Annotated in this window: 45 protein-coding genes, 1 rRNA gene, 1 other RNA gene and 3 pseudogenes (1 of these 50 running past the window's edge); 34 read left to right on the forward strand and 16 right to left on the reverse strand. The window is 63.8% G+C overall.

Annotated features, from left to right (window positions below; all coding sequences use genetic code 11):
* The 7 genes from rrf to CAG33_RS10530 all read left to right on the forward strand — a co-directional run.
* Positions 1-89, forward strand: a 5S ribosomal RNA gene (rrf, locus tag CAG33_RS10500); the annotation flags it as partial.
* 153 nt (positions 90-242) lie between these two features.
* Positions 243-3,695: an exodeoxyribonuclease V subunit gamma gene (gene recC, locus CAG33_RS10505; RefSeq protein ID WP_085638287.1), complete on the forward strand. Its 3,453-nt coding sequence runs from the start codon at positions 243-245 to the stop codon at positions 3,693-3,695.
* Positions 3,692-7,378: an exodeoxyribonuclease V subunit beta gene (gene recB / locus CAG33_RS10510; RefSeq protein WP_085638291.1), complete on the forward strand. Its 3,687-nt coding sequence runs from the start codon at positions 3,692-3,694 to the stop codon at positions 7,376-7,378. The genes recC and recB overlap by 4 nt, the downstream gene beginning before the upstream one ends.
* A complete protein-coding gene (gene recD, locus CAG33_RS10515; protein ID WP_085578308.1) occupies positions 7,375-9,483 on the forward strand; it encodes an exodeoxyribonuclease V subunit alpha in 2,109 nt (702 codons plus the stop codon). The genes recB and recD overlap by 4 nt, the downstream gene beginning before the upstream one ends.
* 120 nt (positions 9,484-9,603) lie before the next feature.
* Positions 9,604-10,179 (forward strand): YfiR family protein, encoded by a 576-nt coding sequence (locus tag CAG33_RS10520; RefSeq protein ID WP_085578310.1) that lies wholly within the window; start codon positions 9,604-9,606, stop codon positions 10,177-10,179.
* A complete protein-coding gene (locus CAG33_RS10525) occupies positions 10,176-11,444 on the forward strand; it encodes a diguanylate cyclase domain-containing protein (protein ID WP_085578312.1) in 1,269 nt (422 codons plus the stop codon). The genes CAG33_RS10520 and CAG33_RS10525 overlap by 4 nt, the downstream gene beginning before the upstream one ends.
* 47 nt (positions 11,445-11,491) lie before the next feature.
* Positions 11,492-11,944: an OmpA family protein gene (locus tag CAG33_RS10530; RefSeq protein WP_170929987.1), complete on the forward strand. Its 453-nt coding sequence runs from the start codon at positions 11,492-11,494 to the stop codon at positions 11,942-11,944.
* On the opposite strand, the gene CAG33_RS10535 is transcribed toward CAG33_RS10530, so the two are convergent.
* The gene (locus CAG33_RS10535) at positions 11,941-12,888 is read right to left on the reverse strand and encodes a LysR family transcriptional regulator (RefSeq protein WP_085578316.1); all 948 of its coding nucleotides are present in this window, start codon (positions 12,886-12,888) and stop codon (positions 11,941-11,943) included. The genes CAG33_RS10530 and CAG33_RS10535 overlap by 4 nt on opposite strands.
* A 149-nt stretch (positions 12,889-13,037) precedes the next feature.
* Here CAG33_RS10535 and CAG33_RS10540 point away from each other — a divergent pair, with 149 nt between their 5' ends.
* Both CAG33_RS10540 and mmsB read left to right on the forward strand, forming a co-directional pair.
* A complete protein-coding gene (locus CAG33_RS10540) occupies positions 13,038-14,564 on the forward strand; it encodes a CoA-acylating methylmalonate-semialdehyde dehydrogenase (protein WP_085578318.1) in 1,527 nt (508 codons plus the stop codon).
* Between the two features lie 10 nt (positions 14,565-14,574).
* Positions 14,575-15,462: a 3-hydroxyisobutyrate dehydrogenase gene (mmsB, locus tag CAG33_RS10545; protein ID WP_085578320.1), complete on the forward strand. Its 888-nt coding sequence runs from the start codon at positions 14,575-14,577 to the stop codon at positions 15,460-15,462.
* A gap of 100 nt (positions 15,463-15,562) precedes the next feature.
* On the opposite strand, the gene CAG33_RS10550 is transcribed toward mmsB, so the two are convergent.
* On the reverse strand, positions 15,563-15,913 hold the full coding sequence (locus tag CAG33_RS10550; RefSeq protein ID WP_003221437.1) for a cupin domain-containing protein: 351 nt from the start codon (positions 15,911-15,913) through the stop codon (positions 15,563-15,565).
* Between the two features lie 531 nt (positions 15,914-16,444).
* On the opposite strand from CAG33_RS10550, the gene CAG33_RS10555 reads away from it, so the two are divergent.
* The 11 genes from CAG33_RS10555 (at position 16,445) to CAG33_RS10605 (ending at position 31,136) form a co-directional block, all read left to right on the forward strand.
* A complete protein-coding gene (locus CAG33_RS10555) occupies positions 16,445-17,014 on the forward strand; it encodes an acyl carrier protein (RefSeq protein WP_085638295.1) in 570 nt (189 codons plus the stop codon).
* Between the two features lie 8 nt (positions 17,015-17,022).
* A complete protein-coding gene (locus tag CAG33_RS10560) occupies positions 17,023-18,297 on the forward strand; it encodes a beta-ketoacyl-[acyl-carrier-protein] synthase family protein (RefSeq protein ID WP_085638298.1) in 1,275 nt (424 codons plus the stop codon).
* 1 nt (position 18,298) lies between these two features.
* Positions 18,299-19,351: a beta-ketoacyl synthase gene (locus tag CAG33_RS10565; protein ID WP_085638301.1), complete on the forward strand. Its 1,053-nt coding sequence runs from the start codon at positions 18,299-18,301 to the stop codon at positions 19,349-19,351.
* The gene (locus CAG33_RS10570; RefSeq protein ID WP_085638304.1) at positions 19,348-20,643 is read left to right on the forward strand and encodes a beta-ketoacyl-[acyl-carrier-protein] synthase family protein; all 1,296 of its coding nucleotides are present in this window, start codon (positions 19,348-19,350) and stop codon (positions 20,641-20,643) included. Before CAG33_RS10565 ends, CAG33_RS10570 begins: the two co-directional genes overlap by 4 nt.
* A gap of 2 nt (positions 20,644-20,645) precedes the next feature.
* On the forward strand, positions 20,646-21,848 hold the full coding sequence (locus CAG33_RS10575; RefSeq protein ID WP_371857678.1) for a beta-ketoacyl synthase N-terminal-like domain-containing protein: 1,203 nt from the start codon (positions 20,646-20,648) through the stop codon (positions 21,846-21,848).
* Between the two features lie 54 nt (positions 21,849-21,902).
* Positions 21,903-24,773 (forward strand): aminotransferase class III-fold pyridoxal phosphate-dependent enzyme, encoded by a 2,871-nt coding sequence (locus CAG33_RS10580; RefSeq protein WP_085578333.1) that lies wholly within the window; start codon positions 21,903-21,905, stop codon positions 24,771-24,773.
* Between the two features lie 9 nt (positions 24,774-24,782).
* Positions 24,783-25,520 carry a 3-oxoacyl-ACP reductase family protein gene (locus tag CAG33_RS10585; protein WP_085638310.1) on the forward strand — a complete coding sequence of 246 codons (738 nt, stop codon included), beginning with the start codon at positions 24,783-24,785 and terminating at the stop codon, positions 25,518-25,520.
* Positions 25,517-26,281, forward strand: coding sequence for an SDR family NAD(P)-dependent oxidoreductase (locus CAG33_RS10590; RefSeq protein WP_085638313.1), 765 nt, complete (start codon positions 25,517-25,519; stop codon positions 26,279-26,281). The genes CAG33_RS10585 and CAG33_RS10590 overlap by 4 nt, the downstream gene beginning before the upstream one ends.
* Before the next feature lie 2 nt (positions 26,282-26,283).
* Entirely contained in the window at positions 26,284-27,582 is a 1,299-nt protein-coding gene (locus CAG33_RS10595; RefSeq protein WP_085578339.1) for a DUF1302 family protein, read from the forward strand.
* Between the two features lie 68 nt (positions 27,583-27,650).
* Positions 27,651-28,484: an outer membrane lipoprotein-sorting protein gene (locus tag CAG33_RS10600; protein ID WP_085578341.1), complete on the forward strand. Its 834-nt coding sequence runs from the start codon at positions 27,651-27,653 to the stop codon at positions 28,482-28,484.
* Positions 28,485-28,520: 36 nt separating this feature from the next.
* Positions 28,521-31,136: an RND family transporter gene (locus CAG33_RS10605; RefSeq protein WP_085638530.1), complete on the forward strand. Its 2,616-nt coding sequence runs from the start codon at positions 28,521-28,523 to the stop codon at positions 31,134-31,136.
* A gap of 69 nt (positions 31,137-31,205) precedes the next feature.
* Here the strand turns inward: CAG33_RS10605 and CAG33_RS10610 are convergent, their stop codons facing one another.
* The 3 genes from CAG33_RS10610 to CAG33_RS10620 all read right to left on the reverse strand — a co-directional run bounded on the left by CAG33_RS10610 (position 31,206) and on the right by CAG33_RS10620 (position 33,350).
* A complete protein-coding gene (locus CAG33_RS10610; protein ID WP_085578343.1) occupies positions 31,206-31,616 on the reverse strand; it encodes a MerR family transcriptional regulator in 411 nt (136 codons plus the stop codon).
* Between the two features lie 209 nt (positions 31,617-31,825).
* Entirely contained in the window at positions 31,826-32,407 is a 582-nt protein-coding gene (locus CAG33_RS10615) for an NAD(P)H-dependent oxidoreductase (RefSeq protein ID WP_170929982.1), read from the reverse strand.
* A 52-nt stretch (positions 32,408-32,459) separates the two neighbouring features.
* Positions 32,460-33,350: a LysR family transcriptional regulator gene (locus tag CAG33_RS10620; RefSeq protein WP_085638316.1), complete on the reverse strand. Its 891-nt coding sequence runs from the start codon at positions 33,348-33,350 to the stop codon at positions 32,460-32,462.
* Between the two features lie 272 nt (positions 33,351-33,622).
* Here CAG33_RS10620 and CAG33_RS10625 point away from each other — a divergent pair, with 272 nt between their 5' ends.
* Positions 33,623-34,387: a sulfite exporter TauE/SafE family protein gene (locus tag CAG33_RS10625; protein ID WP_085633626.1), complete on the forward strand. Its 765-nt coding sequence runs from the start codon at positions 33,623-33,625 to the stop codon at positions 34,385-34,387.
* Here CAG33_RS10625 and CAG33_RS10630 read toward each other — a convergent pair.
* Entirely contained in the window at positions 34,377-34,691 is a 315-nt protein-coding gene (locus CAG33_RS10630; protein ID WP_085578349.1) for a putative quinol monooxygenase, read from the reverse strand. The genes CAG33_RS10625 and CAG33_RS10630 overlap by 11 nt on opposite strands.
* A 198-nt stretch (positions 34,692-34,889) precedes the next feature.
* Here CAG33_RS10630 and CAG33_RS10635 point away from each other — a divergent pair, with 198 nt between their 5' ends.
* The 8 genes from CAG33_RS10635 to CAG33_RS10670 all read left to right on the forward strand — a co-directional run bounded on the left by CAG33_RS10635 (position 34,890) and on the right by CAG33_RS10670 (position 43,202).
* The gene (locus CAG33_RS10635; protein WP_085578351.1) at positions 34,890-35,480 is read left to right on the forward strand and encodes an NAD(P)H-dependent oxidoreductase; all 591 of its coding nucleotides are present in this window, start codon (positions 34,890-34,892) and stop codon (positions 35,478-35,480) included.
* 60 nt (positions 35,481-35,540) lie between these two features.
* Positions 35,541-36,452, forward strand: a complete 912-nt coding sequence (locus tag CAG33_RS10640) for a LysR family transcriptional regulator (RefSeq protein WP_085633624.1) — start codon at positions 35,541-35,543, stop codon at positions 36,450-36,452.
* Positions 36,453-36,973: 521 nt separating this feature from the next.
* Positions 36,974-38,695, forward strand: a complete 1,722-nt coding sequence (locus tag CAG33_RS10645; RefSeq protein ID WP_085638319.1) for a carbamoyltransferase C-terminal domain-containing protein — start codon at positions 36,974-36,976, stop codon at positions 38,693-38,695.
* A gap of 63 nt (positions 38,696-38,758) precedes the next feature.
* A complete protein-coding gene (locus CAG33_RS10650; RefSeq protein WP_085638322.1) occupies positions 38,759-39,934 on the forward strand; it encodes an MFS transporter in 1,176 nt (391 codons plus the stop codon).
* Between the two features lies 1 nt (position 39,935).
* Positions 39,936-40,598, forward strand: a complete 663-nt coding sequence (locus CAG33_RS10655; RefSeq protein ID WP_256576731.1) for an HAD family phosphatase — start codon at positions 39,936-39,938, stop codon at positions 40,596-40,598.
* Complete coding sequence (locus CAG33_RS10660) at positions 40,595-41,233, forward strand: YdcF family protein (RefSeq protein ID WP_085638328.1); 639 nt, start codon at positions 40,595-40,597, stop codon at positions 41,231-41,233. Before CAG33_RS10655 ends, CAG33_RS10660 begins: the two co-directional genes overlap by 4 nt.
* Before the next feature lie 24 nt (positions 41,234-41,257).
* Positions 41,258-42,715, forward strand: a complete 1,458-nt coding sequence (locus CAG33_RS10665; RefSeq protein ID WP_085638331.1) for an amidohydrolase family protein — start codon at positions 41,258-41,260, stop codon at positions 42,713-42,715.
* 118 nt (positions 42,716-42,833) lie between these two features.
* Positions 42,834-43,202: a glyoxalase superfamily protein gene (locus CAG33_RS10670; RefSeq protein WP_085578365.1), complete on the forward strand. Its 369-nt coding sequence runs from the start codon at positions 42,834-42,836 to the stop codon at positions 43,200-43,202.
* Between the two features lie 260 nt (positions 43,203-43,462).
* Here CAG33_RS10670 and CAG33_RS29020 read toward each other — a convergent pair whose 3' ends face one another.
* The gene (locus CAG33_RS29020; RefSeq protein ID WP_371856092.1) at positions 43,463-44,326 is read right to left on the reverse strand and encodes a methyl-accepting chemotaxis protein; all 864 of its coding nucleotides are present in this window, start codon (positions 44,324-44,326) and stop codon (positions 43,463-43,465) included.
* 42 nt (positions 44,327-44,368) lie between these two features.
* A pseudogene (locus tag CAG33_RS29025) lies at positions 44,369-45,319 on the reverse strand (methyl-accepting chemotaxis protein); the annotation flags it as partial.
* Between the two features lie 338 nt (positions 45,320-45,657).
* On the opposite strand from CAG33_RS29025, the gene CAG33_RS10680 reads away from it, so the two are divergent.
* Positions 45,658-46,329: a histidine phosphatase family protein gene (locus CAG33_RS10680; RefSeq protein ID WP_085578369.1), complete on the forward strand. Its 672-nt coding sequence runs from the start codon at positions 45,658-45,660 to the stop codon at positions 46,327-46,329.
* Between the two features lie 26 nt (positions 46,330-46,355).
* A complete protein-coding gene (locus tag CAG33_RS10685) occupies positions 46,356-47,177 on the forward strand; it encodes a phosphatase PAP2 family protein (protein WP_085633609.1) in 822 nt (273 codons plus the stop codon).
* Positions 47,178-47,240: 63 nt separating this feature from the next.
* Here CAG33_RS10685 and CAG33_RS10690 read toward each other — a convergent pair whose 3' ends face one another.
* Together CAG33_RS10690 and rimJ are read right to left on the reverse strand one after the other, a co-directional pair.
* A complete protein-coding gene (locus CAG33_RS10690; RefSeq protein ID WP_085638334.1) occupies positions 47,241-48,674 on the reverse strand; it encodes a glycosyltransferase family 39 protein in 1,434 nt (477 codons plus the stop codon).
* Between the two features lie 68 nt (positions 48,675-48,742).
* Positions 48,743-49,330, reverse strand: coding sequence for a ribosomal protein S5-alanine N-acetyltransferase (gene rimJ, locus CAG33_RS10695; RefSeq protein WP_085638337.1), 588 nt, complete (start codon positions 49,328-49,330; stop codon positions 48,743-48,745).
* 149 nt (positions 49,331-49,479) lie between these two features.
* On the opposite strand from rimJ, the gene CAG33_RS10700 reads away from it, so the two are divergent.
* Positions 49,480-50,052, forward strand: coding sequence for a GNAT family N-acetyltransferase (locus CAG33_RS10700; protein ID WP_139833003.1), 573 nt, complete (start codon positions 49,480-49,482; stop codon positions 50,050-50,052).
* Between the two features lie 105 nt (positions 50,053-50,157).
* Here the strand turns inward: CAG33_RS10700 and CAG33_RS10705 are convergent, their stop codons facing one another.
* Together CAG33_RS10705 and CAG33_RS28760 are read right to left on the reverse strand one after the other, a co-directional pair.
* Positions 50,158-50,514 carry a DUF6124 family protein gene (locus tag CAG33_RS10705; protein WP_085638340.1) on the reverse strand — a complete coding sequence of 119 codons (357 nt, stop codon included), beginning with the start codon at positions 50,512-50,514 and terminating at the stop codon, positions 50,158-50,160.
* Between the two features lie 178 nt (positions 50,515-50,692).
* A pseudogene (locus tag CAG33_RS28760) lies at positions 50,693-50,782 on the reverse strand (hydrolase); the annotation flags it as partial.
* 238 nt (positions 50,783-51,020) lie between these two features.
* Here CAG33_RS28760 and CAG33_RS10710 point away from each other — a divergent pair.
* Together CAG33_RS10710 and CAG33_RS10715 are read left to right on the forward strand one after the other, a co-directional pair.
* Positions 51,021-52,022 carry a restriction endonuclease gene (locus CAG33_RS10710; RefSeq protein ID WP_085638533.1) on the forward strand — a complete coding sequence of 334 codons (1,002 nt, stop codon included), beginning with the start codon at positions 51,021-51,023 and terminating at the stop codon, positions 52,020-52,022.
* Positions 52,023-52,543: 521 nt separating this feature from the next.
* Positions 52,544-55,720, forward strand: coding sequence for an Eco57I restriction-modification methylase domain-containing protein (locus tag CAG33_RS10715; RefSeq protein WP_085638343.1), 3,177 nt, complete (start codon positions 52,544-52,546; stop codon positions 55,718-55,720).
* A 143-nt stretch (positions 55,721-55,863) separates the two neighbouring features.
* On the opposite strand, the pseudogene CAG33_RS29030 reads toward CAG33_RS10715, so the two are convergent.
* The 4 genes and pseudogenes from CAG33_RS29030 to CAG33_RS10735 form a co-directional block, all read right to left on the reverse strand.
* Positions 55,864-56,463, reverse strand: a pseudogene (locus CAG33_RS29030) (DUF932 domain-containing protein); the annotation flags it as partial.
* Positions 56,464-56,621: 158 nt separating this feature from the next.
* Positions 56,622-57,011, reverse strand: a transfer-messenger RNA (tmRNA) gene (gene ssrA / locus CAG33_RS10725).
* A 96-nt stretch (positions 57,012-57,107) separates the two neighbouring features.
* Complete coding sequence (locus tag CAG33_RS10730) at positions 57,108-57,392, reverse strand: hypothetical protein (protein WP_085631776.1); 285 nt, start codon at positions 57,390-57,392, stop codon at positions 57,108-57,110.
* 129 nt (positions 57,393-57,521) lie between these two features.
* A protein-coding gene (locus CAG33_RS10735) for an FAD-binding and (Fe-S)-binding domain-containing protein (protein WP_085638346.1) crosses the window boundary here: on the reverse strand, positions 57,522-57,671 show its final stretch. The gene runs 2,673 nt beyond the window's last position; only the last 150 of its 2,823 coding nucleotides appear in the window; its start codon lies beyond the right edge, outside the window — the gene reads right to left on this strand; its stop codon occupies positions 57,522-57,524.

Below are 57,671 nucleotides of genomic sequence, written 5' to 3' on the forward strand. Positions count from 1 at the left end.
CCTGATCCCATCCCGAACTCAGAAGTGAAACGATGCATCGCCGATGGTAGTGTGGGGTTTCCCCATGTGAGAGTAGGTCATCGTCAAGATTAAATTCCGGAACCCCAACTGCGAAAGCGGTTGGGGTTTTGTTTTGCCCGCAGGAAAGTTCGTACAGCACACCCAGCCTCCGTCCGGCTGTCACAATCAGTCGACAGTGCTAATGTTCTGCCCTGGTTTTGTTCTTCTCCAAGGAATCCTCCATGCCGGACGCCCAGTCCCTCAACCCTGCATTCATGGTTGTTCAGAGCAACAGCCTGGACGAGCTGCGCAGTCTGGTGGTGAGCGTCATGCGGCGTTATCCGCTGGCACCCCTGGAGAATGAGATCGCTTTGGTGCAAAGCAACGGCATCGCCCAGTGGCTGAAGCTGGCACTGGCCGAGGAGCCCGGCGAGGATGACTCGGGCGGTTGCGGCATCGCCGCCGCCATCGACGTACAATTGCCGGGCAGCTTCATGTGGCAGCTCTACCGTACGGTGCTGGGGCGGGACGAGATTCCGGCAAAGTCCTTGCTCGACAAAGCCCCGCTGACATGGCGGTTGATGCGTCTGCTGCCGCAGGTCATCGAGCGACCGCACTTCGAGCCGCTTCAGCGATTCCTCACCCGTGACACCGACTTGCGTAAGCGCTATCAGCTTTCCGAGCGCCTCGCCGATCTCTTCGACCAATACCAGGTGTACCGTGCCGACTGGCTCGAGGACTGGGCCGAGGGCCGTCATCAACTGCGCAGCGTCAGAGGCGAGATCAAACCGCTGCCGCCGGCCAGTTGCTGGCAAGCCGAGCTTTGGCGTGCGTTGCTCGACGACGTAGGTGCAGAGGGCATGGCCCAGAGTCGGGCGGGGGTTCATCAACGGTTCATCGAGCGCATCAACAACCTTGAGAGCGCGCCTGCCGCCATACCTCCCCGGGTCATCGTCTTCGGGATCTCTTCGCTGCCCGCCCAGGTTCTGGAGGCGCTGGCAGGGCTGGCCCGTTTCAGTCAGGTGCTGCTGTGTGTCCACAACCCGTGCCGGCACCACTGGGCCGACATCGTCGCCGACAAGGACCTGCTGCGGCACCAGTACAAGCGTCAGACACGCAAGACCGGCATGCCCGTGGTCCTTGATCCGGATTCCCTGCATCAGCATGCCCATCCGCTGCTGGCCGCCTGGGGCAAGCAAGGGCGCGACTACATCAACCTGCTCGACAGCTATGATGAGCCCGACAGCTACCGTGCGGCCTTTCGGGATGGGCGCATCGACCTGTTCAGCGAAACGCAGCCCCATACGCTGCTAAATCAATTGCAGGACGACATCCTCGAGTTGCGCCCCCTCAATGAGACGCGTGAGCGTTGGCCCGCCGTTGTTCCGGAGCAGGACGAGTCCATCCGTTTTCACGTCGCCCATAGTGCCCAGCGTGAGGTGGAGATTCTCCACGACCAGTTGCTGGCCCGCTTCAGTGCCGACCCCGGTTTGCGTCCCCGCGACGTGATCGTGATGGTGCCTGACGTCGACAGCTATGCGCCCCACATCCGGGCGGTGTTCGGCCAACTCGACCGCCGCGACCCGCGTTTCATTCCTTTCACATTGACGGACCAGGGCCAGCGCGGACGCGAGCCGCTGCTGATCGCGGTCGAGCATCTGCTCAAGCTGCCGGACAGCCGCTTCCCGGTCAGCGAGATCCTGGATCTGCTGGATGTGCCGGCCTTGCGCTTGCGTTTCGGGGTGCACGAGCGTGATCTGCCCACCTTGCACCGCTGGATCGAAGGTGCCGGAGTACGTTGGGGCCTGAACGCCCGGCAGCGTGCCGGACTGGGCCTTCCGGGCGAACTCGAGCAAAACAGTTGGAGCTTCGGTTTGCGCCGGATGCTGCTCGGTTACGCGGTCGGACATTCCGATGCCTACGAACAGATCGAGCCTTACGATGAGATCGGCGGCCTGGACGCTGCGCTGATCGGCCCCCTCGTCGCCCTGCTGGATGCATTGGAGCTTGCCCACCGGGAGCTCATGCAGCCAGCGCGACCTGAGGAGTGGGGGCGCCGGTTGCAGGCCTTGATGCAAGTGTTCTTCAAGGCCGGCGATGAACACGATGAGTACCTGATCACCCAGCTCGAGGATCTGCGGGAGACCTGGCTGGAAACCTGCGACGCTGTGAGGCTGGAGGACGAGCTGCCACTGACCGTCGTTCGGGAAGCCTGGCTGGCGGGGCTGGATCAGGGGCGTTTGTCCCAGCGCTTTCTCGCCGGTGCCGTGAACTTCTGCACACTGATGCCGATGCGCGCCATTCCTTTCAAGCTCGTTTGCCTGCTGGGCATGAACGACGGAGACTATCCGCGGGCGCAGCCTCCCCTGGATTTCGACCTGATGGGCAGCGACTACCGGCCGGGCGACCGTTCGCGACGCGAAGACGACCGCTACCTGTTGCTCGAGGCCCTGCTGTCCGCGCGTCATCAGCTCTACATCAGTTGGGTCGGACGCAGCATTCGCGACAACAGCGAACGTCCTCCTTCCGTTCTGATCGGTCAGTTGCGCGACCATATCGCCAGCGGCTGGCACCTGGGCGACACTGCCGAGAGCCTGGTGCACGTCCTCACCGAGGAACATCCTCTGCAGCCATTCAGTTCGCGCTACTTTCAGGAAGGGCGAGCGCTGTTCAGCTATGCCAGCGAATGGCGGACTCTGCATGAGCGCCAGGAACCCGGCGCCGTCACGCCGATGCTTGAGCCCCATGTGCCGGAGGAGCCCCTGAGCCCGGCGTTGCTGCAGGACTTTCTGCGCAATCCGGTTCGCCATTTCTTTACCCAAAGGCTCAAGGTCCATTTTGAATCTGCCCAGGCGCCACTGGCGGACGAAGAACCTTTCGTGCTGGACGCCTTGCAACGCTACACCCTGAGCGACAACCTGCTGGAAGCCGCACTGGGGCACCCGGACGACGCGGCAACGGCGCTGGAGACGCAGGCCCGTCGTCTGCAGAACAGCGGGTTGTTGCCGATGGCCGGGTTCGGCGAGTGCCTGCAGCGGGAGTTGATCGAGCCGCTGCCGAACCTGCTGCAACGCTATGGGCAGTTGCTGGCCTTGTGGCCGACGCCGCTGACGGGCGCCATTCCGGTCAGTCTCGAATGGCAGGCGCTGCGCCTTGAGGGATGGCTTGGCGGACTGCATCAGCGGGCGGACGGCGGGCTTCTGTCCGTCACCACCATCCCCAACGGCATCGGATCGGTCAGGAACCGCAAATGGCATCGTCTGACCAAACCGTGGGTCAATCATGTGTTGGCCTGTGCCAACGGCGTGTCCTTGACGACCGCACTGGTGGCCAGCGATGACTCGCTGCTGCTCGATCCCATCGCTTCGGACAGCGCCTGGCGGATCCTTGAGGACATGCTGCTTGCCTGGCAGACGGGGATGCGTCAGCCGCTGCCCGTCGCCGTGAAGACTGCTTTCGCGTGGCTGACCCAGAGCGATCCGCTCAAGGCCGAAGCCGCTGCCCGAAAGGCCTATGAAGGGGACGGCCTGACCAGCGAGGGCGAGCGGGGCGAAAGCCCGGCCCTCGTCCGTCAGTTCGCTGACTTCGATGCGTTGGCGGCCGACGAAACCTTTCCGGATTGGTGCGGTGCCTTGTATCGCCCATTGCTTGAGGCCGGTTGGCGTTCGTTGAGCGAAGAGGGGAACCGTCCATGACCGCAAAGACGCCTCTGGCCCTGACCTTTCCGTTGCATGGCAGCCAGCTGATCGAAGCCAGTGCCGGCACCGGCAAGACCTTCACCATCTCTGCGCTTTACCTGCGGCTGATCCTCGGCCATGGGGGCGAGCAGTCAGGCTTCGGCCGTGAGCTGCTGCCGCCGCAGATTCTCGTGGTGACCTTCACCGATGCCGCCACCAAAGAGTTGCGTGAGCGGATCCGCACCCGCCTGGCCGATGCCGCGCGCTTCTTCCGCGACGAGACGCCGGCGCCGGACGCCTTGATCGAAGCCCTGCGCGAACAGTTCGATCCGCAGCGCTGGCCTGGCTGCGCCAGTCGCCTGGACGTCGCCGCGCAGTGGATGGACGAGGCCGCCGTGTCGACCATCCACGGTTGGTGCCAGCGCATGCTGCGCGAGCATGCCTTCGACAGCGGGAGCTTGTTCACCCAGACGCTGGAGACCGACCACACAGAGCTGCTCGCCGAGGTGCTGCGCGATTACTGGCGTCTGTTCTGCTATCCGATGCAAGGCGATGCCCTGAACTGGGTGCGCAGCAACTGGGGCGGGCCTGCGGCCTTGCTGCCGCGGATACGGGGCCTGCTGTCCAGCGTCCGTGAAAGCGACGAGAGCAAGACGCCTGCCGAACTGATCGAAGAATGCCTGCAGCAACGGCGAGCGGCGATGCTTGAGCTGAAAACGCCTTGGCGGCGTTGGGCCCCCGAGCTGCTTGCGATCTGCCACCAGGGCGTTGCGGGCAAAGCGGTCGACGGCCGCAAGATGCAGGCCCGCTACTTCGAACCGTGGTTCGAGAAGCTCACGGCGTGGGCCGAAGACGAGGCGCTCGAACAACTCGACATCGGCACAGGGTTCACCCGTCTCACCCCCGATGGCATGGCCGAGGCCTGGAAAGGCGTACCTCCAAGCCATCCTGGGCTGGAGGCCATGTTGACGCTCAAGGCGAGCCTCGACGCGTTGCCCACGCCTGATGCCGCCGTGCTGGTGCATGCCGCCGGATGGGTCGGTGCCCGCTTCGAGGCCGAGAAGCGCCGCCGGGCCGAGATGGGCTTCGACGACATGTTGCTGCGCTTGGACGCGGCACTGCGTGCCGACGGCGGAGAGCGCCTTGCCACGCTGATCCGTGAGCAGTTCCCGGTCGCCCTGATCGACGAGTTCCAGGACACCGACCCGGTGCAGTACCGGATCTTCGACAGCATCTACCGCATCGGGGACAACGATCCCGAGACCGGGCTGTTCATGATCGGCGACCCCAAGCAGGCGATCTATGCCTTCCGCGGCGCCGACATCCACACCTATCTGCGGGCCCGGCAGGCCACCGCCGGCCGGTGGCATACGCTGGACACCAACTTCCGCTCCAGCCACGGCATGGTCGATGCGGTGAACCATGTGTTCGACCATGCCGAATCCCGGGAGGGAGGGCGAGGCGCGTTTCTGTTCCGGGAGAAGGACGGTGACAACCCGGTGCCGTTCCAGTCCGTGAAGGCCCAGGGGCGAAAGGAGCGGCTGCAAGTGTCGGGGCAGGATGTCGCTGCGCTCAACCTCTGGCAGTTGTCCGTCGATCAGCCCTTGTCCGGTGCGGTCTATCGCCAGCAGTTCGCGGCGGCCTGCGCCAGTGAGATCGTGTTCCGACTCAATGGCGGGCAGACCGGGCAAGTGGGCTTCGCGCAAGAGGGCAAGGCATTCAGGGGGCTGAGGCCGGCGGACATCGCGATCCTGGTGCGCGACGGCAAGGAGGCCAAGGCGGTGCGCGACGAACTGGCGAAACGCGGCGTGCGCAGCGTTTACCTGTCGGACAAGGACTCGGTCTTCGCCGCCCAGGAGGCCCGTGACCTGCTCGGTTGGCTTAAGGCCTGCGCCGAACCGGACGTCGAACGCTCGCTCAAGGCGGCCTTGGCCTGCGTCACGCTGAACCTGCCGCTGCTGGAGCTGGAGCGCCTCAACCGTGACGAACGGGCCTGGGAAAACCGGGTGATGCAGTTTCGCGGATACCGTGAACTCTGGCGCAAGCAAGGCGTGCTGCCCATGCTGCGGCGACTGCTGCACGACTTCCGTCTGCCGCAGACATTGATGGCGCGCAGCGACGGGGAGCGGGTGCTGACCAACCTGCTGCATCTGTCGGAGCTGCTGCAGCAGGCCGCCGCCGAACTGGACGGCGAACAGGCGCTGATCCGGCACCTGGCCGAGCATCTGGTGTTGTCCGGGCAGGCGGGCGAGGAACAGATCCTGCGCCTGGAAAGCGATGAGCAACTGGTCAAGGTGGTGACCATCCACAAATCCAAGGGGCTCGAGTATCCGCTGGTCTTTCTGCCGTTCATCTGCTCGGCGAAACCGGTGGACGGCAGCCGTCTCCCGCTGCATTACCACGATGCACAGGGCGAGGCGCAGGTGAGCCTCAAACCCACGGCGGAGCTGGTCGCCCTGGCGGACGACGAACGTCTGGCGGAGGATCTGCGCCTGCTCTACGTTGCGCTGACCCGTGCGCAGCATGCTTGCTGGCTGGGGGTGACGGATCTCAAACGCGGCAACAGCAACGGTTCGGTGCTGCACCTGTCCGCATTGGGTTACCTGTTGGGCGGCGGTACGCCGTTGGCCGAGTCCGCAGGATTGACCCGGTGGCTGGAGGATCTGCGGCAAGGCAACTCCTCGCTCAGTCTCGAGGCGATGCCCCTGGCGACCGACGAGCATTACCAGCCTCCGGGCGACGACGCGACGCTGCGTCCGGTGCTGATGCCGGCACGCAGAGCCAGCGAGAACTGGTGGATCGCGTCCTACAGCGCCTTGCGCATCAGTGATGTGTTGAGCGACGGCCCGGAGGAAGCGCCCGAGAGTCCGCAGGCGCAGAAGCTGTTCGACGATGAGCGCCTCGACCCCGATGCGCCACAGGAGACCGTCGAAGGAGGCGCCGATATCCACCGTTTCCCCCGTGGCCCCAATCCGGGAACGTTCCTGCACGGCCTTCTGGAGTGGGCGGGCGAGGAAGGTTTTGCCGTGTCCGGCGACGCGCTGAAGGATGCGGTCGCAAGGCGTTGCAGCCGACGTGGCTGGGAGTCCTGGATCGTGACCTTGAGCGAATGGTTGCGGCACCTGCTCAAGTCGCCCCTGCCCGTTGGCGAACAGCCGCCGGTGGTGCTCGAAGGGTTGCGCCAGTACCGGGTGGAGATGGAGTTCTGGTTCGCCAGCCACAAGGTCGACGTGGCGAAGCTGGATGGCCTGGTGCGCCAGTTCACCCACCGTGGCGTGGCACGGGCCGCCGCCGAAGAGGTGCAGCTCAACGGTATGTTCAAGGGGTTCATCGACCTGACGTTCGAACACGATGGCCGTTACTACGTGGCGGACTACAAGTCCAACTGGCTCGGTGCCGACGACACCGCCTACACCGATCAGGCGATGGAGCAATCGATGCTCGACAACCGTTACGACCTGCAATATGTCCTGTACCTGTTGGCGCTTCACCGCCAGCTCAAGGCCCGTCTGGCGGATTACGACTACGACCGGCATGTCGGCGGTGCGCTGTACCTGTTTCTGCGCGGCAGCCGGGCGAACAGCCGGGGCGCATACTTCACTCGGCCGCCGCGGGAGCTGATCGAACGCCTCGACCGGATGTTCCAGGGCAAACCGGAACCCAGAAGCGAACCGGCCTGGGAACAGGGAGTCTTGCTATGAGCCGCACGTTCGCCGATCTGCTGCCCACACCGCTCGCCGCCGACAGCCTGGCCGGCCTGGCACCGTTGACCTGTGCCGATGACTTGCTGATCCTGCTGACCCGTTGGGTCGAGCGCGGCTGGCTTCGTGCACTGGACAAGGCATTTGTGGCGTTCCTTCACGAGCTGGCGCCCGAGGGGGATCCGTTGGTGCTGCTTGCCGCGGCGCTCACCAGTCACCAGCTCGGCCACGGGCATGTGTGCCTGGACGTGTTCGAAACCCTCAAGGCGCCGGACTTCGCCCTGTCGCTGCCGCCCGAAGGCGATGTGCAGACGGGCGCGCGGCTGTTGCCGTCGCAGTTGCTCGCCACGGTCGAGGGGCCCCACTGGTGCAAGGTGCTGGCCGGCAGCCCGTTGGTGGCGTTGGCGGCCGATACGGGCGTAGCGGCGTTGCAGCGTCCGTTGGTGCTGTCCGGCAAGCGTCTGTACCTGCGGCGTTACTGGTCCTACGAGCGGCGCATCGATGTCGCGTTGCGCCTGCGTCTCGCGCAGCCCGAAACGACCCCGGACGACCTGCCGCAGCAGCTCGATGGATTGTTCGGCGCGGCGAAGGGATCCGCCGTGGTCGACTGGCAGAAACTGGCGTGTGCCTTGGCGGTCCGGGGCGCCTTCAGCATCGTCACCGGAGGGCCCGGCACCGGCAAGACCACGACGGTCGTGCGTCTGTTGGCCTTGCTCCAGGCGCCGGCGGTGACGGCCGGTCAGCCGTTGCGGATCCGTCTGGCCGCGCCCACCGGCAAAGCGGCCGCGCGCTTGACCGAGTCCATCAGCCAGCAGGTGCAATCGCTGAAAGTCCCGGAAGCGGTCCGGGACAAGATCCCCACGGAGGTGACCACGGTTCACCGTTTGCTCGGCAGCCGGCCCGGCACCCGGCACTTCCGTCACCATGCAGGCAACCGCTTGCCGCTGGATGTGCTGGTGGTCGACGAGGCGTCGATGATCGATCTGGAGATGATGGCCAACCTGCTCGATGCCTTGCCGCCCCAGGCTCGGCTGGTGTTGCTGGGGGATAAGGATCAGCTGGCCTCCGTCGAGGCCGGGGCTGTGCTGGGGGATCTGTGCCGCGATGCCGAGAACGGATGGTACAGCCCCGAGACCCGGTGCTGGCTGGAGTCGGTCAGCGGCGAGTCCCTGCAGGACAGCGGCCTTCAGGAGGACACCCAAGGGGTGTATCCGCTGGCCCAGCAGGTGGTGATGCTGCGTCACTCGCGGCGTTTCGGCGAAGGCAGCGGCATCGGCCAGCTCGCACGGTGCGTCAATCAGCAAATGCCGGAAGAGGCTCGACGGGTGCTCGCTGCCGGCAACAATAGCGATGTGTTCGCCTTGCAGCTCAAGAACGAGCAACACCATCAACTGGAACGCCTGGTGCTCGACGGGCGAGGTGAGGGCCCCCAGGGCTATCGCCATTATCTGAACGTATTGCGCGATCGGCGTCCGGCTGCGGGGACGCCCCTGGAGCAGCCGGCATGGGCCGACTGGGCGCGCGAAGTCCTGCAGGCGTTCGACACCTTCCAGCTGCTGTGCGCCGTGCGCAAGGGGCCTTGGGGCGTCGAGGGCTTGAACCTGCGCATCGCCGAGGCCTTGCTCAAGGCGCGCCTGATCCCAAGCGACCAGCAGTGGTACGAGGGGCGCCCGGTGCTGATGACCCGCAACGATTACGGGCTGGGCCTGATGAACGGCGACATCGGCATCGCGTTGTCGTTGCCCGGGCAGGACGGCGACGACGCGGGCAAGCCGCTGCTGCGGGTGGCGTTCCCGCGCAATGACGGGCGCGGCGGCGTGCGGTTCGTGTTGCCGAGCCGGCTCAACGACGTCGAGACCGTTTACGCGATGACCGTGCACAAGTCCCAAGGCTCGGAGTTCGCCCACACGGCCCTTATCCTGCCGGATGCCTTGAATCCGGTGCTGACCAAGGAGCTGATCTACACCGGCATCACCCGGGCCAAGCATTGGTTCACCCTGATAGAACCTCAAGAGGGCGTGTTCGAGGAGGCCGTGCAACGCAAGGTCAAGCGACTGAGCGGGCTGATGCTGGAACTGGAGGAGGGGATCGGGCACAGCGCGTGAAGACAGCGGCGTTTGGCTGCGCGAACTGACCGACCGGTCAGGGGGCTGGCGTCTCGCTGGTGTACCTGCGCTGTGCTATCGTTGCGGCATCATTTTGTGACGATCCAAGAGAATCCCTGCATGAAGCTGGCTGTCTGGGCCACAGAGCGCGTGGTTGGCTGCAAGCAAGCGTTGCTTGTGGGCCTGCTCTGTTTGCTGACGGGCATGGCGGTCGCCCAACCGCAGTCTCCGGCGGGCATGGCCGAGCAACGGGCCAAGTCGGTCACTCAGGTGGTCCTGGGCATCCTCAGCTATGCGCGCTGGCCGGTCGAGCCGGCGCAATTGCGTCTGTGCATCGTCGGTCCCACCGAATACACCGATGACCTGGTCAAAGGCACCACGCAGGCCACGGGACGTCCGGTGGTCGTGCGCCGGCTGCTGGCCGACAGCCCGGCCATCGCCGGCGAGTGCGATGCGGTGTACATCGGCAAACTCACGGCAGAAGAACGCAGTCGCCTGTTCGCCTCCTTGACCGGCCATCCGGTGCTGAGCATCAGCGAGGGCGGCGACCAGTGCACGGTCGGCAGTCTGTTCTGCCTGCGGGTCGGCGACGAGCAGGTGTCCTTCGAGGTCAACCTCGATTCCGTGGCCCGCAGCGGCGTGCGCATCCATCCGAGCGTGCTGCAACTGTCTCGACGCAAGTCGGCGGTGCCATGAAGCGCAAACGATCCATGGGGCGTCCGGCCCTCGGCGCGGTGATCGGCCGTGGTCATCTGATCGTCGCGCTGGTCGCGGTGGCGATGGCCAGCGTTTCCCTGACCCTGTTGGGCGTGCTGGCGCTGCGGGTCTACGCCGACCATAACCTGCACTTGATCGCCCGTTCGATCAGCTACACCGTGGAAGCCGCTGTGGTGTTCGACGACAAGGCGGCCGCCACGGAGGCGCTGGCGCTGATCGCCTCGACCGAAGAGGTGGCGGATGCTCAGGTGATCGACGAGGAAGGCCAGTTGCTCGCCCGCTGGCAGCGCCCGGAAAACGGCTTGATCTCCGAACTGGAAATGCAACTCGCCCGCACCATCCTGGAAAAGCCCATCAACTTGCCGATCCTGCATCAGAACCGCGAGATCGGCCGCATTCTGCTCACCGGCCACGGCGGCAACCTGATGCGCTTTTTGCTGAGCGGCCTGGCGGGCATCATCCTGTGCACGGCGATCAGCGCCTGGGTCGCGCTCTACCTGGCCCGCCGCCAGTTGCGCGGGATCATCGGCCCGCTGCACAGCCTCGCCGCCGTCGCCCACGCCGCCCGCAGCGAGCGGGCACTGGACCGGCGCGTGCCGCCGGCGCGGATCGCCGAGCTCGACAATCTGGGCAACGACTTCAATGCCCTGCTCGATGAGCTGGAGTCGTGGCAGACGCACCTGCAGAGCGAGAACGAGACCCTCGCCCACCAGGCCAGCCACGACAGCCTCACCGGATTGCCCAACCGCGCCTTTTTCGAAGGCCGCCTGATCCGCGCCCTGCGCAGCGCCAACAAGCTTCATGAGCGGGTGGCGGTGCTGTTTCTCGACAGCGACCGGTTCAAGAGCATCAACGACAACTTCGGCCACGCGGCCGGCGATGCGGTGCTGGTGGCGGTGGCCAACCGGGTGCGGGCGCAGTTGCGCGAAGAGGATCTGGTGGCGCGCCTGGGCGGCGACGAGTTCGCTGTCCTGCTCACGCCCCTGCACAAGACCGAAGACGCCGAGCGCATCGCCGACAAGATCCTCGCCAGCATGGACATGCCCATCGCCTTGCCGGGCGACACCAGCGTCGTGACGTCGCTCAGCATCGGCATCGCGGTCTACCCCGATCATGGCGCCACCCCCGGCGCGCTGCTCGATGCCGCCGACGGGGCGATGTACCAGGCCAAGCGCCTGTCCCGCGGCGCCCAGTTCACCGCCGGGTCGGAGGATCCGGTCGTCAATCTTCAAACCAGGAGCTGAATCCCGTGTTCTCACTTCCCCTGCGATTGTTTGCCAGTTTGCTGCTGATGGCCGTTCTGGCCCTGACCGGTTGCCAGTCCGTTCCGCCCAAAGGCCTGACCCCGGAGCAGATCGCCGTGCTCAAGCAGCAAGGCTTCGAACTGACCGACGACGGCTGGGAGTTCGGCCTGTCGGGCAAGGTGCTGTTCGGTAGCGATGACGACAGCCTGAACCGGCAAAGCACCGAGATCGTCGAGCGCATCGGCAAGGCACTGACCGGCGTCGGCATCGAGCGGGTGCGGGTGGACGGCCATACCGACGCCTCGGGCAAGGAGGGCTACAACCAGCAACTCTCACTGCGCCGCGCCAAAAGCGTCAGCACAGTCCTGAAAACCGTCGGCATGAAAGAAGAGAACATCCAGCTGCGCGGGCTGGGCAGCAGCGAACCGGTGGCGTCCAACGCCACCGCCACCGGCCGCAACGAAAACCGCCGGGTGTCGATCGTGGTCAGTGCCGACTAATCGGCAAAGCGCATCTCGCGGCTTTCCCCCATCAACAGCGCCTGGTTGCGCTCCGTCACTTCGCGGATGTAATCCCACAACAGGGTGATCCGCTTCAACTTGCGAAGATCCTCCCGGCAGTACATCCAGAACTGCCGGGTGATGTCGATTTCCTCCGGCAGCACCGGCAAAAGGCGCGGATCCTGTGCGGCGAGGAAGCACGGCAGGATCGCCAGCGAGCGCCCTTGCTGCGCCGCCACGAACTGGGCGATCACGCTGGTGCTGCGCAGGTGCGCGTTGGCGCCGGGTAGCACGTTGGCCAGGTAGAGCAGCTCGGAGCTGAACGCCAGGTCGTCCACATAACTGATGAACCGGTGTTGGCTCAGGTCCGCGGGGCGGCGGATCGGCGGGTGCTGGTCGAGGTATTCCTGGGTCGCGTACAGCTGCAGGCGGTAGTCGCAGAGCTTGCAGCACACGTAAGGCCCGTGCTCCGGCCGCTCCAGGGCGATGACGATGTCCGCCTCGCGCTTGGACAGGCTGATGAAGTGCGGCAGCGGCAGGATGTCCACCGAGATCGCCGGATAGTCATCGACGAAACGGCTCAACTGCGGGGTGATGAAAAAACTGCCGAAGCCTTCGGTGCAGCCCATGCGCACATGGCCGGACAGCGCGACGCCGGAGCCGGACACCTGCTCGCAGGCCATGTGCAGCGTGCTTTCGATCGATTCGGCGTAGCTGAGCAGGCGCTGGCCTTCGGCGGTCAGCACGAAGCCGTTGGTGCGCGACTTCTCGAACAGCAAGGTGCCCAGCGCCGCCTCCAGCGAACCGATGCGCCGCGACACGGTGGTGTAGTCCACCGCCAGGCGCTTGGCTGCCGTGCTGGCCTTGCGGGTGCGGGCGACTTCGAGGAAGAACTTGAGGTCGTCCCAGTTCAGCGACCCCAGCGAGGTGATGTTTTTTTGCATGATGGACGGGCTTATATGTGCGTTCTTATTAGAAGTTTGCACATCTATACTCCAAAAACGGTCCGACAACCAATGTGCGGCACACGCCTCCTTCCAAGGCGCACCTTTCGCCTTGGCTCCCACGATAAAAACAAGTTCCGGAGACCAGCATGAACGCATCGCTCACGCCCAACGACACCACGGTCCAGAAGGTCAAGCTGCTGATCGACGGTGAATGGGTCGAATCGCAGACCACCGAGTGGCACGACATCGTCAACCCGGCGACCCAGCAAGTCCTGGCCCGGGTGCCGTTTGCCACCGCCGCCGAAGTCGATGCCGCGGTCAGCGCCGCCCAGCGCGCCTTCCAGACCTGGAAACTGACCCCGATCGGCGCGCGCATGCGCATCATGCTCAAGCTGCAGGCCCTGATCCGCGAGCACTCCAAGCGCATCGCCGTGGTGCTCAGCGCCGAGCAGGGCAAGACCATCGCCGACGCCGAGGGCGACATTTTCCGTGGCCTGGAAGTGGTCGAGCACGCCTGCTCCATCGGCTCCCTGCAAATGGGCGAGTTCGCCGAGAACGTCGCCGGCGGCGTCGACACCTACACCCTGCGCCAGCCGATCGGCGTCTGCGCAGGCATCACCCCGTTCAACTTCCCGGCGATGATTCCGCTGTGGATGTTCCCGATGGCCATCGCCTGCGGCAACACCTTCGTGCTCAAGCCGTCCGAGCAGGATCCGCTGTCGACGATGCTGCTGGTGGAACTGGCCATCGAGGCCGGCATCCCGGCCGGCGTGCTCAACGTGGTGCATGGCGGCAAGGACGTGGTGGACGGCCTGTGCACCCACAAGGACATCAAGGCGGTCTCCTTCGTCGGTTCCACCGCCGTGGGCACCCACGTCTATGACTTGGCCGGCAAGCACGGCAAGCGCGTGCAATCGATGATGGGCGCCAAGAACCACGCCGTGGTGCTGCCGGACGCCAACCGCGAGCAGGCGCTCAATGCGCTGGTCGGCGCCGGTTTCGGCGCGGCCGGGCAACGCTGCATGGCCACCTCGGTGGTGGTGCTGGTGGGCGCGGCCAAGCAATGGCTGCCCGACCTGAAGGCGCTGGCGCAGAAGCTCAAGGTCAACGCCGGCAGCGAGCCGGGCACCGATGTGGGACCGGTGATCTCGAAGAAGGCCAAGGCGAGGATCCTCGACCTGATCGAAAGCGGCGTCAAGGAAGGCGCCAAGCTCGAACTGGACGGCCGCGGCATCAGCGTGCCGGGTTACGAGAACGGCAACTTCGTCGGCCCGACCCTGTTCTCCGGGGTGACCACCGACATGCAGATCTACACCCAGGAAATCTTCGGCCCGGTGCTGGTGGTGCTGGAAGTTGACACCCTTGACCAGGCCATCGCGCTGGTCAACGCCAACCCGTTCGGCAACGGCACCGGCCTGTTCACCCAGAGCGGCGCGGCGGCGCGCAAGTTCCAGGCGGAGATCGACGTCGGCCAGGTCGGCATCAACATCCCGATCCCGGTGCCGGTGCCGTTCTTCAGCTTCACCGGTTCGCGCGGCTCGAAGCTCGGCGACCTCGGCCCGTACGGCAAGCAAGTGGTGCAGTTCTACACCCAGACCAAGACCGTGACCGCGCGCTGGTTCGACGACGACAGCGTCAACGACGGCCCGAACACCACCATCAACCTGCGCTGAGGAACCGGCCATGAAAATCGCATTCATCGGGCTGGGCAACATGGGCGCGCCGATGGCGCGCAACCTGATCAAGGCCGGCCACTCGCTGAACCTGGTGGACCTGAACAAGACCGTGCTGGCGGAACTGGAGCAACTGGGCGGCACCATCCGCCCGACCGCGAAGGACGCGGCCAAGGACGCTGAGCTGGTGATTACCATGCTGCCGGCCGCCGTGCATGTGCGCGGCGTCTGGTTGGGCGAGGACGGCGTGCTGGCCGGCATCGGCAAAGGCGTGCCGGCGGTCGATTGCAGCACCATCGATCCGCAGACCGCCCGCGATGTGGCCGCTGCGGCCGCCAAGCAAGGCGTGGCCATGGCGGACGCGCCGGTCTCCGGCGGCACCGGCGGCGCGGCGGCCGGTACGCTGACCTTCATGGTCGGCGCCACGCCGGAGCTGTTCGCCACCCTGCAACCGGTGCTGGCGCAAATGGGCCGCAACATCGTGCATTGCGGTGAGGTCGGCACCGGCCAGATCGCCAAGATCTGCAACAACCTGCTGCTCGCCATTTCCATGGTCGGGGTCAGCGAGGCGATGGCATTGGGTGATGCGCTGGGCATCGACACCACTGTGCTGGCCGGGATCATCAACAGTTCCACCGGGCGCTGCTGGAGTTCGGAGATGTACAACCCGTGGCCGGGCATCGTCGAAACGGCGCCGGCCTCGCGCGGCTACACCGGCGGGTTCGGTGCGGAGCTGATGCTCAAGGACCTGGGCCTGGCCACCGAAGCGGCGCGGCAGGCGCACCAGCCGGTGATGCTCGGCGCGGTGGCGCAGCAGCTGTACCAGGCGATGAGCCAGCGCGGCGAGGGCGGCAAGGACTTCTCGGCGATCGTCAACAGCTACCGCAAGCCGCAGTAGTCGTCAGCCCCACGCCTCAAGTGCTGCAGATGCAGTGACAGTCAGAATGCAGTAGGTGTTGCCGGGAAACCGCGTCGGGCGGTCTCCCGGCTTTTTTGCGTCAGGCGAACACGAAATACTTGCGCACGGTCTCGACCACTTCCCACGTGCCCTTCATGCCCGGCTCGACCACGAAGATGTCGCCGGCGCGCAGATGGATCGGCGCCATGCCGTCCGGGGTGATGATGCAATAGCCTTCCTGGAAGTGGCAGTACTCCCATTTCACGTAATCCACCCGCCATTTGCCCGGCGTGCAGATCCAGGTGCCCATGATCTTGCTGCCGTCTTCGCTGGTGTAGGCGTTGAGGTTGACGGTGTGCGGATCGCCTTCGAGCTTCTCCCATTTGCAGGCGTCGAGAACCGGCAGCGGGTGGGTGTCGCGCAGAACGGTGATGGGGGCGGTGGCGGTCATGGGGACTCCGGCAATGGAATGGACGAAAGGAATCCGCACCCTATAGCGCGTGGTGTCTGTGCTGTTGTCTGCGCTCGACATCCAGTTGCCCATAAACGCAGTTGCGCCGCAGGCCCTGTTGTTCTTCCTGACGCCGGGCGTTGCGCGAAGGTCGAATTGATGTGGAGCAAAAGTTCTGAAGTTATAACTTATTTAATTGTCCGGTTTTGTTTCTTCATGCGTCTGGAGAGTGCCTGCTCAAGTTAGTGCTTTAGTTCGACCGGCAGCACCTGGCGAAGCAGCGCCGGCGCCATACCGTATACCGTCTCTGTTAAGTAAATGTGTCGTGTCTCCTGAGGTTTGCACCATTGGGGTGCGATGGGCAGGCTCTTTTGTATGTCCGTGCCAAGTGGTCGAAAAACTTCGGAAAGTCCGTTGACTCTCCCCTTAAGGTCAGAGTTTAGATTGCCGCCGCGTGAGAAGTTGTTGTGGGAAAAGTTACTTTTCACGGACGGAATCCATGAAGTAATCACGACATATACGGAGATAAAGATGAACAATCCATTGGACTTGGAAAACGTCATTGCCAGCACCCGCGAAATCCTTGCGCAACTGTTGGTGATGGGCGCCGATGAAATCGACGAGCACAGCAGCATCGTCGAAGACCTGGGCGCCGATTCTCTGGACATCGTCGACCTCAGCTTCCAGCTGGGTCGCCAGTACGGCTGCACCTTGCCCAAGACCAGCGTGCTGGATCACGCCGTTGCCGTGTGCGGTGACGCCAGCGAGTTCCTGGCCAACGGCCGCATCACCGAAAGCGGCAAGGCGTTGCTGGAGCAGAGCCTGAGCGCCTATGCCCCGGACCAGCTCCACGCCGGCATGCAACCGGCCCAGGTGTTTGCCGCCACCACCGTGCGCAACTGGGCGCAGCAGTGCCGCAACCTCTTCAACTACCTGCCCAAGGCCTGCCCCGACTGCAATGCCCATCAAGCCGTGCTGAACGAGCGTCAGCAAGTGGTGTGCAGCGCTTGCAGCGCGCGCCTGACGCCGGCCGACGGCGATGAGGTGTCCCGCCAACTGGTCGAGCGCTTTGTGGCTTCCCACGTCAAAGAAGCGGTTTAGGAGTTCCCATGCGGGCACGAGAAGTCTGTGTGAGCGGGTACGGCCTGGCGGCGCCGATGGCGCTGGACGCCGCCACGTTGTTCGAGCGGATCAGCCGCAAGCGATCCTGTGTCCGCGAGCATCCATGGTTCAAGGCGCTGGGGTTTCGCAACAGTGCGGCCGGGTTCATCGATGACGAGCAGTGGCAGCGGATCACGGCGGGGTTCGGCGGCAACGCAGCGCAGCATCCGCGGCAAAGCGTGCTGGCCGACTATGTCGCCCGGCAGGCCTTGCAGCATGCGGGCCTGACGCCGGCGGATTTCGCCCGCAGCCGCAGCGGGCTGTTCCTGGGCGCCAACAAGTACTGTGCCGACAGCCATGACCTGCAATGGGTCGCCCGTTGCATGGACGAGGCGGGTCAGGTCGACCTGGACCGGCTGCTGGAGCGTCCGGCGACGTCGGGCACAGCGTTTGCCCGGCGGGTCGATCAGCAGACTCAGGATCTGGCCGACCGTCTGGGCATCCGCGATCACGTCTCGACCCACTCCGACGCCTGCGCCGCCGGCACCATGGCCATCGGCAGCGCGTTCCGGGCCATCGAGCGCGGCGAGATCGATCTGGCACTGTGCGGCGCTGTGGAGTTGATGGCCAACGAGTTGCCTTACTACATGTTCAACAGCCTTGGCGCGATCTGTCAGGCGGACTTGCCGGCCAGCGAGCAGAGCCGGCCGTTCATGCCCGACCGCAGCGGCTTCGTGCTCAGCGAAGGCGCGGCCCTGGTGGTGCTCGAATCCGCCGAGCATGCCCGCCGGCGCAAGGCCAAGGTGCTCGGTCGGGTGCTGGGCTACGCCAACGTGTGCGAGGCCCAGAAGATGACCTCCAGCAGCCGGGACGGCAGCAAATACGAGGAATGCATGGAAGCGGCAATCGAAGACGCCGGCCTGCTGAGCAGCGCCGTGCAGCACGTCAACACCCACGGCACGTCCACCCAGGCCAACGACAGTTGCGAGGCCCTGGCCCTGCAGCGCGTGTTCGGCGATGTCCAGGACCATGTGACCTACACCGCCAACAAGTCCGCCGTCGGCCATTCCCTGGCCGGCAGCGGCGCAATCGAGGCGGTGCTGTCGCTGATCAGCCTGCGTGACGGCGTGCTGTTGCCGACGCTGAACTATGAGCCCGAGCGTGCCGACTACCCGGCGCTGCGGTTCCTGGATGAACCGTTGCAGCAGTCGATCAGCGTGGTGATGTCCAATTCCTTCGGGTTCGGCGGCATCAACAGTTCGCTGCTGCTGGGGAGGGCGTGAGATGAACAGCGTCTTTATCCATGCGGCAGCCGTGCTGAACGCCGCCGGCAGCGAATGCGCCGATCTGTTGGGCGCGCCGACGTCGGCGCAACGGTTGGCCTTCGACGCCGAGCGTCGGGCGTTTGCGCTGGCGCCGCCGCGCCTGGCCGGCAACCTGTTCGACCGCAAGATCCAACGCAGCGTCGAGCCCCAGGGCCTGCGCCTGCTGCACTGCGCCGCCCGCCTGGCCCCGGCGCTTGCGGCCCTGAACCTGCCGCCGGAGCGCATCGCCCTGACGGCGGCGATTCCGGAGGTCGACGCGCCGAGCCCGTGCTGGGACGCGGTGCGGGCCATCGCTGAGCAACCGCAGAAAAAAGTCGCGCAACTGTTGGCCAATACGCCGCCGTTGCACGCGCTGACCTTGCTCAACAGCAGCGTGATGGCCTACGTCGCCGAAGCGCTGCAATGCCAAGGGCCGATGGGCGGTTTCTGTTCCGGCGACAACGCCGGACTCGATGCGCTGATCGAAGCCAGCCGCCAGATCGGCGAGCAGAACGCCGATGCGGCGTTGGTGGTCAGCAGCAGCCCGAACCTGACGCCGGCGCTGTACCTGCGCGAGGCGGATCCGTCGGGCGAGCCGGTCCACGGTGAAGGCGCCGCTGCCTTGCTGCTGTCCGCCAGCCCTCCCTCCGGTGCCGGGCAGGTGTTGCGCGTCGCCGGATTCGCCCGGGGCTACACCCGCGATCCGCAGCGGGCGCAAGCGGTCGGGCGGCGGGTCATCGAACAGGCGTTGAGCGAGGAAAGGCTGCGTCCCGGCGATGTCGGCCTGGTCGTGGGCAATGCCGGCGACCCGCACTGGCAGGCGCTGTTCGACGCGCCGCCGAGGGCGGTGCGCAGCATCCTGCCGATGACCGGCGACCTCGGCGCCAGCACGCTGCTGACCGAAGCGGCCCTGACCCTGCACCAAAGCCTGGAAGCGGTGGAGCCCGGCTACACGCTGCTGGTCAGCCACAGTCGCGGCGGCCATTGGGGCGCCTTGCTGCTGGCCTGTGAACCCATGGAGAAGTACGCATGAGCGCGACACGGATTGTGATTACCGGCATGGGGGCCGTGACCGGGTTCGGTTTCGAATGGCAGACCCTGTGGGAAAAGATGCTCGGCGGCGAACATTGCGTGCGCCCCTGGCAACCGGAAGACCTCGGCGAGGAACCGTTTCCGGTGCGCTACGCGGCCGCCGTCGACATGGCGCTGATGCCGCAGCGGCTGCAAGGCCATCCGGCCTGGGACATGCCGCTGGAGCGACGCAGTCGGTTCGGCTGGGTGGCCGCCACCCAGGCGGTGGCCGACAGTCGCCTGACGCCCGACCAACTGCGCGATGCGGCCGTGCTGTGCGCGTCCGGCGCGCCTCAGCACATGCTTGCCGACATGTTGCTGGCCCAGGCCCCGGACGGCCGCGAGGCGGACTGGTCGCACCTGATGAACCGTGCGGCGCAGGTGAGCGAAGAAGGTTCGCTGCGTCAGGGCAACGACCGCCTGGCTCGGGTGATCGCCGACGACCTGGGCTGCGAAGGCCCGGTGATCAACATCAGCAGCGCCTGCGCCGGCGCGGCCCAGGCCATCGGCAACGCGTTCCAGATGATCCGCCGCGGCGAGGTGAGCGTGGCGCTGGCCGGCGGCGCGGACTCGGTGCTCAATCTCGACACCATGGCCGCGCTGTACCTGCTCGGCGCCGCGTCGGGCGAGCAGCGTTGGGGCGCCGATCTGTGCCGTCCGTTCGACCGTGACCGCAGCGGCCTGATCGCCGGCGAGGGCGGCGGCTTCGTCGTGCTCGAAAGCCTTGAGCACGCCTTGGCGCGCGGGGCGACGCCTTATGCCGAGGTGCTCGGTTTCGGCAGCAGCCTGGACGCCTACAAGGTCACCGCGCCGCAACCGCAAGGCCGGGGTGCGGCGCTGGCCATGCAGGCGGCGCTGGACGACGCGGGACTGCGCGCCGCGCAGATCGACCTGATCAACGCCCACGGCACGTCCACGCCGCTCAATGACGTGGCCGAAACCCTGGCGATCAAAAGCGTGTTCGCCGAGCAGCGCCACTACCGTTCGCTGGCGGTGAGCGCCAACAAATCGCAGTTCGGCCACCTGATCGCGGCGGCCGGCGCGCCGGAATGCATTGTCACGGCCCTGGCCTGCCTGAACGATCTGGTCACGCCGACCGTGAACCTGCACCACGCCGATGAGCAGTGCGACCTCGACTATTGCCCCGGCGAAGCGGTCAGCCGCCGGGTGGATTTTGCGCTGAGCAATTCCTTCGGCTTCGGTGGCCTCAATACCTCGCTGGCGCTTGGCAAATACCGGGAGCAAGGACAATGAACATGGACTCTGTACAGGTTGCCATCGCCGGCAGCGGTTGCGTGCTGGCCAGCGGCCGGGGCCCGGAGCACCTGTGGTCGGCCGCCGTCGAGGGGCGCAGCGGCATCGTGCCGTTGAGCTCGCCCCTGTTTCGCAGCGAGCGGATCGCCGCGTTCGGCCATGTCAGCGAGCAGGCGCACCAGCGCAGCCGTCAGGATGTTCCGCAGAACCTTCAGCGCTACTGCCCGCCGGCGGTGATCTGGGGCGTCAGCAGCGTGCGCCAGGCGTTGGCCGAGGCGGGGCTTGAGCCGGGCGCCGACGGCCTGCGTTATGGACTCTATTGCTGCCAGGGCGGCTACACCCATCCGTCGGTGGCGTCCTACGGCGAACTGCTGGACGAGTGCCGCGACGCCTCCGGTGCCGACATGCAGCGCCTGGCGCAGCGGGTGCTGCAGGAGCGCGCGCTGGATCCGTTCCTGGTGCTCAAGAGCCTGAGCAACGGCTTGCTCGGCATCGTCAGCCTGGCGCTGAAGCTGGAGTGCGAGTGCAACGCCTACATGCAGGGCGTTGCCGGCAACCAGGCCGCTCTGCGCGAGGCGCGGGCGGCCCTGCAAAGCGGACGCATCGATGCCGCGATCGTGGTCGGTGCCGGCAGTGAACTCGACCCGCTGGCGCTGGCCGCCCTGGCCGAGGCCGGGGCCATCGGCACCGACGGGCCGGTGAGCCTGCGCGCGTTCGACCGTCAGGGCGGCGGCGGGATCGCCGGCGAAGGTGCCGCCGCGCTGATCCTGCGCCGTGCCGACGATCTGCCGCCGGGGCCGCAGGTCTGCCTGGCGGAGCTGGCCGCGCACCCGCGCCTGGAGTCGTTGAACCTGCCGGATCGGCAAGCGGATCTGCTGATCGGCAGCGCCAGCGGCGACCCGCAGCAGGACGCCGACCTGGCCCGCACGCTGGCCCGCACCGGCGCCGCGCACATCACCAGCGGCGTCGGGGTCACCGGCCTGCTCAGCGGTGCGCCGAGCCTGGTCGATCTGATCCTGGCCCGCCAGGCCCTGGTCGCCCAGTGCGTGCCGCCGGTCATCGGCCTGGAGCAGCCGGTGGATCCGCACATGCCGTTCGTGGCCGGCGGACACCGGGATGCGGTGCTGCACGACTGCTTGATCGTCAACCGCGACACCAACGGCTTCAGCGCCTGTTACCGACTCGATTTACGGGCGGCCGACTGACCGCCCGAACGCAATGCATCGCCTCTCGTTTTTTACCCAAGGGATATGACTGTCATGGATTACCGCGATTACGTACGTCCGAAATTCGTTGAACTGATGCAGGCCCTGGGCCTGGAGTGCCAGTTTCACCGGGCATTGGGCAGCAAGCTGTTCTACCGCGACCCGCAAGGCGCGGAAGTCACCGTCACCGATTTCCTCGGCGGCTACGGCGCCGCGCTGTACGGCCACAACGATCCGCAATTCGTCGATCAGCTCTGCGGCCTGTTGCGCGCCGACGTGCCGTTCAACGCACAGATGTCCGTGCGCGGCGCGGCGGGGCAGTTGGGCCGTGAGTTGAGCGAGGCGTTCAACCGCGAACTGAACAACACCGAGCGCTACATTTCGACCTTCTCCAACAGCGGCGCCGAGTCGGTGGAGATCGCGGTCAAGCACGCCGAGTACCGTCGCCAGAAAAACCTGCAGAAGGCGTTCGACGAGCGCGACTTCGCCCTGGCCGAACTGACCGCCAGCGACAAGGCCTATGTGGAGCTTGAGGTCGATGACCTGGACCTGCCGCCAGGCCTGCTGCCGGCCCACCTGACCACCGTGACCGTGCGTCAGGTGGTGGAGGCGGTGCGTCAGCACAACCTGGCGCAACTGCACGTCGAGCCGGTGTTCCTGGCCGTGCGCGGCAGTTTCCACGGCAAACTGGTGAACACCGTCCAGCTGACCTACGGTAAGCAGTACCGCAAGCCGTTCGCCCGGTTCGGCCTGAACGTGGAGTTCATCGATCCGCATCAGCCGCAGCAGCTTCAGGAACTGCCGGCCCGCCATCAGCGCCACTGGCTGAACCTTGAGTGGAGCGGCGAGACCTTGCAGGTGCGCCGCGACGCGTTCAGCGCGATCACTGCCGTGCTGCTGGAGCCGATCCAGGGCGAGGGCGGGATCAACGAGTTCGCCGGTGCGTTCTACCTGGGCCTGCGCAAACTGTGCAACGAGCAGCAGTGCCCGCTGATCATCGACGAAGTGCAGTCCGGTTTCGGCCGCACCGGCACCTTGCTCGGCGCCAGCCACTTCAACCTGCAGGGCGACTACTACTGCCTGTCGAAGGCCCTGGGCGGCGGCCTGATGAAAATCGCCGCGACCGTGATCCGCGCCAGCCACTACGAAGTCGATTTCAGCTACATCCACAGCTCGACCTTCGCCGAGGACGATGTCTCCTGCCACATCGCCCTGTCTGCCCTGCGCCGTCTGTTCGAGAACGACAGCGCGATGCTCAAGGACGTGGAGCGCAAGGGCGAATACCTCAAGTCTTCGCTGCTGGAGCTCAAGGCGGCGTACCCGGACGTGATCGCCGATGTGCGCGGGCGCGGCCTGCTGCTGGGCTTCGAGCTGCATGACCTGACCGGCAGCAGTTCGCTGGTGCAGGCCTCGGCGCAGTACAACGACGCGCTGGGCTACATCATCGCCGGCTACTTGCTGCAGTTCGAATCGCTGCGCGTGGCGCCGTCGGGCAGCAACGCCAACGTGATCCGCCTGGAGCCGCCCGTGTGCATCACCTTCGAGGAGATCGACGGCCTGATCGGTTCGCTGCAGAAAGTCTGCGACATGCTGCGCCGCCGCGACGCCTTCCCGCTGGCCGCCGGCGTGCTGGCCGGCACCGTCCCCGGCGTGCCGGCCCGGGACACCAGCTTCAAGGGGGACGAAAGCCTCCCAAAGCCTGACGCGAACGTCCGCGTGGTCGCGCGCGTGGCGTTCATCAACCACCTGATCGACGCCGACATGCTCAGCGATGTCGACCCGTCGCTGGCCACCCTCAGCCCCAAGCAGAAGCGCGAGTTCATCAAGCGCATGGCTCCGGAGCGCCGGGCGGCGCCCATCGGCCCGGTGCAGATCCGTTCGAAGCTCGGCACGGCGGTGGAGTTCACCCTGTATCCGCTGTGCATGCACTCCGACGCCATGGCGGAGTACATCGCCAACGGCGACCTGGAGACCATCCGCGACGAAATCGGCAACCGCATCCGCGATGCCCGCGCCGACGGCTACAGCGTGGCCGGGCTGGGCATGTACACCTCGATCGTCACCAACAACTGCCAGGCGCTGAAGATTCCCGACATGGCGCTGACCTCCGGCAACGCGCTGACCATCGGCATGGGCCTGGAAGCCATCGAACAGGGCTGCAAACAGCAGGGCCTGGAACTGGCCCGGCAGACCGCGGCGGTGGTCGGCGCCGCCGGCAACATCGCCTCGACCTATGCCTCGCTGCTGTCCGCCGGGGTCGAGCACCTGATCTTGATCGGCAGCGGCCGCGACGGCTCCTTGCGCCGTCTGGAGAAGACCGCGCAGCAGATCTACGCCGACGCCGCCCGGGCGATCCTCAAGGGTGTCGCCGCCGATGACCGCCTCGCCAGCCGCCTGCAAGGGCTCGACGGCATGGACGCCTTGCTGCAGGCCCACGGCGCCGGCGCCGACCTCGGTCAGCGCGTGGCGAAACTGGTCGAAGAACGTCTGGGCGCGAACGCGTTCATCACCGTCAGCAACGATCTGGAAGTGCTCAAGCAAGCGCGCATCGTGCTGTGCGCGGCGAACGCTCCGCAGCCGTTCCTCGATGCCCGGCATTTCGCCGAAAGCAGCGTGATCTGCGACATCGCCGTGCCGCTGAACGTGGACCAGAACCTCTCCAGCGAGCGTGCCGACGTGCTCTACATGCACGGCGGGATCGTGCAGACGCCGATGGGCGACGGGCTGGCGCCGAACGTGCGGGCCTACCTCAAGCAGGGGCAGCTGTATGCGTGCATGGCCGAATCGGTGTTGATGGGCCTGTCCGGAATGAAGCAGCACTACTCCTACGGCGACATCAGCCGCGAGCAGGTGCAGCAGATCCGTGCGCTGGCCGCGACCCACGGTTTCAGCCTCGCCCAATTCAAAACCGCCAACTCGCTTTAAGGAACGGTCATGCCGAACAAAACAGCAGTGGTGACCGGCGGCAGCCGCGGCATCGGCCGGGCGATCGTCCTGGCCCTGGCCGGCGCGGGTTATCAGGTCGCGTTCAGTTACGTACGTGACGAAACGGCGGCGATGGAGCTGCGCGGGCAGCTCCAGGCCCAAGGCGTGGAGTGCCTGGCGCTGCAATGCGATGTCGCCAGCGCCGACAGCATCCGCGTCTTCTTCGAGCGGGTCGAGGCGCATTTCCAGCGCATCGACCTGTTGGTGAACAACGCCGGCATCACCCGCGACGGCCTGCTGGCGACAATGCCGGTCAAGGACATCGTCGAGGTGATCCAGACCAACCTCGTCGGCACCCTGCTGTGCTGTCAGCAGGTGGTGCCGGGCATGATGCGCCAGCGCGGCGGCTGCATCGTCAACATCGGTTCGGTGGCGGCGCAGAAGCCCGGCAAGGGCCAGAGCAACTACGCCGCCGCCAAGGGCGGGGTCGAAGCGCTGACCCGCGCCCTGGCGGTGGAGCTGTCGCCGCGCAACATCCGGGTGAACGCGGTGGCGCCGGGCATCGTCAAGACCGAAATGAGCACCGCGCTGATCGGCAGCCAAGAGGAGGAAATCCAGTCGCGGCTGCTGATCAAGCGTTACGCCGAACCTGAGGAGATCGCCGAGGCGGTGCTGTACCTCGCCGAGCGCGGCCTCTATTTGACCGGGGAGGTCCTGCCGGTCAACGGCGGGCTGAAGATGCCATGAACCGCACCATCCTGATCACCGGTGCCGCCAAGGGCATCGGCCGTGCCGTGGCCGAGGCCTTTGCCGCCGACGCCGGCAACCGTCTGATCCTGCTGGATCTGGATCTGCCGCAGTTGCAAGGCTGGCTCGATGCGCAGCCGCAGCGGATCCGGGCACAGGTCGAGACCCACCGGGCGGACATCGCCGACCTGCCGGCCATGGAAACGCTGTTCAAGGCCCTCGGCAAACAGGTCGCGCAGGTCGATGTGCTGGTCAACAGCGCGGGCATCTGCAACGAGAACGAACCCGATGACCTGCTCAACTGGCACCGGGTGATTTCGGTCAACCTCAACGGCACGTTCTACGTCACGTCGTTGTGCCTGCCGCTGATGCCCGACGGCGGCCGGATCATCAACATGTCGTCGATCCTCGGCCGCGCCGGCAAGGTGCGCAACACCGCGTACTGTGCCTCCAAGCACGGCATCGTCGGCATGACCAAGGCGCTGGCGCTGGATCTGGCGTCGCGCCGGATCACGGTCAACGCGATCCTGCCGGCGTGGATCGACACGCCGATGCTGCAGGGCGAGCTGGCGACGCAGGCGGCGATGGCCGGGCTGACCCAGGAGCAGATCCTGCGCAACGCGAAGAAGAAACTGCCGATGCGCCGTTTCATCGAGAGCGAAGAGGTGGCGGCCATGGTGAGCTACCTGGCGAGCCCGCAGGCGGGGGGCGTGACGGCCCAGAGCCTGGTGATCGACGGCGGCGTCGGGTTGGGAATGTAGCGATGCCCAGACTTCACATCAGCCGGGCCGCCTGGGCCGCCGTGGCCTGCCTGAACGCGGGGCCGGCGCTGGCCGGCCTCACGGCGCAGGATCTGCAGCCGGACTACGCCGACGCCGAGGTCGGCGTGGCGACCGCCGTGCGGTTGCACGGCGATGACCGGGTCACCCAGAAGGCCGTGTATTTCAAGGCCAACCTGGAGGACAACTGGGACGGCGGCTACTACAAGGCCAAGGGCCGCGTGCGCTATGACGCCCGCTACGACGGCAGCAACCCCTACGGCGAGCGGGCGCGGGACAAGTACCGCTTCGACGCCGACTGGCGGCACCTGTACGTCGGCCATTCGTTGGGCGACGGCGAGGTGACCGTCGGCTGGCAGCAGGTGGTCTGGGGCCGTGCCGATGAACTGCGGGTGCTCGACCAGATCAACCCGCTGGACTACCGCGACGGCCTGACGCCGCTGCTGGAGGACAGCCGCATCGCTGTGCCGATGGTGCGTTTCGCCCAGCCGGTGGGCGAGTGGGAACTGGAGGCGCTGTGGATCACCGGTTTCGAAAAGAACCGGCCGCCGGTGGCCGGCAGCGAGTTCGACGCGCCGCTGTTCGCCGTGCCGGACCCGCAGTATTTCCTGGTCGACTCCAAGCCCGGCTATGACGGTGACCAAGGCTTTTCCTACGGCCTGAGCGCCAACGGCCGGATCGGTGCGGTGGACACCAGTTTCGTCGCCCTCAACGCCCGCCAGCAAGATCCGGTGTACGCCGTCGAAGGCCTGGCCGAGGACGGCCGCACGCGTCTGGAACGGCGGTTCCCGCGCTACACCATGGGCGGTGCGGGGCTGGCGATCGATGCCGGCCACAGCATCGTGGTGCGCAGCGAAATCGCCTGGTTCGACCGCTGGCGGGTCACCAACCCGACCCGCGGCTACGGCGCCGACAGCACGCCGATGGTCAAGTCGCTGCTGGGCGTCGACTACCTGTTGCGCGACTGGCTGATCTCCGCGCAGTGGCAGCGTCAGCAATTGGTCGACTGGCAGGCCGGCATGGTGCAGGACAAGCTCGACCACCTGTTCACCCTGTCGGCCGAAGGCACCCACTGGCAGGACCGCCTCAAGAGCCGGCTGGTGGTCGCCGCGTCGCCACCGTTCCACGACGATGCGCTGCTGCAGGGCATCTTCACCTACAAGCCGGTGGACTGGATCAAGCTCGGGCTGGAAGTCGACGTGTTCTTCGGCAAGCCGGACCGCTCGTTCGGCGAGTACAGCGACCGCGATCAGGTGCGGCTGTCCGCCGGTTATCTGTTTTGACCCCATGACGCCTGCGTGCCCCGGCGTACAGGCCTGAAACGACTCAAACAACGAAAAGGGAAGCTCACATGTTGCCGTTACTGAAAACCATGACCGCCGCCGCGCTGATCCTCGGTGCCGCCTGCGCGAACGCCGCCGGCCAGAACGCCGACGACATCATCCAGAAGGTGCGCGACCGCAACGACGGCACCAGCTTCATGTCCCAGGTCTCGCTGATCCTGCACGACAAGAAGGGCAACACCCGGGTGCGGGAGTTCACCTACCTGCAGAAGGATTACCCGGACAGCGACAAATTCAGCATGTACTTCTCCGCGCCCACCGACGTGCGCGACGTGGCGTTCCACATCGAGAACCCCCACGAACCCCTGGGCCTGGAGGACAGCCAGTGGATGTACCTGCCGGTCAGCCGCCAGACCCGGCGCATCTCCACCACCGACAAGCGCGGCTCGTTCATGGGCAGCGAGTACTCCTATGCCGACCTCGACAAGATCCGGGTCAAGGACTACTCGCAGGTGCTGGTCGGCGAAGAGCAGGTCAAGGGCCGCGACTGCTACGTGATCGAACGCGAACCGGCCTCCCCGGAGGTGCTGGCCAAGACCGGCTACAACAAGCTCAAGGTGTGGATCGACAAGGGCAACTTCCTGGTCATGCGCCAGGACTTCTTCGACATCAAGGGCGTGCTGATCAAGCAGATGCGCACCCAGAAGGTCGAGACCATCGATTCGATCGACAGCATCGTGCTGAGCGAGACCGAGCACTTCATCGACGGCACCCGTTCGGAAATGCGCTTCAACCAGCTGCAGTACAACGTGCCGCTGGAAGACCGCCTGTTCACCCAGACCGCCATCAAGCGCGGCCTGAAGACCGGCGACCTGCCCGAGTTCGCCGTGTCCGCCCGCTAACCGGGCGCCGCCCCGAAGACCCTGGAACGCATGATCATGGAAAGATACCTGAACTTCGTCGAGCGCCATGCGCGGGCGATCGTTTTCCTGCTGGTGGCGATCACCGCGTATTTCACCTATTCGCTGGGTGCGCTGGTGTCCGACACCAACCCTTACTTGCTCAAGGACACCCACCCGGCGCGCAAGACCATCATCGACCTGCAAGGTGAGTTCACCGGCACGTTCGACTCGGTGATGGTGGCGCTGAACAACCCGCAGACGGTGTTCAACAAGGACACCCTCAACGCGCTGTTCTCGCTGTCGCAGTCGGTGCGCAAGATGATCCTGGCCAACGACGCCGACAAGGAACAGCTGGCGCAGATCGTCGCCGGCCATCCCGACGACAGCCGCGCGCAACTGCTGACCCGGGACATTCTGGAGGACGGCTTTTCCCAGAACGACTACGCCCAGGCCAAGGCCCTTCGCGACCATGCCCAGAGCGAGGGCTGGGATCCCCACGACCAGCTGTTCCTGACCTTCCTGGCCGAGCGGATCAACCCGATCCGCGAAATGGCGTCCATGGGCGATCTGGAGAACATCGTCCTGACCGACGGCGGCGAGCTGCTGATCCACAAGACGCTCAACGCCTATGACATGGATCCGGCGCTGGTCGAATCGCAGATCATGGGCAACGAGCTGATGGTCGACGGGGTGGTGTCCAAGGACAAGAAAGTCGCGATGCTGGTGGCCGAGCTCGGCACCAAGCAGGACGACGCCCAGGCCCAGCTGCGCGCCTACCAGATCGTGCGCGGCCTGGTCGCGCAGTACCAGGCCGAGCACCCGGCGTACAAGGACGAGATCTTCATCGCCGGGATGCCGATCTTCATCGCGGCCCAGCAGGAAATCATCGACCACGACCTGGCGGTGCTGTTCCCGATCGTGTTCCTGCTGATCACGCTGCTGCTGATCTTCTTCTTCCGCAAACCGCTGGGCGTGCTGCTGCCGCTGTTCAACATCCTGTTCTGCACCATCTGGACGCTGGGGCTGATGGCCCTGTGGCGGGTGCCGTTCGACCTGCTCACCAGCGTGTTGCCGGTGTTCCTGTTCACCATCTGCTGCTCGGACGCGATCCACGTCATGGCCGAGTACTACGAGCAGAAGAACGCGGGCAAGAGCAACCGCGAGGCCAACCGCCGCACGCAGCGGCTGATGGTGGTGCCGGTGGTGCTGACGACCGTGACGACCATCGCCACGTTCCTGATCTCCACCACCAACAACATCGTCAGCATCCGCAACTTCGGGGTGTTCATGTCCATCGGCCTGACGGCGGCGCTGATCATTTCGCTGCTGCTGATTCCGGCCTGGATCTCGATCTGGGGCAAGGATCCGACGGCGCAGGCCAAGGTGGCGGTGCACAAGGAATCGGTCATCTCGCGCTATCTGGTGGCGTTCTGCGCGTGGATGATCCGCTTCCGCAAACCGATCCTGGTGGTGCTCGTGCCGTTGCTGGCGCTGGCGACGGTGTTCACGTTCCGCGTCGACATCGAAGACTCCGGCATCGCCTACTTCAAGCCGGACAGCCACATCCGCATCTCCGACCAGTTCATCAACCACGCCAAGGTGGCGGGCACCGCGCCGGGCTGGATCGCCATCGACAGCAAGGAGCCCCGTGGCGTGCTGACCACCGAGACGGTGCAGTTCATCGACCGGCTCGACCGCTTCATCAAGCAGCAGCCGAACGTGAGCTACGGCTATTCGCTGGCCACCTACGTCAAGCGCATGAACCTGGTGCTCAACGACATGGACCCCGCGTACCTGCGGGTGCCGGAGGCGGTCGAGAAGGTGTCCTCGGTCAACGACGACGGGCAGGTCGAGCAGTTCGAGGTGACGGGCAACTCACTGATCGAGCAGCACGTGATGCTGTTCGAGAACGGCGGTGGCTCGGACCTGAACAACGTACTCAACGCCGACTTCTCCAAGGCGTTGACCCTGTACACCATGACCTCGTCCGTGGCCAGCGACTACCAGGGCATGCTGGACCGCCTCGACGCCTGGCTGCTGGTGAACAAGCCGGCCAACCTGGAAGTGACCCACGCCGGCACGCCGCTGATCTGGACCGGCGTGCTGCAGGAGATCACCCAGGGGCAGGTGCTGAGCTTTTCCCTGGCGCTGGTGGTGGTCACGCTGATGATGATGTACTGGCTCAAGTCCGTGCGTCTGGGCCTGCTCGGCATGCTCACGCTGCTGACCACGTCGGTGACGGTCTACGGCTTCATGTTCCTGTTCCACATCGAGCTGAACATCGGCACGACGCTGGTGACGTTCCTGGTGGTCGGCGTGGTCGACTACGCGGTGCACCTGCTGTCGCGGATCAAGCTGCTGGTGCAGGAGGGCGTCGAAGTCGATGCGGCGATTCTGCAGGCGATGCACAGCGTCGGCCGTTCGACGGTGATCAACGTGGTGATCTTCTCCGTCGGCTTCATGGCCCTGCTGTTCTCCGACTTCAAGCCGATCGTCGACCTGGGGGCGCTGGTGGCCATGGCGCTGTTCTCCAGCGGGGTCATGACCATCGTGCTGGTGACGCTGGTGTCGCCGTGGTTCTTCGGGGCGGTCGTTCCGCTGGCGCAGGTGGCCGACACACACTCTGCCGGTGGGGAACCGGCCATGAACTGATTCGGCGAAAACCGCTTCCACCGGCCCTGGTACGGCCTGCGGGAGCGGTCACCCGGTGCAGCAGGACATTCAGTTCAGTGTGTTGCCGGAGTTTTTTTCGCCTTGGCGGGCGATGCGCTCGAACTGACACTCTTGGCGCGCATCGCTGAGGTTGTTCTCAAAGGCTTCCAGGCCATCGTGCAACTGCCGCAATTCGCCGATCCGGGCCACCAGATCGGCTTTTTTTTCGGCGATCGCCTGCTGCGCCATGTCCCAGGGGAACACGTCGCCGCGGTAGCTGTTGAGGATCACCTGAAGTTCCTTGAGCTTGAAGCCCAATTGCTGGGCGCACTTGATGAACGTCAGCACCTCGACGCTCTCCTGGCTGTAGATCCGGTATTTGCCCTCACGCCTGGGCTCCGGCAACAGGCCGATCTCTTCGTAGTGGCGAATGCTTTTGACTGTGGTGCCCGACAGCTGGGCGGCTTTGCCGATATACATAAAGGTCCGTCTCGATGATCAAACAGGGCTGATGCGCGACCAGGCCTCATGCCTGACCGGGGGCGATCATACCGTGGATAACATGGAGAGGTTGCGGCTGCGTGCTTATGACGCGCGCAGCCGACCGACGGCCCCTTGCCGCAAAGAACCGCAAGGGACCGCAGAAGCGCTGACGGCGGTGCGCCGTCAGCGCAATGAAGGGAAATGCCTCAGCTGGCGGCGGCGGTCACGCGCGCCTGCTCCAGCCAGATGTCGCGCTGTTCCGGCTTCGAGCCGAGGATCGGGCCGAACGTCAGGGTCTTGATCGGTTTGATGCCGCAGAACTCCAGGGTGGTCTTGCGCATCTGGTGCAGGCCCGGCATGCGGTAGATCCACTTGTAGTACCAGGGCGGCGTGTCCATGGTCACCAACAGGTGCGCGGTGCGGCCCTTCAGCAGCTTGTCCGGGAAGGCCTTGCCTTTGCGGTACTTGAAGGCGAAGCCGGACAGCAGGATCCGGTCGAGGAAGCCTTTGAACAGCGCCGGGATCCCGCCCCACCAGATCGGGTACACGAAGGTCAGGTGCTCGGCCCAGGTGATGTCGGCCTGGGCCTGGAGCAGATCCGGCTCCAGGGGCTGGGGCTTGTTGTAGCCTTCGTGCAGCACCGGGTCGAAGTCCAGCGTGTCCAGGCGCAGCAGGCGCACGTCGTGGCCGGCCTCCTTGGCGGCCTGGACGTAGGTTTCGGTCAGGGCGCCGCAAAAGCTGTCGGTGGAAGGATGCCCCAGAATCACGAGCATTCGTTTGCGCATCATGTGTACTCCTGAAATGAAGCCCTCAGGATAGAGTCTGCCCCTAACGGTAGAGTCAAGGCGTTCCCGGCGTCAGCGCGTCCAGCAGGGCGCGGGCGTAGGCGGGCAGGTGGGCGAAGTCGCGGGCGCAGAGGTGGAGCTGGCGGTTGGCCCAGTCCTCGGACAGGGTGCGGTGGGCGATCCGTGGTTTTTGCGCGGAGCGCTCCAGCGCCGCCAGCGGCACGATGGCAAGGCCGGCACCGTGGGCGACCATGCGGATGACGGCGTCGAAACCCTCGGCGCGCATCCGGATCGCCATGCGCTGGCCGATGTGCAGCGCTTGTTCTTCCAGGTGGATCGCCAGTGCGCTGGCGGCGCCCAGGGCCACGTAGTCGTGGCTCAGGGTCTGGGCGAAGGTGAGCGAAGGCCGTTCGGCCAGGGCATGCCCCGGCGGCAGGATCAGCACCAGCGGATCGTCGCGGAAGAAGCGGATCTGCAAGCCTTCGCGGTCCACCGCATCCGAGACGATCCCCAGGTCCGCCGCCCCCTCGCGCAGGGCGTGGGTGATGCGCGCGCTGGGCAGTTCCTGCAGGTCGATGTCGAGGTTGGGGTGGCGGCCCAGGAAATCCGCCAGGGCTTCGGGCAGGTATTCGGTGATGGCCGTGGTGTTGCACAGCAGGCGGATCCGGCCTTTGACCCCATGGGCGTAGTCGGCCAGGTCCTGCTGCAGGCGTTCGGCCTGCTGCAGCAGGATCCGGGCGTGGTGCGCCAAGGCCTGGCCGGCCGGCGTCGGGGTGACGCCACGGCGGCCGCGCTGCAGCAGATCGGTGCCCAGCGACGCTTCCATGGCGCGGATCCGCGCGCTGGCGGCGGCCAGCGACAGGTGGCTGCGGTCGGCGCCTGCGGTGATGTTGCCGGCGTCGAGGGTGTGCAGGAAGAGGCGCAGGTCGGTGAAGTCGAAGTGCATCGGAGAGTCTCGGGCAGTGTGTCGTTTGCACTGGCCTTATCGCCAGCAGGCTGGCTCCCACAGGGATTGTGGTGTCCCCCGGAACGGTGGGAGCCGGCCTGCTGGCGATGGGGCCTGTGAGGTCGTCCTGTCTACCGCATCCCCCTGTGGGAGCGGGCTTGCCCGCGATGGGGCCAGTGGCCTCAGCATTATTCTCAGCCTCTTGGTTTGCAATAGGCTGCCTCAGTATATGGCAGATTTCCAAAACGTCCGGCCAGGCGCACAGTGGCGCCATGAACGCCTACCTCGATTTCTACCAGAACCTCGGCATTGTCCTGTCTTTGCTGGTCATCGCCACTTTCTTCCTCGCCGGCTCGGTCAAGGGCGTGATCGGCCTCGGCCTGCCCACGGTCGCCATGGGGCTGCTGGGTCTGGCTATGGCGCCGGCGCAGGCAGCGGCGCTGCTGATCGTCCCGGCGACCCTGACCAACCTCTGGCAACTGGCCTTCGGCGGCCACTTGCCTGGGCTTGTGAAGCGCCTGTGGCCGATGCTGCTGTCGATTTTCCTCGGCACCGGCGTCGGCACCCTGTGGCTCGGCATGGCGGGCGGGCATTGGGTCGTGCGCGGGCTCGGCGCGGCGTTGCTGCTGTATGCGCTGTACGGGTTGTGGCTGCCGGCCTTGCGGGTCAATCGTCGGTATGAGCCCTGGCTTGGTCCGGTGTGCGGCGCCGTGACTGGGGTCATCACCTCGGCCACCGGCGTGTTCGTGATCCCGGCGGTGCCTTACCTGCAAGCGTTGGGCTTGAGCCGTGATGAGCTGGTGCAGGCGCTGGGCCTGTCCTTCACCGTGTCGACCCTGGCCTTGGCTGGCGGCCTGCTGTGGCGCGGCGCCCTGGGCGGTGCGGAATTCGGCGCCTCTTGGCTGGCGCTGGTGCCGGCGATGCTCGGCATGGGGTTCGGCCAATGGCTGCGCCGACGGATCAGCGCCACCTTGTTCAAGCGGGTGTTCTTCATCGGTCTGGGCGCGCTCGGCGCCCATCTGCTGGTCAGCGGCTAGCCGACGAGGCGCTGAGCATCTCGATCGGGCGGATGTCGAAATCCCGCTCCAGGTATTCCATGCGCTGCGCCAGGAACTGCTGCATGTGCGGCAGGTTCGAGTGCACGTCCAGGTGCGCCTGGGATTCCCAGATCTCGTAGAAGATGAACAGGGTCGGATCGTGCTTGTCGCGCAGCATGTGGTACTCGATGCAGCCCGGTTCGGCGCGGCTCGGCTCGACGTGGGCGCGGAAGAATGCCTCGAAGGCCTCGGCTTTTTCCGGGCGGGTCTTGGCGTGCAGGATGAAGCCTTGGCGTTCGCTCATCGTTCGGTTCCTCAAGTTGAAGTGGCGGCCAATGCTGCGGCACGAATCGTTGGGTGATTCGTGATTTTCAGTCAAATGTCATTTGCGCAACCGCTGCTTATTCCGCGCGGGGCGGACCGTTAACCTGCCGCCATTCCTTCACTTCCCTTCTCCATCCGGCGAGTGCGCCGGGCATTGGAATCCATTCGAGGCTGACCCATGAAAAAAGTACTGTTGCTCAACGGCGGCAAAAAATTCGCCCACTCCGACGGCCGCTACAACGCCACCCTGCACGAGGCGGCGCTCGCCGTGCTCGATCGCGGCGGTCTCGACGTCAAGACCACCTTCATCGACGAGGGCTACGACGTGGCCGAAGAGGTGGCCAAGTTCCTCTGGGCCGACGTGATCATCTATCAGATGCCGGGCTGGTGGATGGGCGCGCCGTGGACGGTGAAGAAGTACGTCGACGAAGTGTTCACCGCCGGCCACGGCAGCCTCTACGCCAGCGACGGCCGCACCCGTTCCGACGCCTCGCAGAAGTACGGCAGCGGCGGCCTGATCCACGGCAAGCAGTACATGCTGTCGCTGACCTGGAACGCGCCGCAGCAGGCCTTCGAGGATCCGACCGACTTCTTCGAGGCCAAGGGCGTGGACGCCGTCTACTTCCCGTTCCACAAGGCCAACCAGTTCCTGGGCATGACCGGCCTGCCGACGTTCCTGTGCGTGGACGTGATGAAGCGCCCGAACATCGAGGCCGACGTGGTGCGCTACGAGCAGCACCTGAAAGAGGTGTTTGGCCTCAAGGCTTGAGGCTCGGCTACTATCGCAGGCCTGAGCCTGAGGTGCAGGCCTGCCGATTCGAGGACACCCGTGAAAGCCAGATCCGATGAGTTGCAGATTTTCGTCTGTGTGATCGAGTGCGGTTCGATCTCCGCCGCCGCCGAGCAGGTCGGCCAGACGCCGTCGGCGGTCAGCCGCACCCTGTCGCGGCTGGAGGCCAAGCTCGAAACGACGCTGATCAACCGCACCACCCGGCGTATGGACCTGACCGAAGAGGGCAAGTACTTCTTCGCGCAGGCCAAGCGCATCCTCGACCAGATGGACGAGCTGGAAGAGCGGCTCATTTCCCGCCACCAGACCCCGTCCGGGCGGCTGCGGATCAATGCCGCCTCGCCGTTCATGCTGCACGCGGTGGTGCCGTACGTCGACGAGTTCCGCCGTCTCTACCCGGACATCCTGCTGGAGCTCAACAGCAACGACCTGATCATCGACCTGCTGGAGCAAAGCACCGACATCGCCATCCGCATCGGCACCCTGGCCGACTCGACGCTGCACGCCCGGTCGCTCGGCTGCAGCCCGCTGCTGATCGTCGCCAGCCCGGCATACCTGGCCGCCCACGGCACCCCCGCCGAAGTGGCCGACCTGAGCCGGCACGTCTTGCTCGGCTTCACCCAGAACGAAGGCCTCAACCAGTGGCCGCTGCGCCACGTGCACGGCGACCGCTGGCCGGTCACCCCGGCCATCGGCGCCTCCAGCGGCGAGACCGTGCGTCACCTGGCGTTGGAAGGGCAGGGCATCGCTTGCCTCTCGCACTTCATGACCATCGACGACATCCGCTCCGGGCGCCTCAAGGTGGTGCTGGCGCAATTCAACAGCGGATACCGGCAGCCGATCAACGCCGTGTACTACCGCAACTCGCAGCTGGCGCTGCGGATCCAGTGCTTCCTGGATTTCATCCAGGGCAAGCTGGCGACCTACGCCAATGCGGACTTCAAGGGCTGAGCATTCTTTTGCTCACAGAAAAACCTGTGGGAGCGAGCCTGCTCGCGATGGCGTAGTGTCAGTCGATGCCAATGTCGAATGACAGACCGCAATCGCGAGCAGGCTCGCTCCTACACGTTTTTGTGTGTCTTGAATCGCGCAAACCTTTGGAAACAAAAGACTTCGGGCCGCATTTAAATTTTAGGTCGCGTTTTGCGGGCGCTCCGCACAATTGCGGCTAGGCTGATTCCCGGACACGCAGATTCGATACTGCCGGTTCAGCACCCACTTGATGTCAGGCATGAGGCCGTGTGAGTGGGTTACCTCCCGTGGGTTTTTTTCTACAAAAGGAATTGGCGATGACCATGCGCACTCATGATGCCCTCCCCTAAAGGCATGTCCCGGCGAACGTAACCGCTTCGCCGCCTCACTTGTTAACGACCCACGGCCACTGACGGCCGGAATCCGCCATGGGCCCGGGCAACAGATGCCTGGCGCACGGGCGCGCTCATCCATGAAGTCGGCAATAACAGGGAACAGTCATGCTCATTCTAGGGATCACCAACAACGATCTGTCGGGCGCTTGCCTGGTGCGCGACGGTCAGATTCTGTCTGCGGTCAGCGAAGAACGCTTCACCCGGATCAAGGACCACAAGGTCTGGCCCGCCCAGTCCATCGAATTCGTGCTGAGCCAGGCCGGGGTCTCGCTGGAGGATCTCGACCATGTGGCGTACGGATGGAACGCCGGCTTCAACGCCGACAAGCACATGGAGCTGTACTTCGACCGCATCGTCGAGGAGGCGCGGAACAATCCCGAGGGCCTTGCACAGTTCCGCAAGCGCGTCACCGACGAGATCCGCAACGATAAGGAAAAGCGCGCCGAGTTCGACCGGTTCATCGCGGACAACGGCCTGGCCGGCAAGGCCTACTTCATTGACCACCATGAATGCCATGCCCTGGGTGCCTATGTCTGCTCGCCGTTCGACGAGGCGCTGACCCTGACCTGCGACGGGCGCGGCGACTTCCAGTCCCTCACCGTGAGCTGGTACGGCCCCAACGAAACCACCGTGCTGCAGCGCGAGACCAGCATCGACAGCCTGGGCTATTTCTACGGGCGCATCACCCGCCTGCTGGGTTACAAGCCCAACCGGCACGAGGGCAAGATCACTGGCCTTGCCGCATTCGGCGATCCGCAAAAGCTGCTGGGCGTGATGCAGCAGATGATCCGGTTCGAAGACGGGCGCATCAAGGCGGTGTGCGGCGACCTGTTCCTGCCGTCCTACGACCACTACGCCGACAGCCTGCAGGCCCTGCTGGCCGATGAGACCCCTGAGGACATCGCGGCGGCCGCTCAGCGCCACACCGAAGACCTGCTGGTGGCGACCGTCAGCCATCACCTGGCGCAACGGGGCAGCGCCGCCCTGTGCCTGGCCGGCGGCGTGTTCGGCAACGTGAAGCTCAACCAGCGCCTGCGCGAGATCCCCGGCGTGACGGACGTCTACGTGCTGCCGTGCATGGGCGACGGCGGCCTGGCCCTGGCGGCGGCGGTCGGCGCGGCGTACCTGGAGAACGGCACCCGCTTCTGGGCCCCGTCGATGATGCTCGGGCCGGATTCGCGCAGCGTGTCGCAGAACATCAACCTGATCCACCGCGACTACCCCGAGCTCGGCTACCACACGCCGTCGAACCTCATCGAGGTGCTCACCGAGGCGTTGCAGGAAAACCAGGTGCTGGGCATGTTCAAGGGCAAGATGGAGTTCGGCCCGCGTTCGCTGTGCAACCGCAGCATTGTCTACCACGCCCAGGATGCCGAGGTGAACGACTGGCTGAACAAACGCATGCACCGCACCGAGTTCATGCCGTTCGGCCCGGTCACCGCCATCGAACAGGCGGCGGCCTGCTACGTCGGCTGGGAGGAAAGCCAGGTGGCGGCGGACACCATGACCATGACCTACGATTGCCACCCGACGTTTCGCGAGGCGAGCCCGGCGGTGGTGCACATCGACGGCACCGCCCGGCCGCAGGTCATCCGTCCGCAGGCTGATCCGTTCATGCATCGCCTGCTGACCGCCTGGCACGAAAAGACCGGCCAGGCCGCGTTGATCAATACCTCGTTCAACCGCCATGAGGAACCCATCGTCTGCACGTCCCGGGATGCCCTGGATGCGTTGAAGGAGGGGATGGTGGACCTGGTGGTGATGAGCGAATCGCTGATCGTCTGGCGCAAGGGCAAGAACCCTTTCACCCAGCACCGTTTCGAATAGACGCAAGACCGACAGCAGGGCTCCGCCGGAGCCCTGACCGGAGGCAAGTCCTATGGATGACGAATGTATCTGATCTTTTTCGGTTTCTTTGCGGCGGAAGGGATCATCTATCCGTTCTGGCCGACTTGGCTGGACTCGCTGGGCTTCAGCGCCAGCCAGATCGGCCTGCTGATCGCGGCGGTGTACTGGCCGCAGGTGGTGACCGGCGTGCTGATCACCTACGTGGCCGATTGGCGCGTGGACCAACTGCGCCTGGCCGCCGCGCTCGGTTTCTCGGCGGCGCTGTGCACGCTGCTGTTCCATTTCATGCCGGCGCACCTGTGGGGATTCGTGTGCCTGAGCATCCTGTTCGGCGGCCTGTGGATGGTGGTGCTGCCGCTGTCCGAGTCCTACCTGCTCAAGCGCGACAAGCAGGCGTTGCAGAACTACGGCTGGGTGCGGGCGGTGGGGTCGTCGGCGTTCATCCTGACGTCGACCCTCGGCGGCCTGCTGTTCGCGCACCAAGGCCAGTCCTGGGTGCCGCTGGTGATCGCGGCGAGCATGGCCTTCACCGGGGTGGCCTGCCTGTGGCTCAAGCATCGGGTGCCGCGCACGCCGCCGGCGCCGGCCGGGCGCCCCCCCAAGCGTCCGGACTGGACAGCGCTGTTCGCCCACAAGCCGCTGCTGATCGCGATTGCGGCGGCCAGCTGCATTCAATTGAGCCACACCCTGTACTTTTCCACCGCCTCGATCGGCTGGGGCGTGAAGGGGTATTCCGCGAGCTGGATCGGCGCGTTCTGGGCGTTGGCGGTGCTGGCGGAAATCACCTACTTCGCGTTCTCCAACAAGGTCCTGGCGCACTGGCCGGCGCTGCCGGTGGTGATGGTCTCCAGCGTCTGCGCCGCCGTGCGCTGGGCGTTCTTCTCCGACAGCGACGCGCTGGCGCTGATCGTGCTGGGGCAATGCCTGCACGCCCTGAGTTTCGCCGCCTACCATTCGGCGATCATGCGCCTGATCCGCGATCACGCGCCGCAGGACATCCAGGTCTTCACCCAAGGCGTCTACTATTCGCTGGCTGTCGCGTTGCCCATGGGGCTGGCCACGCCGTTCGCCGGCTACCTGTACGAGATGCTGCCGCAGTGGTCCTATCGCGTCATGGCCCTGTTCGCCCTGGCCGGCACGGCGCTGGCCTTCATCGCCCACCAGAAAATGCGAAGTTCAACGGATGACACCAAGAACGTTTACAGCCGTCTGCTTTGACATGGACGGCGTGCTGATCCAGTCCCGCGAGGTCATCGAACTCGCCTGGACGACCGTGGCGCGCCAGTACGCAATCGCCGTCGACCAGGCGTTCATCGACGAGCACATTCACGGCCGCCCCGGTGGCTACACCTTGCAGGCCCTGTTCGGCCGCTTCGACGAGCGTAAGCGGGCGGCGATCAAGCAGGAAGTCGACGCCATCGAGGAACGTTCCGCGTGCTCGCTGGTGCCGGGCGTCGCCGAACTGATCGACCGGCTCAGGGGGCGCGTGCCCATGGCCCTGGTGACCAGCAGTTGGCGGGCGCGGGTCGAACACGTCCTGCAGCAACATGACCTGGCCTCGGCCTTCGACACCATCATCTGCCGTGACGATGTGCGCCACGGCAAGCCCGCGCCCGATCCCTATCACCTGGCGGCGGCGCGGCTGGGTTGCCGAAGCGATGAATGCCTGGTCTTCGAAGACTCCGTCAGCGGCGTGCAGTCGGCCACCGGCAGCGGCGCGCTGTGCATCGGCATCGGCGACGACCCGACCCTGACCGGGCACGGCGCCGCGTGCGCGTACGCCGACTTCACCCGGCTGCCGGTCTCGCTGGCGGCGGAATCGGCCCATGGCTACGTCGACGGCGGCCTGGTCCTCAGTGCCCGGGAGGCGGTTCTCTCATGACGCCGACCCTCAAGCACGCCAGCGTCCTGTGGGACTTTCTCGGGTCGGGGCGCGGGCACGAGTCCTGCGAGCTGATCGTAGTCTGCGGCTCCTACGACCTGCGGGTCTGCGACTACGCCTGCGAGCTGCTCAAACGCGGCGTCGCCCCGCACCTGCTGTTCACCGGCAACACCGGCAACTGGACGAAGCATTTGTGGGAACGTCCCGAAGCCGAAGTCTTTGCGCAACGGGCCCTTATGCTGGGGGTGCCGGCGGAGCGGTTCACCCTGGAGCGCCGCGCCACCAATTTCGCCGAGAACATCGCCTTCGCCAGGGCGCTGTTTCCGGACGTGCGCCGGGCGACGTTCCTGACCAAACCCAACTCGATCCGGCGCGTGGCGTTGACCTTGCCCGTGCAGTGGCCGGAACTCGACGCGTGGGTGGATGCGCCGGCGTTCGGCTTTCCCGACGGGGTCAGTCACTTGATCGGCGTGCTGGGGCTGATCGACGAAATGGTCGGGGATGTGCACCGGATCAAGGTTTATCCGTCGCTGGGCTTTCAGGTCGGGCAGGAAATCCCGGAAGATGTCCAGGTGGCCTGGCGCTACCTGATCGAGCAGGGATTCGATCATCATCTGATCAAGGGAAGGGACTGACGCTGGCCTGATGCCGGAGACCCCATGCGCTACGACACACTGATCCGCAACGCCCACGTCATCGACGGCAGCAATGCCCGCGGCTACACCGCCGACGTGGCGATCCGAGCCGGCCGCATCGAGCGCATCGGCGACCTGCCGGACGCCCGCGCCCGCGAAGAGATCGACGCGGCCGGGCGGGTGCTGGCGCCGGGGTTCATCGACGTGCACACCCACGACGACACCGTGGTGATCCGCCAGCCGCAGATGCTGCCCAAGCTCAGCCAGGGCGTGACCACGGTGATCGTCGGCAACTGCGGGATCAGCGCCGCACCGGTCAGCCTGCGGGGCGATCCGCCGGATCCGATGAACCTGCTGGGCAGTGCGGCGGCGTTCGTCTATCCGCGCTTTCGCGATTACCGCGCCGCGGTCGAATCGGCGAACACGACGCTGAACGTGGCGGCGCTGGTCGGGCATACGGCGCTGCGCAGCAATCACCTCGATGACCTTTTCCGCACCGCCAGCGCCGAAGAGATCGCCGCCATGCGCGAGCAGTTGCGCGAAAGCCTCGAAGCAGGGGCCTTGGGGTTATCCACAGGCCTGGCCTATGCGAGCGCGTTCTCGGCGTCCACCGAGGAAGTGATGCAACTGACCGAAGAACTGAACGCCTTCGGCGCGGTGTACACCACCCACCTGCGCAGTGAATTCGAACCGGTGCTGGAGGCCATGGACGAAGCGTTCCGCATCGGACGCCACGCGCAATCGCCGGTGATCGTCTCCCACCTCAAGTGCGCCGGCGTCGGCAACTGGGGGCGCAGTCCGCAATTGTTGGCGTCCCTGGAAGCGGCGGCAAAGACCCATCCGGTGGGCTGCGACTGCTATCCGTACGCGGCCAGTTCCTCGACCCTGGACCTCAAGCAGGTCACCGACGCCCACCGCATCACCGTCACCTGGTCCACGCCCCACCCGCAGATGGGCGGCCGCGACCTGGCCGACATCGCCGCCGAATGGCAGGTGCCGCTGCTGGAGGCGGCGCGGCGCCTGCAACCGGCGGGCGCGGTGTATTACGGCATGGACGAGAACGACGTGCGGCGGATCCTCGCGCATCCGCTGACGATGGTCGGCTCCGACGGCCTGCCGGAAGACCCGTTCCCGCATCCTCGCCTGTGGGGCGCGTTCCCTCGGGTGCTGGGGCATTTCAGCCGCGATGTCGGGCTGTTTCCGTTGCACACCGCCGTGCACAAGATGACCGGGCTGTCGGCCAAGCGCTTCGGCCTGGCGGAACGCGGGGAAATCCGCGAAGGGCATTGGGCGGATCTGGTGCTGTTCGACCCGGCCACCGTGCGCGACGTGGCGGACTTCAACGACCCGCAACGGCCGGCGCAGGGGATCGACGGCGTGTGGGTCAACGGCGCTTTGAGCTACCGCGACGGGCAAGCTACAGGGTGCCGGGAAGGACGGTTTCTGGCGCGCCGGGGCGACCTGCGGGAGGGATTTCGCTGAGGATTCCGAGCAGTGCGTCACAGTGGTGGCACATTGCAATTAAAGAATGCCGGGCGCAGGCCGAAGCGCTGACATCCAGCCCGTCTACAATTGGGGCCAATCAGTCAGGGAGCAACCCATGAGCTTCGGCAAAACCACTCCGATCCTGCGGATTTTCGATGAGGCCAAGGCGATCGAGTTCTACGTCGGTTTCCTCGGCTTCACGATCGATTGGCAGCACCGCTTCGAAGAAGGCTTCCCGCTGTACCTGCAAATCTCCCGGGGTGATTGCGTGCTGCACCTGTCCGAACACCACGGCGACGCCACGCCGGGCTCGGCCCTGCGCATCGAGACCGACGAACTGGAGGCGTTTCAGCAGCAACTGATCGCCAAGGCCTACAAATTCGCCCGCCCGGACATCCAGGCCATGCCGTGGGGCAGCCAGGACATGACCGTGACCGATCCGTTCGGGAACCGGTTGGTGTTCACCAATGCGATTTGTGTTTGAGGCGTTCGCTGGCGTAGCAGAGCGTCTGCGGTAACGGCCGAACGTTTTCGGCAACCCTTCTGACCGCTTTCGCGGGCAAGTCGCATCGCCGTTCCCACATGGCTTTGCGGTGGGCGCAGATTCTGCATCCACCCCAATCCTCTGTGGGAGCCAGCCTGCTGGCGATGGCGCCAGAGAAGGCGCCCCAGGAAAAGATCAAGACAGTTGCTCCCGCAGGTTCGTTGCGTCCCTGCGGGAGCAGGCTTGCCCGCTGACGGGTGTCAGACGCGGAAGTGACTCACCATCTGCTGCAGCTGACCGCCCAGGCGGGCCAGTTCGACGCTGGACGCGGCGGTCTCGTCGCTCGCGGCGGCGGTCTGTTCGGACACGTCGCGCACGTTGATGATGCTGCGGCTGATCTCTTCGGCCACGGCGCTCTGCTGCTCGGCGGCGGCGGCGATCTGCTGGTTCATCGACTGGATGTTCGACACCGTGCGGGTGATGTTCTCCAGGGAGTCGCCGGCCTTGCGGGTCAGGGCCACGCTACTGTCGGTCAGGGCGCGGCTGTTGTTCATCACGGCGGCCACTTGCTGGGTGCCGTTCTGCAGGCCCGCCACCAGGCCTTCGATTTCCTCGGTGGACTTCTGCGTGCGCTGGGCCAGGCCGCGGACTTCGTCGGCGACCACGGCGAAGCCACGGCCCGCCTCACCGGCTCGGGCCGCTTCGATGGCGGCGTTGAGGGCCAGCAGGTTGGTCTGTTCGGCCACGGCCTTGATCACGTCCATGACGCTGCCGATCTTGTCGCTTTCCTGCTGCAGCACGGTCATGGCTTCGGTGGAGCGCACCACTTCGCTGGCCAGACGCTCGATCTGGGCGATGGCTTCGTTGACCACCTTGTCGCCGTCGCGGGCTTCGCCGTCGGCGGCCGCAGCGGCCTGGGAGGCCTCTTCGGCGTTGCGCGCGACTTCCTGCACGGTGGCGGTCATTTCATGCATGGCGGTGGCGACCTGATCGGTCTCGACCTTCTGGCTGTTGACCCCGGCGCTGGTCTGCTCGGTGACGGCCGACAGCTCTTCGGCGGCGCTGGCGATCTGGGTGACGCCGTCGCGGATGCCGCTGATCAGGTCGCGCAGGGTCACGCCCATGCGGGCGATGCCTTGCTGCAGCACGCCGAGTTCGTCGCGGCGGGTGACCTTGACGTTCTGGGTCAGGTCGCCGCTGGCGATGCGCTCGACCACGGTCAGGGTTTCCTGCAGCGGACGGGTGATCTGACGGGTGATGATCACGGCGGCGATCACGCCCACCAGCAGCGCCAGCAGGGTGCTGATCAGTTGCAGGGTGCGGGCCTGGGCGCTTTCCACGTCGCGGCGGTCAAGCTGGATCTGGTACAGCTGCTCGCTCAGGGTCACGATGGTGGCGCCCTGGTCGGTCATTTCCTTGCGCGCCTGCACGGCGTCGGTGTTGGCGGCCTTGTAGGCCTGCAAGGCGCTGCGGTAGCTGACCAGCGCGTCTTCCAGCTGGCGCAGGGCGCTCTGGTGGGAGCTGGCGAAGTGCGCGTTCAGTTGCTTGAGGCTGGCGATCGCGACATTCAGCTGGGCGACGGCTTTCTGTTCGGTGTCGGCGTTGGTGGTGGCGGTGTAGCCGCGCACTTCGTAGCGCGCCAGGATGAAAGCTTCCTTGGCTTCGGTGATGGCCTGGAACTGCTCGAAGCGCTGCTCGCTCATCGGCAGTTGGCGGACGAAGTCGCTGATGGTCTCAAGCTGGGTGTAGGCGGTCTCGGCGTTGGCGGACATGGTGTCGCGTGCGCTGTTGCCGGTACGGTAGGCGTTGCGCATCTTGTTCAGCGACGTCTGGTACTCGGCGATGGTCTGCGCCTGCTCCTTGAGCAGTTTGACGTTTTCCGGGCTTTTGAACTTGCTGATCAACGCCTGCTGCTGAGCGGCGAAGCCGTCGAGGGTGGTCTGCACGTTCTGCGCGGCGGTCTCGTCGCCGTTGGTCAGCATGTATTGCAGGCGCACCACGCGCAGCTTGGTCAGGCCGGCGTTGAGCTGGGTGATGTCGCTCATCCAGTTGCTGCGGTCAATCAGGCCGCCCAGGCTGGTCCAGCCGGTCAGCGCCAGGATGCAGGTCAGTGCCAGGACAAGGCCGAAGCCCAGCCCCAGTTTGAGGTTCACGCTGATGTTGCCGAACCAGCTATTCATCACAATTCCTCCAGAAACGTTGTGCTGCTTGATCGTCGGTTGGGCTGGAAGATTGTTGTTCTTTTGAGCCAGCAAGGGTGTTAGCAGGACTGTATCGGCCGCAATCCCGAGAGCTGAAAGGATTTTGTCGGACGGAATCTGTAACAAAGCTTTCCGGCGCGTCCGCACGTCCTCCCAAGGTTTTTTTCACACGCGTTTCACCGGTCGCCCACGCCGCTGTCCTTAACCTCGCCGCTTTGAATGTCGCGTGCTGTATGCCGGTGAGGCGGCCTGCTGTGGAATTGAGACTGAGTCTGTTCGGGGTCAAACGCTCGCTGTCGCTGGGCGGCCTGGCCCGCTACCGCAATGCCTGGGTGATCCTGGCGGCCACGCTGCTGGCGGTTCCCTTGACCCTGTGGCTGCTGGCGCCTGCGGCGGTGCCGGACCTGGCCCACGGCAACGTGGCCGGCGCAAAGGCGCTGGCGGCGGGGTGGGCCAAGGGCGACATGATCGTGCTGGTGCGCCATGTCGAGCGCTGCGACCACTCCAAGGCGCCTTGCCTGATCGGCAACGATGGCATCACCGACCGCTCGCGCAGCGTTGCCGTGGGCGTCGGCGCGCAGTTCGAGCGCCTGGGCCTGGCCCATGCCGACATCTACAACAGCCCGATGCTGCGCACCGTGCAGACCGCCGGCTACATGTTCAACCGGGCGGCGACCGGCGAGGACTGGCTGATCAACTGCAAGGGCCGGATGCTGCAGGACGCCCTCGCGCACAAGGTGCCGGGGCGCAACCTGATCCTGGTGACCCACAGCGAATGCATGGCGCAGCTGGAAAAGGATCTGAAGGTCTCCGCCTCGACGCCCGGCTACGGCGCCTCCCTGTTCATCTCCGCCGCCAACCCATCGGCGCCGAAAATGCTCGGCCTCATCGAAGCCTCGGACTGGCGCTCGGTGACTGCCCAATGACTGCCTCCCTCACCTCAGGACACTCCATGACGCCCAGCCGCTACTACCTGTTCAACTTCGGCATTCCCCTGGCCTGCGCGGCGCTGGTGTTTGCGGTGTTCGACATGACCCACCTCGATGTCGCCTTCAGCAACCTGCTGTTCGACCCGGTGAGCCAGTTGTTCCCCATCGAGCAGAACCACCTGTTCGAACAGTTCACCCACAAATGGGCGCGAATCATTCCGAACTGGACGGCCGAAGGGGCGTTGATCGCGTTGATGCTGTCGTTCGTCTGGCCATTGTTGGGCACCGACCGGCGCCCGCGCCTGGGTGCGTTCCTGGAGCGCAGCCAGGTGGCGCCGGTTCTGCGCTTCGCCGCTGAGCATCGGCGCGACTGGCTGTTCGTCGTCGTGGCGTTCGCGCTGTGCACCGGCGTGATCCATTTCCTCAAGGCCCACACCAGCGTGTATTGCCCGATCGAAACCACGCTGTACGGCGGCAAGATGGCGCACGTCGACTGGTTCAGCAATTTCCAGCTGTTCCGCGAGGCCGGCGACGGCCGCTGCTGGCCGGGCGGCCACGCGTCGGGCGGGTTCACCATGCTGGCGCTGTACTTTGTCGCGCGCCGTCACCAGTGGCGTTTCTCCAGCGCCGTGCTGTACGGATCGCTGCTGCTCGGCCTGATCTACGGCACCACGCGGGTGCTGCAGGGCTGGCACTACATGTCCCACACGTTCTGGGCCGGGATCTTCGTCTGGCTGACCTGCCTGCTGACGGCGCTGGCGTTCTACGGCCAGGCCCGGCTGGCGTTGCCGGTGCTGCAAGAGCGCCGGCGGCCGGTGTTCGCCGCCCAGGCCGGCACTGCCTGACCCTTCTGCGTCGTGCATGAAAAAACCGCCGTCACTGGCGGTTTTTTCATGGGCGTGAATCCCTCAGTAGCCGACGAAATAGTAGGCCTGGCGCCCGACCATCATGGTCTTGAGCACTTTGAGCGGCGCGGCGGGCTCGCCGTCGCCGGACATCACCGCCACGTGGGCCGGCGAGGCGCGCAGGTAGGCGTCCAGTTGGGCGGGGGTGTCCAGGCCCTTGAGGATGCTCTGGGTGTAGAACACGCTGGCGCCACCCAGCCGCTCGTTGGCCTGGAACAGCGCCACCTGTTGGCCGTTGGCCTGCATCGACTGGATCTGCTCGGTCAGCGGCAGGAACGACAACTGACGGTCGGCCCGGGGCATCGCCCACTGCGCTGCGCCCAGGTAACTGGCGATCACCAGCGCCAGCAGGCCGGATGCCAAGGCCCGGCGGTGCCGAGCGAGCCAGCCGGTGAAGCCGTGTTCGCGGCCCTTCAGCCGTTCGAACAGCACCGCCGCGTACTCCGCTGCGATCACAGCGGCGGCCGGGGTCATCGACATCAGGTACACCGTGCGTTTGCTGGAGGCCAGGGTCAGCATGATGAACTGGGCAATGATCCACAGGCTGAAAAACAGCAGGTAACGGTTGGCCCGCAGGCTTTTGCGAAAGTGCCACAGCCCCAGGTACACCAGAATGTTCCACGGCAGGAACGCTTCCGGCAGTTTGGCCAGGTAGTAGTAGAACGGTTCGTAGTGGCCGGCCTCCACGAAGGAGCCGCTGAAGCGCCCGACGCTGTTGGTCAGCAGCACTTCGCCCACGGCCTGCGCGCCGCCGCGCTGGTACAGCACCGCCAGCCAGATCAGCAGCGGCACCAGCCCCAACGCCGTCAGCAGGCCCGGACGCAGCCAGGCGCCGAGCTTCAGGCGCCGGTCCATCAGGTTGTCCGCCAAAAGGTACGCGAAGATCACCACCCCCGGCATGGCCAGGCCCAGCACGCCTTTGCTCAGGGTAGCGACGGCGATCCCGGCGGCGAACAGCAGGCCGTTACCCACCGTCGGCGAACGCAGGCCCTGGAAAAACGCCAGCAGCGCGGTGGTCACGCCGAGCGCCAGCAACGCGTCTTCGCCGACGCCACGCACGTTGCTCCAGTAGCTGGCCATGGTCGCCAGCAGAATCCCCGCCGTCCAAGCGATGGCCCGTGGCCGTCCGAGGCGGCGCAGCATCGTGTACAGCACCATCACGCTGAACAGCCCGGCAAACGCCGACGCCAGCCGCACCGCCCACGGCGACACGCCGAACACGCGCAGGGCGCCGGCGTCCAGCCACAGGCTCAGGGGCGGTTTCTCCAGGAACGGCTCGCCGAACAGGCGCGGCGTCACCCAGTCGTTGTCCAGGTGCATCTCCATGGCGATCCCGGCGACCCGGGCCTCGGTGGAGCCTTGCAGTTGATGGTTGCCCAACGCGAAGAAGAACAGCAGGGCGGCAAGCAGGAACAGGGACGAGGCGGCACGCGACATGGATTCAGGCAACCGGAGTGAGCAGGAAACCCGAGCTTACCCGGCCAATGCTTAACAAATTGTGAACGTCAGGAAAGACGTCGCGACCAACGCTGCTCCTCTGCCTCGAACCGCTCGTTCACCCGCGCCGTCAGCACATGGTCCTGCCAGCGCCCGGCGATGTTCAGGTACGCCTTGGCGTAACCCTCACGCTCGAACCCCAGGCGCTCCAGCAACCGCGCACTGCGCTCGTTGCCGGGAATGTAGTTGGCCATGATCCGGTGCAGGTTCTGGCTTTCGAACATGTAGGCGATGCCGGCCTCCAGCGCTTCATGCATCAAACCCTGGCCCTGATGGGCCTCATCGATGTGATAGCCCAGGAAGCAGGCCTGGAACGCGCCGCGGATGATCCCGCTGAAATTGCACGCGCCGATCATCTGCCCGCCGTCCGGCGTCAGCAGCGCCAAATGCACCGCCAGCCCGGCCTCGAAAGCGCTGCCCTGCACCTCAAGGCGCCGGCGGATCTGTTCGGTGGAGAAGTAGTCGTCGGTGCGGATCGGCGACCACGGGGCCAGGTGACGCTGGTTGCGTTGGTAGAAATCGTGTTCCAGACCCGCCTGCTCCGGATCGAGCACGGCGAGCGTCAGGCGTTGGCAGGGCAAGGTGAACAGCGGCATCGGGCGCTCCGTTGGCGGGACTTACTGGAAGAATTGACCGATAGGGACGAAAACACAAACCGCTCGCTTGAGTTTGCGCAGGGTCTGAAGATTCACGAGGCGGCTTCGTATATCGTCGAACCACATGGAATCCGATCAAGGAAAAGGAAATGGAGTTTGCGTTCACCACCGGCCAGCAATCATTGCGCCTGCTGCCCCCCGACCCGACGCTGTGCACCGCGCTTGCCCACGCGCTCAACACCAGCCACGTCGCCCACGCCGAATTCCTGCCCTGGGCCCGTCCCCACACCACCGAGGAACAGGCGCTTGAGTTTCTGCTCATGTCCCGTGACGACTTCAGCAGCGAGGCCGGCGAGCGCCGCTGGTTCATCGTCGCCGACGACGGCCAGACCGTCCTGGGCTGCATCGGCCTGAAGCCTCGGCGACGCAATCGTTACGTCGTGGGGTACTGGGCCAACACCGAGCATTCGGGCAAGGGCTACATGCGTGCTGCATTGAGCCGATTGCTTTGTGGTTTTCCTGACGCTGCCTTCTATCTGAGCGCGTCTTCGGCCAACACCCGCAGCCAACGCCTGGCGGAATCCGTCGGATTCGAGCTGATCCGCGTGCACCCCGCCGCCCGCAACTCGCCGCAGCACGGCGTGCAAGACACGCTGGCCTACCGCCTCAAGGCCAAACCCCAGGCAAAAAAAAGCCCGCGGGAGAGCGCGGGCGAACCGTAGTTTCTTGAATGAGCGAGGGCAATGTACACGGCCGTCGATTAACGGGGGGTGAAGAAAAGTTCATGTCGATGAATGACTTGCACCCTCGGCGCCAAGCCTGCCGCCTCAGTGGACAACGGGCGCCGGCGGTGGCACGACGACCTGCTGCGGATCGACAGTTTCCAGCGCCCGACACACCAGCATCTCCGTCATGGTCGCCAACTGCTGAATCGCCAGCATCCGACTGCGCTGCGCCCCCTCGAAACCGTCGGCGAAATTCGCCGTCACGGAGTTGAGCGCGGCCAGGGTTTGGGTGGCGTGCGTGAGCAGGGTCAGCGTGTCCACATCGGTGCGGACGCTGAAGAGCTCCTTGAAGGGTGGCGCTTGCCGGCGCTTGCGCGCACGTTCGCTGGGCTGCGGGCGGGATTCGTGGGGTTCCGAATCGGGTGCTGGGGATGGCGGGGTCTGGCTGTCTTTCTTCATGACGGGGCTCCAGGCATTTGATGGCCGGGTGAAAGCGAAGCCAGGAGCCTATCGTGTCGGTGATGCTTGAAACAGTTCATGGAAGTCGACGCGTGTTGCGGGAAACTTCCTAGGACGTGCTTAGGGGAGCACGGAGCTCGGCTGAAGTTGGCGTGTGTCTGAAGTGATGTCCCCACAGTTAAATGCCTAGCCCACCGGAGCGATTCAGTGACGAACTTACGGTCAGGTCGGTGAGCAATGTTGGCTGCAATACGGCGTTGACTGATGCTGGGGCTATTCAGGTAGGCGCAGAGACTTTTTTCGACCGTCGCGCGTGATCGACTGTAGGGCAGCAGTACCAACTTGTGGACAAGTATGTTGCTTCGCCGTCGAGCTGATCGCGGCCTTGTGAAACCTGATTTTTGCCTGCAGGTAAGCAGAGCTACGTGTCGTGCTTTTTTCATTCACACAAAGAATCACCATTGCTACAGTTTCGCCTCAACTCCATGGAAAGAATGAGTATCAACATGCCCACGATGTGGATGATTCGAGGTGACGGCGGCCGTCTCTATGACGATTTCAGAGATCGCAATCTCGCAGCCATTGGGTGGACTCAACTGGCGCTTGAGGCCAAGCCTGGCGTTACCCGAAAGGCGTTGATCCAAGCCTATAAAGATCTACAGCCAGGGATCAAGGATGCAAGTGCCGTATCGGGTGCTTCCCAGGTGTTCCGTTTCGTTAACGAAATCAACATCGGCGATACGGTCGTTACCTATTCTCCTGCGAACCGGACCTACTTGGTGGGCCGCTTCACTGGTGCGTGCCAGCATCGTCCCGACCTGGCAGAGGAGGGTATGTCTTTGACCAGGCCGGTTGAGTGGTTTGCGCAGGAGGTCGACCGCGACAAACTCACCGGTGCCAGCAGAAACAGCCTGGGATCTACGCTTACCGTGTTCAATGTTGCTGAGGATGCCCAGAAGGAATTGCTGGCCCTGGCCACTGGTAAGAGCGTGACCACTGCACCAAAGGATTTGATTGAAGAACCAGAAGCTCTTGAGGATCCGCTGAAGGGCGTTCAGGAGATCGCTTTCGAGCGCATCAAAGATCAAATCAACAGTCTGGACTGGGCTGAGATGCAGGAGTTGGTAGCGGGTATCTTGCGAGCGATGGGATACAAAACGCTTGTGTCACCGGCCGGTGCTGACCGGGGCAAGGACATCATTGCATCGCCCGATGGCTTTGGATTTGAGCCACCGCGAATTGTTGTCGAGGTCAAGCATCGGAATGCTCGGATGGGGAGCAACGAAATCCGCAGCTTTCTCGGTGGAAGGCACAAGGATGATCGAGGGCTGTATGTAAGCACTGGTGGGTTTACTAAAGAGGCGCTGTATGAAGGTGAGCGGGCCAACGTACATCTGACGATGTGGACGTTGGATGAACTGGCGCGCACGTTGATGGCGCATTACCCAGCCACCGATCCGGAGACTAAGCGATTGGTGCCGTTGAGTTACTTTTACGTGCCTGCGTGAAGGTTGCATGTCTTGAGTTGGTGATTGGAGAGGTGGAGGATTCGGGTGAGATGAGATCTAGTTCTACCCAATTCCAGGCACAATCAAAGACATCCGGGGAGGTCTTTGATTGAACATTTGATGGGCCGGGGTAATCTGAACTGAAATTGTAAGCTACTGATTTTTAAGTTTTTAACGTATTTTTGATTTGCTGGGAGTATTCTTTGGAATACCGGGCCCCCTTTGCAATTCTCTCAGATGTAATCGGCCGAGCCGATACAGGTACGCCCGGACAGGGGCTTGCTGCGTGGAATGAAAAGCCGAGCTGAACGACTCTGTGAATGCCGGTGGCCACACCGACCAGCTATCCGATCTCCTCGCCAGACCCTCTCCCGAGCTTCTACACGATTCTTTACACCCAGATGACCCCTTCTTAGAGTTACAATGCGAGCTTTTTCGTGAGGGGCATCCGTTGGCCAAACCCTCACATTGGGTGCTTTTTCGCAGGCTTGCCCGCTCATCGTTCAGCTGGGGATAGAAACGTGTTCCAAAAGGTATTTGATGCAATTCAGGCCAAGCGCAATCGCCCGTGGAGTAATGAGGAGGAGGTCAGGGTGGCCTGGATAGCGGCTCTTGAGAACGGGCTTGGGATCCACTTTGATGCGGAGCGTGCGAGGCGTGACGCCAGCTATAACAATGTAGTTATAGAATTTAAAGCGCCGGGCCTTTTCAATGGATCCAAGGACAGTCTGAAATTTAAAGAGGCTACAGAAGATCGTCTGCTCAAATACATCATCTGTGCTGCCAAGGCTCAGGGTCTTCAACAGGATGAGTACATTGGTATTGCTATCGATGGCGACCATATCTGCTTTGCTCAGGTGGTCGATAACAGCATTCATACCCAGCATTTGTTGCCATTTTCACCTGAGGTCGTAGGGCTGGTCCTTAAGGCCATCCAGAGTAATTACCGCCGCGCTGTGATTACTGAAAACCTGATCGAAGACTTTGGGCAGGGGGCTCAGCATGGTATTGCTCTGATGCAGACTATGTCCGATGCGCTAGCTGCCGGCCTCGCTTTAGATGGCAACAACAAGATCAAGATGCTATTTGAAGAGTGGCGTACACTTTATGGTCAAGTTGCCGACCTTTCCCGCGAGCAGGAAAGCGCCATTGATGCGTCATTGCGATTTGTCTGGAGAGGTGGTGCCCGATACAAGATGGCGGGTAGGCTATTTGTTATCCATAGCTACAACTCATTGGTTATCAAGCTGTTGGCAGCTGAGATTGTATCCGCGCATGGCCTCTCGTCCAAGAAGGGCCTGACCCAGGAGATGGCATTCCTTTTGAGTGATGAGGCGTTGCTCAGCTCACTCGGTAGTGACATTGAGCGAGGTCAGATTTTTGCCGAAGCGGGTATCAAAGGATTTATCGAAGAGGCTATCTTTAGTTGGTATCTGGATGTTTGCCAGGACTCCACTTTCAGAAAACAACTTGTTGATGCTCTGCGTGGCGTTTTGGGCAAGCTCTCTCTCTATCGTACAGATCGTCTTGAGCGCACGCGAGATGTGCTACGCGATTTTTACCAAGGGTTGGTGCCTGAAACATTGCGTAAGAGCCTAGGGGAGTTTTACACTCCTGACTGGTTGGTAGAGCACACTCTATCCAGCGCGAAAATTGATGATTGGTTGAACACTCGGGGACTTGATCCTACCTGTGGCTCAGGCTCCTTCATTATTGAAATGATTCGGCGTAAGCGGCTCGCTGCAGAATCAGCTGGAATGACCGCCTATCAAACTGTTGAAATGCTCTGCCAGTCAGTATGGGGATTCGATTTAAATCCTTTGGCAGTACAGACAGCTCGTGTGAACTACCTCATGGAGATTGCGGACTTGTTGCGGACCTGCAAAGGTGAGCAAATTGAAATTCCGATTTTATTAGCGGATGCCATCTACTCACCAGCACGAGATCCAAACGACAATGAAAATGTGGTTTCGTATCAGATTGGTAGCCAAGTGGCTCGTCTGGATATTCGCTTACCTTCTCAACTGGCTTTCGATCGTAAGCGTTTGGATGATGTTTTTGAGCTCATGGGAGAGGCTGTCGAAAAAAATATGGAGTTCGCTCAAGCTGAAGATCTTTTGGTCAAATTCAAGCTTTTGAGCATAGATGATGCGGCTGCTTGGCGTAAAACCTTAAAGGAGACTTATGACCAGGTCCTAGGGCTGCACCGGCAAGATTGGAATGGTATTTGGTTCCGTATCGTGCGGAATTTCTTCTGGTCGGCTACTGCAGGGCACTTTGACTTGGTATGTGGAAATCCACCATGGGTGCGATGGTCAAAGCTACCTGAAGCGTATCGGGAACGGGTCAAGCCTACATGTGAGCAATATTCTATTTTCTCCAATACTAAGTTTCATGGCGGTAACGAGCTTGATATTTCCGCCATTATTACTTACACAACGGGAGACAAGTGGCTAAAAAATGGCGGTAAGCTTGCTTTTGTGATTACCCAAACCGTATTTCAGTCCCCATCATCGTCCGGGTTCAGGAATTTCAAAATTACCAAAAGCGATTGGCTGTCGCCGCTTTTTGTTGATGACCTAAAAGCTCTCAAGCCATTTCCAGATGCCGCAAACAAAACTTCTGTGGTGGTTTTTGAGAAGGGAAAAGAGTCCCCAGCCTATCCGGTTGATTATCGGGTTTGGCAGGCGGCAAAACGCTCTAGTAAGGCTATCGATCCCACTCTATCTCTTCATGACGTTCTAGATCGTGTATCGATTTTGAGCATGGAGGCTATGCCTGTAGGGGAGGTGGGATCACCGTGGGCAATTTTGAACCCTGGCCGCTGGGATGTGGTGAGCAAACTGTCTGGTGAGTCTAAGTGGATCGTAGGCCGTAAAGGTATCACAGCAGACCTTAATGGCGTCTACTTCGTTCCTATTGAGGATGTTTCTGATAAAGGAGCGGTTCAGATTAGGACAAGGCCAGAGGCTGGGAAAAAGGACATTGGTAAGGCAAAGAAGGTTTGGGTTGAGCCAGATTTGCTTTTTCCCTTGATTAAAGGCGCGAGTGACTTTGAAGCTTGCTACTTTAAGCCAGCTCAAGGCCTTTTTACGATTGTGCCAAATAAAGGTATTAATCGGGACGATTACGAGGCAGCTGAGGCTGTTGTTCAAGATCTTAAACGGACAAAGCAATACTTCAACTCTTTCAAAGACATCTTGTCTCAGCGTTCGACTTATCGAGGCCGGATGCCTGGTGCGCCTTATTACGCCGTCTACAACGTAGGCGAGTTCACCTTTAAACCTTGGAAGGTGATATGGGCTGAAATGTCTGGGCAGTTTTCTGCTGCCGTAGCCGGGACGGCGGAGGTTCCTTTCAGGGGGGAGCGTCCTTACGTGCCGGATCACAAAGTTTACTTTGTAGCCTTTGATGATAAACAGGAGGCCCATTTCCTCTGCGGTTTGCTTAATTCCCATGTCGTGAAAGAGTATGTGGAGAGCCATAATATTTCTATTCAAGTGGGTAATATCTTCAAGCACATGGAGTTGCCTCGTCTCAACAAAAATTTTGCTGATCACGTAGACTTGACCATTTTGGTGGAGCAAGCTCATCAAGAACATAATTTTGCTGCGCGCCAGATTCTAGTACAAGGGATTGCTGCTCACGCTGATATGGTATTAACGAAATGGATGGAAACCCTTAGAGCTAAGGCTTGATTTTTGGAGGGGGTCCACCAATCGATTGGTGGGCACCCTGTCAGCGTTTAAAAGGCAGGGAGACGGCGTATTCTTATTTTCCATCTACGGTTTAAAAAACGCTATTGATATTCCAGACATGACCAGAAATGAACATCCCGGGTTCAAGCTACCAGTTGCAGGGCGGTGTTGAGCGCTCGTTGTTTAATGACCGCACCTTGGCTAAACCAAGCGGTGTCAATGCAGTATTCGTTGCTGCGAGCACGGGCTCGTGGTCGACGTACTCGGTGACCGAATTGAGCAGGCCCCATGCCGTGCCCTTCGCCGCTTTAAGTTCCGTACCTCAGCCATTACCGTCATACAGGCTCAGCATCTTAGTTAACGCATGCTCATTCAGGAGGCCGTTCCGCTCGGGGTTGCCCGGCTGTACCTTTGCTTAGCACGTTCCGTAGAAAATCTGTGGCTTCATGGTCTTGCACTTTACGCTCGGCGAGCATTCTCATGCGGTACATTAAGTCGTCCCATTGCGAAACGGCAATGCCCAGTTGCTGCTTTACGGCATGTGGGCTGAAACGGGTACTGCGCGGAACCTTGATCTCCTGGCTGGTGCCATTGACTGCAATGCTCAAGATGTTATTGCAAACGACGCGAATGGTGGTCGGAGTAGCAGTAGTGGTCAGTGTCCCATCGCAGGAAGTAGCCAGCAGTAAATAGCCATTGACCACGTCATTACCTTTGAGCACGACTGGGCACCCATGATGAGCTCCGATGCTGCATGTATTTCAAGAAATACCAGTCATGGGCTTGGAATACCACGTGGAATACACGAGTTGTAGGATGAGCTCAGATACCATCGGGCCGCTTTGGTTACTTGATTTCAGGCACAAAAAAAGACGTCCAAAGACGTCTTCTTTCATCGAATTGGTGGAGCCGGGGGGATTTGAACCCCCGTCCGCCAGTGCTCCGCTGTCGGTACTACATGCGTAGCCGTGTCTATTGAGTTAACCCTCAGCGACCCGACGGGCAGGGTGCTTTGGGCGAGTTGTGTAAGTTTTAGCCGCTTCGTCCACAACGTACTGCACGGCGATTCTGTTCTATATGACAATCATTTCGGGTTTACAGACATCCCCTGATGATTGCTGGGCCCGAAGGCACCAGGAGTGCATGTCAGCTGCAATTAAGCAGCGAGAGCAGCACCGTATTGGTCGTCATTGGCAACTATAAGAAGTTGCAACAGTGGATTTACGAGTTCTGTTACCAACTCGGCATGCACCTAAAGTTTCGCCACCGGCGTCGAATCCTAATCGGCCCCGAACCCGTTGCTCGGTATTTCTCTTTGAGCAACAGGCACGTGCAGTGTACGCCAAACCGCTGGCGAGGCCAACCCGAAGGTTGGCCCGTTCACGGATCAGCTCTTGCCGTCCTTGCCGTCCTTGTTCGTGTTGCGGATGTCCTGGAGGGTCTTGGTGGTTTCGGTGATGCATTTCTTGGTGCCATCGTCAGTGTTTTGCGCCTGGTAGGCTTTGGCCTGCTGGACGCTGGCGTCCACCTGGGCGCTCTTGTCCGCAGGAATCTGGGCCTTGGCGTTGGCGATGGATTGCAGGTTGGTCTCGCATAGGTCGCCGGCGGCGAACGCGGCGGAGGTCAGCATCGAGGCGGTGACGAACAGACCGAACAGCACAGAACGTTTCATGGGCAATCTCCTTGAACTGAGGATCCAGACTTCGCTGGCCGTCAGGACGGGCAACCGGATGAAGGAACAGCCCCGTTCGGCGGGGCTTGTTCGGTGGACTGCGGGTGTTCGTCAGGGTTCTGTTTTTTTTCAGGCGAGCGTTTCGCTGCGTTTGGCCCGGGTCACGCGATCCACCAGGTAGACCAGTCCGTGGTAGTCGATGCCGCCGTGCTGCGTCAGGCCGATCTCACAGGTGCGGCTGGTGGAGATCCCCTCGCTGCACTGCTGCACCGCGTCCTT

The organism is Pseudomonas sp. B3(2017) (genome assembly GCF_002113595.1).
In the GTDB taxonomy this organism is placed as follows: Bacteria; Pseudomonadota; Gammaproteobacteria; order Pseudomonadales; family Pseudomonadaceae; genus Aquipseudomonas; species Aquipseudomonas ekonensis.

What these genes read in the sequence shown, in the direction of transcription:
- recC (WP_085638287.1), top strand. Translation starts at nt 243, where the DNA reads ATGCCGGACGCCCAGTCCCTCAACCCTGCATTCATGGTTGTTCAGAGC.
- CAG33_RS10660 (WP_085638328.1), top strand. Translation starts at nt 40,595, where the DNA reads ATGACGCCGACCCTCAAGCACGCCAGCGTCCTGTGGGACTTTCTCGGG.
- CAG33_RS10600 (WP_085578341.1), top strand. Translation starts at nt 27,651, where the DNA reads ATGTTGCCGTTACTGAAAACCATGACCGCCGCCGCGCTGATCCTCGGT.
- CAG33_RS10540 (WP_085578318.1), top strand. Translation starts at nt 13,038, where the DNA reads ATGAACGCATCGCTCACGCCCAACGACACCACGGTCCAGAAGGTCAAG.
- CAG33_RS10550 (WP_003221437.1), bottom strand. Translation starts at nt 15,913, where the DNA reads ATGACCGCCACCGCCCCCATCACCGTTCTGCGCGACACCCACCCGCTG.
- CAG33_RS10560 (WP_085638298.1), top strand. Translation starts at nt 17,023, where the DNA reads ATGCGGGCACGAGAAGTCTGTGTGAGCGGGTACGGCCTGGCGGCGCCG.
- CAG33_RS10630 (WP_085578349.1), bottom strand. Translation starts at nt 34,691, where the DNA reads ATGAGCGAACGCCAAGGCTTCATCCTGCACGCCAAGACCCGCCCGGAA.
- CAG33_RS10555 (WP_085638295.1), top strand. Translation starts at nt 16,445, where the DNA reads ATGAACAATCCATTGGACTTGGAAAACGTCATTGCCAGCACCCGCGAA.
- CAG33_RS10595 (WP_085578339.1), top strand. Translation starts at nt 26,284, where the DNA reads ATGCCCAGACTTCACATCAGCCGGGCCGCCTGGGCCGCCGTGGCCTGC.
- CAG33_RS10650 (WP_085638322.1), top strand. Translation starts at nt 38,759, where the DNA reads ATGTATCTGATCTTTTTCGGTTTCTTTGCGGCGGAAGGGATCATCTAT.
- CAG33_RS10705 (WP_085638340.1), bottom strand. Translation starts at nt 50,514, where the DNA reads ATGAAGAAAGACAGCCAGACCCCGCCATCCCCAGCACCCGATTCGGAA.
- CAG33_RS10610 (WP_085578343.1), bottom strand. Translation starts at nt 31,616, where the DNA reads ATGTATATCGGCAAAGCCGCCCAGCTGTCGGGCACCACAGTCAAAAGC.
- CAG33_RS10565 (WP_085638301.1), top strand. Translation starts at nt 18,299, where the DNA reads ATGAACAGCGTCTTTATCCATGCGGCAGCCGTGCTGAACGCCGCCGGC.
- CAG33_RS10710 (WP_085638533.1), top strand. Translation starts at nt 51,021, where the DNA reads ATGCCCACGATGTGGATGATTCGAGGTGACGGCGGCCGTCTCTATGAC.
- CAG33_RS10575 (WP_371857678.1), top strand. Translation starts at nt 20,646, where the DNA reads ATGGACTCTGTACAGGTTGCCATCGCCGGCAGCGGTTGCGTGCTGGCC.
- CAG33_RS29020 (WP_371856092.1), bottom strand. Translation starts at nt 44,326, where the DNA reads ATGGGCGTGACCCTGCGCGACCTGATCAGCGGCATCCGCGACGGCGTC.
- CAG33_RS10570 (WP_085638304.1), top strand. Translation starts at nt 19,348, where the DNA reads ATGAGCGCGACACGGATTGTGATTACCGGCATGGGGGCCGTGACCGGG.
- CAG33_RS10690 (WP_085638334.1), bottom strand. Translation starts at nt 48,674, where the DNA reads ATGTCGCGTGCCGCCTCGTCCCTGTTCCTGCTTGCCGCCCTGCTGTTC.
- CAG33_RS10620 (WP_085638316.1), bottom strand. Translation starts at nt 33,350, where the DNA reads ATGCACTTCGACTTCACCGACCTGCGCCTCTTCCTGCACACCCTCGAC.
- CAG33_RS10730 (WP_085631776.1), bottom strand. Translation starts at nt 57,392, where the DNA reads ATGAAACGTTCTGTGCTGTTCGGTCTGTTCGTCACCGCCTCGATGCTG.
- CAG33_RS10685 (WP_085633609.1), top strand. Translation starts at nt 46,356, where the DNA reads ATGACGCCCAGCCGCTACTACCTGTTCAACTTCGGCATTCCCCTGGCC.
- CAG33_RS10665 (WP_085638331.1), top strand. Translation starts at nt 41,258, where the DNA reads ATGCGCTACGACACACTGATCCGCAACGCCCACGTCATCGACGGCAGC.
- CAG33_RS10645 (WP_085638319.1), top strand. Translation starts at nt 36,974, where the DNA reads ATGCTCATTCTAGGGATCACCAACAACGATCTGTCGGGCGCTTGCCTG.
- CAG33_RS10700 (WP_139833003.1), top strand. Translation starts at nt 49,480, where the DNA reads ATGGAGTTTGCGTTCACCACCGGCCAGCAATCATTGCGCCTGCTGCCC.
- CAG33_RS10585 (WP_085638310.1), top strand. Translation starts at nt 24,783, where the DNA reads ATGCCGAACAAAACAGCAGTGGTGACCGGCGGCAGCCGCGGCATCGGC.
- CAG33_RS10655 (WP_256576731.1), top strand. Translation starts at nt 39,936, where the DNA reads ATGGACGGCGTGCTGATCCAGTCCCGCGAGGTCATCGAACTCGCCTGG.
- CAG33_RS10525 (WP_085578312.1), top strand. Translation starts at nt 10,176, where the DNA reads ATGAAGCGCAAACGATCCATGGGGCGTCCGGCCCTCGGCGCGGTGATC.
- CAG33_RS10530 (WP_170929987.1), top strand. Translation starts at nt 11,492, where the DNA reads ATGGCCGTTCTGGCCCTGACCGGTTGCCAGTCCGTTCCGCCCAAAGGC.
- rimJ (WP_085638337.1), bottom strand. Translation starts at nt 49,330, where the DNA reads ATGCCGCTGTTCACCTTGCCCTGCCAACGCCTGACGCTCGCCGTGCTC.
- recB (WP_085638291.1), top strand. Translation starts at nt 3,692, where the DNA reads ATGACCGCAAAGACGCCTCTGGCCCTGACCTTTCCGTTGCATGGCAGC.
- CAG33_RS10670 (WP_085578365.1), top strand. Translation starts at nt 42,834, where the DNA reads ATGAGCTTCGGCAAAACCACTCCGATCCTGCGGATTTTCGATGAGGCC.
- CAG33_RS10635 (WP_085578351.1), top strand. Translation starts at nt 34,890, where the DNA reads ATGAAAAAAGTACTGTTGCTCAACGGCGGCAAAAAATTCGCCCACTCC.
- recD (WP_085578308.1), top strand. Translation starts at nt 7,375, where the DNA reads ATGAGCCGCACGTTCGCCGATCTGCTGCCCACACCGCTCGCCGCCGAC.
- CAG33_RS10535 (WP_085578316.1), bottom strand. Translation starts at nt 12,888, where the DNA reads ATGCAAAAAAACATCACCTCGCTGGGGTCGCTGAACTGGGACGACCTC.
- CAG33_RS10590 (WP_085638313.1), top strand. Translation starts at nt 25,517, where the DNA reads ATGAACCGCACCATCCTGATCACCGGTGCCGCCAAGGGCATCGGCCGT.
- CAG33_RS10615 (WP_170929982.1), bottom strand. Translation starts at nt 32,407, where the DNA reads ATGATGCGCAAACGAATGCTCGTGATTCTGGGGCATCCTTCCACCGAC.
- CAG33_RS10625 (WP_085633626.1), top strand. Translation starts at nt 33,623, where the DNA reads ATGAACGCCTACCTCGATTTCTACCAGAACCTCGGCATTGTCCTGTCT.
- CAG33_RS10605 (WP_085638530.1), top strand. Translation starts at nt 28,521, where the DNA reads ATGGAAAGATACCTGAACTTCGTCGAGCGCCATGCGCGGGCGATCGTT.
- CAG33_RS10580 (WP_085578333.1), top strand. Translation starts at nt 21,903, where the DNA reads ATGGATTACCGCGATTACGTACGTCCGAAATTCGTTGAACTGATGCAG.
- mmsB (WP_085578320.1), top strand. Translation starts at nt 14,575, where the DNA reads ATGAAAATCGCATTCATCGGGCTGGGCAACATGGGCGCGCCGATGGCG.
- CAG33_RS10520 (WP_085578310.1), top strand. Translation starts at nt 9,604, where the DNA reads ATGAAGCTGGCTGTCTGGGCCACAGAGCGCGTGGTTGGCTGCAAGCAA.